General features: G+C 70.7%; 51 protein-coding genes (1 of these 51 only partly in view). 29 read left to right on the top strand and 22 right to left on the bottom strand.

The annotated features are described in order from the left end of the window. Positions 1–798: 798 nt before the first annotated feature. Positions 799–1962, bottom strand: coding sequence for an FAD-dependent monooxygenase (locus AB0B66_RS36755; protein WP_360538926.1), 1164 nt, complete (start codon positions 1960–1962; stop codon positions 799–801). Between the two features lie 61 nt (positions 1963–2023). On the opposite strand from AB0B66_RS36755, the gene AB0B66_RS36760 reads away from it, so the two are divergent. Together AB0B66_RS36760 and AB0B66_RS36765 are read left to right on the top strand one after the other, a co-directional pair. After that, positions 2024–2659 carry a TetR/AcrR family transcriptional regulator gene (locus AB0B66_RS36760; protein ID WP_360538929.1) on the top strand — a complete coding sequence of 212 codons (636 nt, stop codon included), beginning with the start codon at positions 2024–2026 and terminating at the stop codon, positions 2657–2659. Between the two features lie 119 nt (positions 2660–2778). Next, complete coding sequence (locus AB0B66_RS36765; protein WP_360538932.1) at positions 2779–3480, top strand: hypothetical protein; 702 nt, start codon at positions 2779–2781, stop codon at positions 3478–3480. A 185-nt stretch (positions 3481–3665) separates the two neighbouring features. On the opposite strand, the gene AB0B66_RS36770 is transcribed toward AB0B66_RS36765, so the two are convergent. Continuing rightward, positions 3666–4499: a toll/interleukin-1 receptor domain-containing protein gene (locus AB0B66_RS36770; RefSeq protein ID WP_360538935.1), complete on the bottom strand. Its 834-nt coding sequence runs from the start codon at positions 4497–4499 to the stop codon at positions 3666–3668. A gap of 94 nt (positions 4500–4593) precedes the next feature. Further along, the gene (locus tag AB0B66_RS36775) at positions 4594–5883 is read right to left on the bottom strand and encodes a helix-turn-helix transcriptional regulator (protein ID WP_360538938.1); all 1290 of its coding nucleotides are present in this window, start codon (positions 5881–5883) and stop codon (positions 4594–4596) included. Between the two features lie 315 nt (positions 5884–6198). Between AB0B66_RS36775 and AB0B66_RS36780 the strand changes: the two genes are divergently transcribed. The 4 genes from AB0B66_RS36780 to AB0B66_RS36795 all read left to right on the top strand — a co-directional run bounded on the left by AB0B66_RS36780 (position 6199) and on the right by AB0B66_RS36795 (position 12374). Then, positions 6199–9936: a GTPase gene (locus AB0B66_RS36780; RefSeq protein ID WP_360538941.1), complete on the top strand. Its 3738-nt coding sequence runs from the start codon at positions 6199–6201 to the stop codon at positions 9934–9936. Continuing rightward, positions 9894–11780 (top strand): GTPase, encoded by a 1887-nt coding sequence (locus AB0B66_RS36785; protein ID WP_360538944.1) that lies wholly within the window; start codon positions 9894–9896, stop codon positions 11778–11780. Before AB0B66_RS36780 ends, AB0B66_RS36785 begins: the two co-directional genes overlap by 43 nt. A 74-nt stretch (positions 11781–11854) precedes the next feature. Beyond that, the gene (locus AB0B66_RS36790) at positions 11855–12124 is read left to right on the top strand and encodes a hypothetical protein (RefSeq protein WP_360538947.1); all 270 of its coding nucleotides are present in this window, start codon (positions 11855–11857) and stop codon (positions 12122–12124) included. A gap of 10 nt (positions 12125–12134) precedes the next feature. After that, entirely contained in the window at positions 12135–12374 is a 240-nt protein-coding gene (locus tag AB0B66_RS36795; RefSeq protein ID WP_360538949.1) for a hypothetical protein, read from the top strand. A gap of 168 nt (positions 12375–12542) precedes the next feature. Here AB0B66_RS36795 and AB0B66_RS36800 read toward each other — a convergent pair whose 3' ends face one another. The 4 genes from AB0B66_RS36800 to AB0B66_RS36815 are packed head-to-tail and all read right to left on the bottom strand — an operon-like array spanning position 12543 to position 16627. Next, positions 12543–13556, bottom strand: a complete 1014-nt coding sequence (locus AB0B66_RS36800; RefSeq protein ID WP_360538952.1) for a LacI family DNA-binding transcriptional regulator — start codon at positions 13554–13556, stop codon at positions 12543–12545. Beyond that, positions 13556–14404: a carbohydrate ABC transporter permease gene (locus AB0B66_RS36805; RefSeq protein WP_360538955.1), complete on the bottom strand. Its 849-nt coding sequence runs from the start codon at positions 14402–14404 to the stop codon at positions 13556–13558. Before AB0B66_RS36805 ends, AB0B66_RS36800 begins: the two co-directional genes overlap by 1 nt. Next, positions 14401–15327 (bottom strand): sugar ABC transporter permease, encoded by a 927-nt coding sequence (locus AB0B66_RS36810; RefSeq protein ID WP_360538958.1) that lies wholly within the window; start codon positions 15325–15327, stop codon positions 14401–14403. The genes AB0B66_RS36805 and AB0B66_RS36810 overlap by 4 nt, the downstream gene beginning before the upstream one ends. A gap of 4 nt (positions 15328–15331) precedes the next feature. Then, a complete protein-coding gene (locus AB0B66_RS36815) occupies positions 15332–16627 on the bottom strand; it encodes a sugar ABC transporter substrate-binding protein (protein ID WP_360538961.1) in 1296 nt (431 codons plus the stop codon). Positions 16628–16923: 296 nt separating this feature from the next. On the opposite strand from AB0B66_RS36815, the gene AB0B66_RS36820 reads away from it, so the two are divergent. Beyond that, positions 16924–18909, top strand: coding sequence for a beta-galactosidase (locus tag AB0B66_RS36820; protein WP_360538964.1), 1986 nt, complete (start codon positions 16924–16926; stop codon positions 18907–18909). A 108-nt stretch (positions 18910–19017) separates the two neighbouring features. On the opposite strand, the gene AB0B66_RS36825 is transcribed toward AB0B66_RS36820, so the two are convergent. Next, entirely contained in the window at positions 19018–20571 is a 1554-nt protein-coding gene (locus AB0B66_RS36825) for a glycosyl hydrolase 53 family protein (protein WP_360538967.1), read from the bottom strand. Positions 20572–20708: 137 nt separating this feature from the next. Continuing rightward, positions 20709–21236 (bottom strand): GNAT family N-acetyltransferase, encoded by a 528-nt coding sequence (locus AB0B66_RS36830; protein WP_360538970.1) that lies wholly within the window; start codon positions 21234–21236, stop codon positions 20709–20711. Between the two features lie 138 nt (positions 21237–21374). On the opposite strand from AB0B66_RS36830, the gene AB0B66_RS36835 reads away from it, so the two are divergent. Both AB0B66_RS36835 and AB0B66_RS36840 read left to right on the top strand, forming a co-directional pair. After that, on the top strand, positions 21375–22262 hold the full coding sequence (locus AB0B66_RS36835) for an aminoglycoside phosphotransferase family protein (protein WP_360539107.1): 888 nt from the start codon (positions 21375–21377) through the stop codon (positions 22260–22262). Positions 22263–22358: 96 nt separating this feature from the next. Beyond that, positions 22359–23165 (top strand): GNAT family N-acetyltransferase, encoded by an 807-nt coding sequence (locus AB0B66_RS36840; RefSeq protein WP_360538973.1) that lies wholly within the window; start codon positions 22359–22361, stop codon positions 23163–23165. A gap of 203 nt (positions 23166–23368) precedes the next feature. Here the strand turns inward: AB0B66_RS36840 and AB0B66_RS36845 are convergent, their stop codons facing one another. Next, positions 23369–26110: an AAA family ATPase gene (locus AB0B66_RS36845; protein ID WP_360538976.1), complete on the bottom strand. Its 2742-nt coding sequence runs from the start codon at positions 26108–26110 to the stop codon at positions 23369–23371. Between the two features lie 390 nt (positions 26111–26500). On the opposite strand from AB0B66_RS36845, the gene AB0B66_RS36850 reads away from it, so the two are divergent. The 4 genes from AB0B66_RS36850 to AB0B66_RS36865 are packed head-to-tail and all read left to right on the top strand — an operon-like array spanning position 26501 to position 30374. After that, positions 26501–27505: an ABC transporter substrate-binding protein gene (locus AB0B66_RS36850; RefSeq protein ID WP_360538979.1), complete on the top strand. Its 1005-nt coding sequence runs from the start codon at positions 26501–26503 to the stop codon at positions 27503–27505. A 10-nt stretch (positions 27506–27515) separates the two neighbouring features. Next, positions 27516–28541 carry an iron ABC transporter permease gene (locus tag AB0B66_RS36855; protein ID WP_360538982.1) on the top strand — a complete coding sequence of 342 codons (1026 nt, stop codon included), beginning with the start codon at positions 27516–27518 and terminating at the stop codon, positions 28539–28541. Between the two features lies 1 nt (position 28542). Next, the gene (locus tag AB0B66_RS36860; protein WP_360538985.1) at positions 28543–29601 is read left to right on the top strand and encodes an iron chelate uptake ABC transporter family permease subunit; all 1059 of its coding nucleotides are present in this window, start codon (positions 28543–28545) and stop codon (positions 29599–29601) included. Then, complete coding sequence (locus AB0B66_RS36865; protein ID WP_360538988.1) at positions 29598–30374, top strand: ABC transporter ATP-binding protein; 777 nt, start codon at positions 29598–29600, stop codon at positions 30372–30374. The genes AB0B66_RS36860 and AB0B66_RS36865 overlap by 4 nt, the downstream gene beginning before the upstream one ends. Before the next feature lie 46 nt (positions 30375–30420). Here AB0B66_RS36865 and AB0B66_RS36870 read toward each other — a convergent pair whose 3' ends face one another. Then, entirely contained in the window at positions 30421–31839 is a 1419-nt protein-coding gene (locus AB0B66_RS36870) for a sigma-70 family RNA polymerase sigma factor (RefSeq protein ID WP_360538991.1), read from the bottom strand. Between the two features lie 106 nt (positions 31840–31945). Then, entirely contained in the window at positions 31946–32779 is an 834-nt protein-coding gene (locus tag AB0B66_RS36875; RefSeq protein WP_360538994.1) for a hypothetical protein, read from the bottom strand. A gap of 157 nt (positions 32780–32936) precedes the next feature. Between AB0B66_RS36875 and AB0B66_RS36880 the strand changes: the two genes are divergently transcribed. Next, entirely contained in the window at positions 32937–33614 is a 678-nt protein-coding gene (locus AB0B66_RS36880) for a DUF998 domain-containing protein (protein WP_360538996.1), read from the top strand. Between the two features lie 64 nt (positions 33615–33678). Next, entirely contained in the window at positions 33679–34164 is a 486-nt protein-coding gene (locus AB0B66_RS36885; RefSeq protein ID WP_360538999.1) for a hypothetical protein, read from the top strand. Positions 34165–34185: 21 nt separating this feature from the next. On the opposite strand, the gene AB0B66_RS36890 is transcribed toward AB0B66_RS36885, so the two are convergent. Continuing rightward, positions 34186–35409: a multidrug effflux MFS transporter gene (locus AB0B66_RS36890; protein WP_360539110.1), complete on the bottom strand. Its 1224-nt coding sequence runs from the start codon at positions 35407–35409 to the stop codon at positions 34186–34188. A 408-nt stretch (positions 35410–35817) separates the two neighbouring features. Here AB0B66_RS36890 and AB0B66_RS36895 point away from each other — a divergent pair, with 408 nt between their 5' ends. After that, positions 35818–36144, top strand: coding sequence for a hypothetical protein (locus tag AB0B66_RS36895; RefSeq protein WP_360539002.1), 327 nt, complete (start codon positions 35818–35820; stop codon positions 36142–36144). Between the two features lie 83 nt (positions 36145–36227). After that, complete coding sequence (locus tag AB0B66_RS36900) at positions 36228–36791, top strand: hypothetical protein (RefSeq protein WP_360539005.1); 564 nt, start codon at positions 36228–36230, stop codon at positions 36789–36791. Positions 36792–36864: 73 nt separating this feature from the next. On the opposite strand, the gene AB0B66_RS36905 is transcribed toward AB0B66_RS36900, so the two are convergent. The 3 genes from AB0B66_RS36905 to AB0B66_RS36915 all read right to left on the bottom strand — a co-directional run bounded on the left by AB0B66_RS36905 (position 36865) and on the right by AB0B66_RS36915 (position 39061). After that, complete coding sequence (locus AB0B66_RS36905) at positions 36865–37329, bottom strand: DUF1801 domain-containing protein (RefSeq protein ID WP_360539008.1); 465 nt, start codon at positions 37327–37329, stop codon at positions 36865–36867. Between the two features lie 327 nt (positions 37330–37656). Beyond that, complete coding sequence (locus tag AB0B66_RS36910; RefSeq protein WP_360539011.1) at positions 37657–38481, bottom strand: alpha/beta hydrolase; 825 nt, start codon at positions 38479–38481, stop codon at positions 37657–37659. A 103-nt stretch (positions 38482–38584) separates the two neighbouring features. Beyond that, positions 38585–39061 carry a MarR family winged helix-turn-helix transcriptional regulator gene (locus tag AB0B66_RS36915; RefSeq protein ID WP_360539014.1) on the bottom strand — a complete coding sequence of 159 codons (477 nt, stop codon included), beginning with the start codon at positions 39059–39061 and terminating at the stop codon, positions 38585–38587. 103 nt (positions 39062–39164) lie between these two features. Here AB0B66_RS36915 and AB0B66_RS36920 point away from each other — a divergent pair, with 103 nt between their 5' ends. Together AB0B66_RS36920 and AB0B66_RS36925 are read left to right on the top strand one after the other, a co-directional pair. Further along, positions 39165–39725 (top strand): NAD(P)H-dependent oxidoreductase, encoded by a 561-nt coding sequence (locus AB0B66_RS36920; RefSeq protein WP_360539016.1) that lies wholly within the window; start codon positions 39165–39167, stop codon positions 39723–39725. Positions 39726–39756: 31 nt separating this feature from the next. Then, positions 39757–40521 carry an SDR family NAD(P)-dependent oxidoreductase gene (locus tag AB0B66_RS36925; protein WP_360539019.1) on the top strand — a complete coding sequence of 255 codons (765 nt, stop codon included), beginning with the start codon at positions 39757–39759 and terminating at the stop codon, positions 40519–40521. Positions 40522–40589: 68 nt separating this feature from the next. On the opposite strand, the gene AB0B66_RS36930 is transcribed toward AB0B66_RS36925, so the two are convergent. Next, positions 40590–41786, bottom strand: a complete 1197-nt coding sequence (locus AB0B66_RS36930; protein ID WP_360539022.1) for an epoxide hydrolase — start codon at positions 41784–41786, stop codon at positions 40590–40592. 258 nt (positions 41787–42044) lie between these two features. On the opposite strand from AB0B66_RS36930, the gene asnB reads away from it, so the two are divergent. Further along, positions 42045–44033 carry an asparagine synthase (glutamine-hydrolyzing) gene (gene asnB / locus AB0B66_RS36935; RefSeq protein WP_360539026.1) on the top strand — a complete coding sequence of 663 codons (1989 nt, stop codon included), beginning with the start codon at positions 42045–42047 and terminating at the stop codon, positions 44031–44033. Here the strand turns inward: asnB and AB0B66_RS36940 are convergent. Then, entirely contained in the window at positions 43949–44788 is an 840-nt protein-coding gene (locus tag AB0B66_RS36940) for a substrate-binding domain-containing protein (protein WP_360539029.1), read from the bottom strand. The two genes, asnB and AB0B66_RS36940, sit on opposite strands and share 85 nt — an antisense overlap. Before the next feature lie 58 nt (positions 44789–44846). Here AB0B66_RS36940 and AB0B66_RS36945 point away from each other — a divergent pair, with 58 nt between their 5' ends. Continuing rightward, positions 44847–45383, top strand: a complete 537-nt coding sequence (locus tag AB0B66_RS36945; protein WP_360539032.1) for a hypothetical protein — start codon at positions 44847–44849, stop codon at positions 45381–45383. A gap of 171 nt (positions 45384–45554) precedes the next feature. On the opposite strand, the gene AB0B66_RS36950 is transcribed toward AB0B66_RS36945, so the two are convergent. Beyond that, the gene (locus AB0B66_RS36950; RefSeq protein WP_360539035.1) at positions 45555–46124 is read right to left on the bottom strand and encodes a DUF664 domain-containing protein; all 570 of its coding nucleotides are present in this window, start codon (positions 46122–46124) and stop codon (positions 45555–45557) included. A 45-nt stretch (positions 46125–46169) separates the two neighbouring features. Continuing rightward, positions 46170–46664, bottom strand: a complete 495-nt coding sequence (locus AB0B66_RS36955) for a MarR family transcriptional regulator (RefSeq protein WP_360539038.1) — start codon at positions 46662–46664, stop codon at positions 46170–46172. 78 nt (positions 46665–46742) lie between these two features. Here AB0B66_RS36955 and AB0B66_RS36960 point away from each other — a divergent pair, with 78 nt between their 5' ends. The 3 genes from AB0B66_RS36960 to AB0B66_RS36970 all read left to right on the top strand — a co-directional run bounded on the left by AB0B66_RS36960 (position 46743) and on the right by AB0B66_RS36970 (position 49634). Continuing rightward, the gene (locus tag AB0B66_RS36960; protein WP_360539041.1) at positions 46743–47381 is read left to right on the top strand and encodes an NAD(P)H-binding protein; all 639 of its coding nucleotides are present in this window, start codon (positions 46743–46745) and stop codon (positions 47379–47381) included. A 214-nt stretch (positions 47382–47595) separates the two neighbouring features. Beyond that, complete coding sequence (locus AB0B66_RS36965; RefSeq protein ID WP_360539113.1) at positions 47596–48828, top strand: VWA domain-containing protein; 1233 nt, start codon at positions 47596–47598, stop codon at positions 48826–48828. Continuing rightward, positions 48828–49634 carry a peptidase gene (locus tag AB0B66_RS36970; RefSeq protein ID WP_360539116.1) on the top strand — a complete coding sequence of 269 codons (807 nt, stop codon included), beginning with the start codon at positions 48828–48830 and terminating at the stop codon, positions 49632–49634. The genes AB0B66_RS36965 and AB0B66_RS36970 overlap by 1 nt, the downstream gene beginning before the upstream one ends. A gap of 63 nt (positions 49635–49697) precedes the next feature. Here AB0B66_RS36970 and AB0B66_RS36975 read toward each other — a convergent pair whose 3' ends face one another. Further along, positions 49698–51059: a tetratricopeptide repeat protein gene (locus AB0B66_RS36975; RefSeq protein WP_360539044.1), complete on the bottom strand. Its 1362-nt coding sequence runs from the start codon at positions 51057–51059 to the stop codon at positions 49698–49700. 202 nt (positions 51060–51261) lie between these two features. Here AB0B66_RS36975 and AB0B66_RS36980 point away from each other — a divergent pair, with 202 nt between their 5' ends. The 3 genes from AB0B66_RS36980 (at position 51262) to AB0B66_RS36990 (ending at position 53674) form a co-directional block, all read left to right on the top strand. Continuing rightward, the gene (locus tag AB0B66_RS36980) at positions 51262–51960 is read left to right on the top strand and encodes a hypothetical protein (RefSeq protein ID WP_360539047.1); all 699 of its coding nucleotides are present in this window, start codon (positions 51262–51264) and stop codon (positions 51958–51960) included. Between the two features lie 89 nt (positions 51961–52049). Beyond that, on the top strand, positions 52050–52403 hold the full coding sequence (locus AB0B66_RS36985; RefSeq protein ID WP_360539050.1) for a YciI family protein: 354 nt from the start codon (positions 52050–52052) through the stop codon (positions 52401–52403). A gap of 62 nt (positions 52404–52465) precedes the next feature. Further along, positions 52466–53674: an RNA polymerase sigma factor gene (locus AB0B66_RS36990; protein ID WP_360539119.1), complete on the top strand. Its 1209-nt coding sequence runs from the start codon at positions 52466–52468 to the stop codon at positions 53672–53674. 21 nt (positions 53675–53695) lie between these two features. On the opposite strand, the gene AB0B66_RS36995 is transcribed toward AB0B66_RS36990, so the two are convergent. Then, a complete protein-coding gene (locus AB0B66_RS36995) occupies positions 53696–54880 on the bottom strand; it encodes a serine hydrolase domain-containing protein (protein ID WP_360539053.1) in 1185 nt (394 codons plus the stop codon). A gap of 189 nt (positions 54881–55069) precedes the next feature. On the opposite strand from AB0B66_RS36995, the gene AB0B66_RS37000 reads away from it, so the two are divergent. Together AB0B66_RS37000 and AB0B66_RS37005 are read left to right on the top strand one after the other, a co-directional pair. Next, a complete protein-coding gene (locus tag AB0B66_RS37000) occupies positions 55070–55984 on the top strand; it encodes an ABC transporter ATP-binding protein (RefSeq protein WP_360539056.1) in 915 nt (304 codons plus the stop codon). Continuing rightward, a protein-coding gene (locus AB0B66_RS37005) for an ABC transporter permease subunit (RefSeq protein ID WP_360539059.1) crosses the window boundary here: on the top strand, positions 55981–56364 show its 5' end (the start). Its footprint extends 453 nt past the window's final position; the window shows 384 of its 837 coding nt (coding positions 1–384); its start codon is at positions 55981–55983; its stop codon lies off the right edge, out of view. Before AB0B66_RS37000 ends, AB0B66_RS37005 begins: the two co-directional genes overlap by 4 nt.

Raw genomic sequence — 56364 nt, forward strand, 5'->3', positions numbered from 1 at the left:
TATCGATGCCGCCACGCCGGGGCGCTGATCATCAACCCGAGCCGCCTCGGGCACACGCGGCCCTACCAGCGGCAACGCTTATCTTCCCGGCATTGCCGTTAAGGCTCCGGAAGTGCTGGCCGTCATTCGCGGCGCCGCCGGTGTCGGCAAGACGAACCCCGGAATCTGACACAAGTTCGTGTACGTCAACCCGCGATCGCCGCGCCACCTGACGGCAGCGGCCCGCCGGACACAGTGATCATCGTCGAGACCCAGCCAACCAGGCCAGGGCTCACGTCGTGTCCACGGGTGCAGCCGCCAGTACCCTTTCCGCACCTCCGTTCACGAATAGCGACGACCGCGCGGGCGAGACGACGACCTCACCCGACCTGTATGCGCCAAGAGAGTGGGCCAATCTCCGCGTTTAGTAACTGCTCGTGGCGCTGAGTGATCATGTGTTCGGCCGCGCTCGACGTGCAGGAGTACGCGCGGAGGCGACGATCTGGCCGATCGGGTTGGGGGCCGGGGCGCCGATGACGTAGGGCTTTGAAGCTCGTCTTCAGTACGGCTTTCGTTTGCTCGGCACGGGTACGGGCTCGGTTATGGGCCTGGAGTCAGTTTGGCTGCCTGTTCTTCAGTCGGCCTGACGTCCTCGGTCCAATTGATCGGGACCGTGAGGATGCCGACCTCGCCTTCGTAGCCCAGGTCGCCGAGGCCGTGCAGGCTGTGTGCGGCCACGGTGAGCGCGAGGCTACGCGTGCTCGTGTCCGGAGGCGTCGATCCCGGGTGGGTCCACCGCGACGCCATGAATCCCGGAGGTCACCGCGGGATCGAGGGCGCGTCCCAGTTCGCATGCCGGGCCATCGATCGCAGAGCCACCCGGGCCGGGGTCAGTCGCATGACGGTGTTGCGCAGTCCCATGGCTACGGGGTTCGCCAGCTGTTGGCCGATCCGGCCGATCTGCGCGGCGGCGCGGGCGACCCGTTGCGACCGGGGGCGGCGCTGCCGGTCGTATTCAGCCAGTGCGGCAGGGATGTCGTCATCGGGTCCGCACAGTGCGGCGACTACCACCGCGTCCTCGATGGCCTGGTTAGCCCCCTGCCCCAGGTTCGGCGTCATGGCGTGGGCGGCGTCGCCGAGCAGCGCCACGTTGCCGTGTACATAGGACGGCAGAGCAGTGGCGAGATGGCGCAGGTCGGTGCGGATCACCGTGGCCGGGTCGGTGGCATCGAGCAGGCCGGGCACGGGAGAGTGCCAGCCGCCGAACCGCGCCCGTACGGCCGCCATCTCGTCGTCGACGCGGAACCCGGCGGGGGCGTTGACCGCGGCGAACCAGTAGACCCGGCCGTCGCCGAGCGGGACGGTGCCGAACTCGGCACCGGGTCCCCAGCTGATCGCGGCCGCGCGTTCACCGGTCCAAGGTCCGGTGACGCCGAGCCATGCCGTCGAGCCGGAGTGGATCGGCCCCGGGTGGTCGGGCCACAGTTGTGCCCGTACCGCGCTGTCGATGCCGTCCGCGGCCACCACGAGCGCTGCCTGCGCGGTCACCGTCCTGCCCTCGTACTGGTAGGCGACGTGATGCCCGATGTCGGACTGTCGGCCGAGTCCCGTCACCTGCGCTCCGGTGACGATCGTCCCCGCTGGCAGCGCTGCCCGAAGGATCTCGTGCAGGGACGCCCGGTGGATGCCCACTGCGGCGGTGCCCAGCAGCCTGGTCATCGCGTCGGCGTCGATGCGCGAGATCCAGCGGCCCGACGAGGTACGCGTGCCGCCGGGCGCGTCGGCACGTCCTGCGGCCCGGACGGCGTCGCCGACCCCGAGCGCGTCGAGCCCGCGCAGGCCGTTGGCCATCAGGGTCAGGCCCGCGCCGACCTCGCCGAAGTCGGCCGCACGCTCCAGCACGGTGACCTGCCAGCCGCGTCGGTGCAGTCCGACGGCCGCGCACAGCCCGCCGATGCCCGCGCCGATGACGATCGCGTCCATGCCACTCCTCTTCTACATCTGTAGAAAGGGCATACTACAGGCGTAGAAAGCGAGGGTCCACGTGGTCACCCGGTACGCCGTCATCACCGACGCCGCCATCGCACTCGTTGCCGAGCAGGGCATGCGCGGCCTGACCCACCGGGCGGTCGACGCGCGCGCCGCACTGCCGACGGGCACGACCTCCGCGTACTACCGGACCCGCAAGGCCCTGATCGAGGCACTCGTGCAGCGGCTCGCCGACCTCGACGCGGCCGACCTCGCGGCCGGGAGCTTGCCGAGCGACGACGTACCGGCGTACGCCCCGGAACTGGGCGAGGCGGACCTGGACGGGATCGCGGCCGCGACCGGCGCGCTGCTGGACCGGTGGCTCACCGACGGGCGCAGCCGTGCCCTGGCCCGGTACGCTTGCGTGCTCGAAGCGACCCACCATCCGGAGCTGCGTGACATCCTCGGCCACGGCACCGCGTCGCGGGTGCAGGCGCGCGCGATGCTGGCCGCCGCAGGTTCCGCCGACCCGGATCGCGCGGGCGACCATTTCGTGGCCTGTGTGGACGGACTGCTGTTCGACCGCCTCGCCGGGGCCGGCGCGCTGACGGCCCCGCCGCCAGGCACCCCCGACAGCCGCGCCGACCTCACCACCGCCGTACGAGCCCTCCTCCACGCCCTCACCGCCCACCCCTCCCGCAACCAGCGCTGACGCGAGCGACGCGCAACGCACGGTTAAGAAGGTGCCCTTCCTCTACTCATACCGATAAGAAGGTGCCCTTCCTTCGTTGAGGGCGGCGGGGCGGGCGGGGGATCGGTACGATGCGCGCCGTGATCTCGATCCGGCCGCTGGACCGCATCCGTGTTCTGCTCGTGCTGACTCTGGCGGCGATGCTGGCGGTCCAGCTTCTCGCTGATGGCGTGCTCGCGGGCAGCCTGTGGGAAGGGCCGTTGCGGGCGGCCGCGCCGCTGGGCGGACTCGGCGTGCTGGTCTACATGTTCGTCCGCCGTTCCGGGAGCGCCGCGGCGTTCACCGTGACGGGGCGGGCGTTCGTCACGCCGTCGCACTTGTCGCGGCTGATGGGCTTCGGGCTGCTGCTCTTGTCGGGTCGCACCGCCTTCGGTGAGTGGGACGGTCACGGACCCGGCACCACGCTGCTGATCACGATATCCGTCGTGTGTGCCACGGCGGTCGCGGTGCTGATCTGGCGCGGCTCGCCCGCGCTGGAACTGCGTGCCGAAGGCATCAGGCTGACCGGGCCCGGTGGCGCGGACATCCCCTGGGAGTCGCTGACTCCCGGACTCCCGCGCCGTCCGAAGCCGTCGAGCTGGAGCCTCGCGCTGACCGTCGCCCGGCCCGACCTCCTGCCCGAGCGTATGCGCGGCCGAGCCTTTCTGCCGCTCGGCTGGGACACCCACCCGCATCTCGTGGTGGACGCGATCAGGTGGTACGTCGACCACCCCGAGGACCGTGCCCGCATCGGCACCCAGGCCGAACACGACCGGCTCGTATCGGCGCTCGACCGGGTGTGACGCCTTCTGTGGCCGTGACGCCGACGTGAAGAACCGCCTGCCCGCCGGTCGATCGGCGGGCAGGCGGTTCACCGGATGCGGGTCAGGCCGCGCCGAAGGTGACGGTCAGGGTGGGCTTGTCGGTGTACGCCTGGCTGTGCCCTCGGTGGCGTCGCGGATCAGCGGGCCGTGGTTGCCGTCGAGTCCTACGGTACGAGTCCGCCGAGCTGACCGGTGTACGCGAACTGTTCGAGCTGCTCCAGCATGGGGGATCGTGGGGCGTCGGTAGGACGGTGCGGCAGGCCCAGCACTATGGCCAGAGCGAGCTCCGGTTCACCACGCAGTCTGTGGTTGACGGCGCGTAGAAGCGCATCGCGGCGGGCAAGGTCGTCGGGGCTCAACCCTTTGCCGGACAACGCTCCCCGCAACGCGAGCGTTACCAGGAGTGCCTGAATTCGGGCTGTCGCCGACGTCTTCTTCACTTGAACGGGCCGTGGGAGCGCCCGAACAGCGGGCCGCCGTTCGGGCGGCTCTGGTGGCGGCGAACCGATGCCCGGTGCGGCCTGCCGTAGTTTCTGCAACATGTTCTCGATGTCGGATTCGGCTTGCTTGCGGTCCAGGCGCACCGACTGCCGGACCGACAGCGCTGAGATGTCCGGCGGCAGCTCGGCGGCTCTTGGCAAGGTGGCGCCGTCGACCAGGACAGGTATAACCGGAATGCCGGCAACCAGCGACTCGCCGACTTCGCGCCGAACCCAGTCGCCAACCTGGTCGATCTTGCGATTGCCGGTGTCGTCGGTGATGGAGAGCCACTGCCTACCGATCACCACCAGTACAGCGCACGCGGTGCGCAAGCCCGTCTGCAACTCGTGGGTGAACTCGTAGCCGGAGCGTATGGACCGACTGGACCGAAAGACGTTCTCGTCGCCATACTCCACCTTCAACACCATGTCCAAGGCGACCGCGGCCCATTCGCCGTCGCCGTTGCGGAAGCTGATGAACACCGCGTGACGGTGTGGGTTGTCCTCAGACTTCTGCACGTCCGCATCTCCTACGTACTCATGTCGCTGGTGCGAAGGCTCCCGGTGGCACCGTCGGGGACGGTTCGCGGCGGCGGTTGGGGTCAGTGCGCGGCTACGGGTAGGAGGGGCCGCTCAGGGCCTGTAGCAGTTGCGGCATGAGTTCTTGCACGCAGTTGCGATGCTGCCACCTGGCCACGGCACGGGTATAGGCGTGCAGGTCTGAGCGCACCGTCGCGGAGTCAACCCGGCGGACGTCGGGCAGCACCGAGTGCATCAAGTCACATGAGCGGGCGACGTCTACGTCGGTGTAGGCGAGGGCCCGGCGCACCTCGAAACGGGCACGAGCACGGTGCGATGTCGCGGGGATGGCGGGCACGTGACGATCGAGCAGGTCGACTGCCTGGTCAGCGTTGCCCAGGTCGTACTGGCACCAGCCGGTGACGATCGGCAGGAGGTCACCGGAGTTGCCCGGCCCGAGCCCCGAGGTGTCGGCCGCGTTATCCATATCGCTGATATCGGCTGCCCGGCCGATGGCCCGACGGTAGCCGCGAAGGTCGCCCATGGCGGCGTACGCCTGTGCCTCACGCTGCGCAGCCAGCCGCCGAATTCCCGGACTGACGGTGGGCCGCTCGGCCACGGTCGCGGCCAACCGCTGGGCGAGCTGAGCGTCGCCGCAATAGAGTGCCACCAGCGCGCGCCGCACGTAGGCATACGCGACCATGTGGGTGTCACCCGCCGCGTCGGATAGTTCGACGGCGAGTTTGGTCCACCACAGACTGGCCCGGTCGTCACCGCACTCCTGAGCGAGCCATCCGCACAGCTCGGCGGAGCGTGAGCCGAGTTTGAGCAGGCTCGCCCGGTCGGTGCGGGAGTTTCGCGCCGCGTCTCGGGCGTGCCCGACCAAGGCCACGGCGAGTGGGAACACGGCACCGGACGCAGCGCTGCGCGCCATCGCCCGGACAGCCCCGAGTATCGGCGCCAGCATGGCACCGGCAGGCTCGGCGCTGGGCGGCGATGGCCGCCAACGGAACATGCCGGGCTCATCCCGGCTGTCAAGGCGAGGTTGCCCAGGTGCTAGGAACTGGCCGCCGCCGTCGGGGTCGAAGCGGATCAGCCAGGGGCCGTCGGCGGTGTGCAGACCGGACCAGCCGTCGTCCCGGCCGGTGTCCCCGAGATCCGGCACGCTGACGAGCGATGCCAGAGCTCCGTCGCGGGCGAAGAAGCTGTCGCAACGGCGAGCGAAGTCGGCAGTGGGGGCCTTCTCTCCGCGTTCGATTTTGCTTAGGTGACTTTTGCTGTAGTTCACGCGACCGGCCAGGTCGGTTAGGGACAGTCCGGCAAGCAGCCGCAAGCGACGCAACTCGGTGCCGAACAAGCTGGCGCGCAAGGTGTCCTCCTCCAACGGCGTTTCCGGTGTCCTTGGCGAGAGGGTAGCTGAAAACCGTGGTGGGAAACGATCGGCGGCCGCCATTGTGGAGTGTGCCGGTAGCGAGGCGCAGGTGTCGAAGGGTGTTCGGACGAGTGGCGATCGATCGTTCAGCCGGTCACCGGGCACCCGGTTCGCAGTCGAGGAACGGCTGGGCCCATGTCGGTGCCTCCGCTGCACGGGTGCCGTCGGCCGCTGTTCCGGTAGCGGACTACGGCCTGTTGTCCGCTGGTGTGGTTGCACTCCGTCCAAGAATGCTGCCACACAGTGACATTTGCAGGGGGAGCGTGGATGACCACATCGCATGGTGCGTCAGAGCGACTGAGTGACAGCGGGCGCCGAGCCCACAAGGCCAGCATCGCGCAGGCCAAAGCATTGGCCAAGGAACTCACCCACCAGTCGTCTGCGTTGTATGAGACCGCGTTGCAGAAGCGGCCAGGGCGGCAGCATCCGCTGGCCGCTGCGGCGCTGAGGCGTTTTGAGGACGCCTGCCGGCGGGTGGCCGGCGAGCTCGCCGACCTCGCCGCGCAAAAGCCCGGCCAGAGCAAGTACCTGCGGCCCATGCTCTTCGGCGAGTCTGGGGTCGGAAAGAGCACCCTGCATGCGGCATTGCTGGGCGAAAGCGGGGCCGGGATCTCCCCCGACGGCAGCCTCAATTTCACCAAGGAGCCGCACGCGGTCAACTGGGCGGGCTGTCTCATCAGCGACGTGCCCGGATTCAACGGCGCGGATACCGGCGAGGTCGACCCGCAGCGACTGCACCGACTGACACTGGCCGAACTGAAGAACGCCGATCTGGTCCTGCTGTGCTTTCGTGACCGCAACCAGAAGGAGTCGGAGTTCCGCGAGATCGCCGAGGAAGTGATCAGCAAGGGAAAACCTGCGGTGGCGCTGCTCAACGTTGCGGCGAGCATGTGGCGGCGCCCATACGAGCAGTTTTGCTCCACCAACGCCGAGCGTCGGGAGCTCTCGGACGACGTACTCAAGCAGGCGCACCGCATCCGCAGCCAGCTGGCGTTCTACGGATTGCCCGATGTGCCGATCATCGCGGTGCAGGCGCAGCTGGCCGCATTCGCACGCTGCCGGCCCTACAAAGGGCAGGACCCCGTCTCCCAACACAAGATCATTACTGCGCATGGTGTCGACCGCGTGATGGAGTGGTCGAACCTGCCGGTTCTGATGGAGTTGCTGGAGGAGACGATCGGCAACCACGGTGTCGATCTGCGGCTTGGCTCCTACCGGCGGACCATCGCCGCTGAGCTGGCGGGGCACTGTGCTTCGCTCGACGGCACGGCATACGATCTGGCCGACACCGCAAACGGAGTCGCCAACGGGCTGAACCGGCGGCTGGCCGTCACCGGGACCCCCATCGCGGTGGAGCCGGACTTCAGCGGCCTGAAAGTCGGGGCCGCAGAACTCGCCGACCTCACGCAGGCCTATCAACTCACCAGGCTGGAGATCGAGCGGCTGCGGCAGCTGGGTCACCCGGTGCCTGTCGTGGCTCGCGGCACCGCGCTCACCTTCGCCGATCTGGTCATCGAGGCGGAACTGGCGCCGCTGCAGCGCCGTGCGCTCGACAATGTCGACCGGTTCGTCAACGAGACGATGACCCTGCACCGCAAACACAGCGAGGACGAGGTACGCGCGGCCGTGTTCGAGGGCGTCGACATGGATGCCGCGACACGGCGGGCATACGGCCGGTTTCTTGGTCATCTGGAGGAGCATCTCGACAGCATTACCGTGCGGCTGCCCGAGTTCGGCGCCGCAGGCCCGGTGGGTCTCGGCCCCGCCACCGGGCGCGACGGGCGCGCGCGCCGAGTGCTGGGGCGCCTCGTGCCACTGGCCGGCGGTATTGCCGCGGTCGCCTTCTGGAATCCGCTTGGCTGGGCAGCGGCGCTAATCGGCGTGGGAGCCTCACTGCTCGGCAGGGTCCTGATCTGGTGGAGCCAGCGTGCGCGTGAAGAGTCGCGCAACAAGCTGCGAACTTCGCTGCGCCAGGCTGTGACGACGTATTTCACCGACCAGCGAGCCGACATGGTCCGCCATGCCGAGCTCACCATGGCCGCCGCGCTGGCGGCAACCAGCGAGATCGTTCAAGCGGCCCGCGGCTTGCGCGAGGCGGAGCGCCGTACCCGGTGGCACGTAGCCGGCTTGCAGGAGATCATCGACGGCATCGGCACCCCGCCGTCCGGCCCGGCGATCATTGCCGAGGCTGCCCGCACGGTGCTGCAGCGACGCGCCGGCAATGACCCGGAAGCGGCCTACCAGGTATTTCTCGGTGAGAGCTGGTGTACCGACCCGTACGGGCTGCGCGGCCACGGCCAGCAGTTCGCGCCCGAAAAGGAATGTCCGATCGCGCCGGAAGACCTGGTCACCGGTCCTCGACTGCGCTGGAAGTTGCATGAGCTCGCGCAGCATCCGCAGCCCGGCTCCGGCCGTGCCTGGCTCGACGAGGCGACCAAGGCACTGCGTCACGACCGGGATGCCCGTCCACTGCTGCGGGAACTCGCACATCTCGCACGCCGGACCGACCCGGAGATCATGATCTGTGGCAACTACGACGGCGGCAAAACCACGCTGATCAAACGTCTGCTGCGCGACCGCGGACTGCCCATCCCCGCTTCGCTCATGTCGGGGGTCGGCCCCAGCACCAACCGGGCCGACGCGTATGAGTGGGAAGGCTACAGCCTGGTAGACACGCCAGGCTTCGACAGCGGCGTGCCGGAGCACACCGCAGGCGCGCTCGCAGCCGCACCCACGGCTGCGGTGGTTTGCTACCTGTTCAACCCCGACCTCGGCGGAGGCACTCGAAAAGACCTGCGTGCACTGCTCACCGGGGACACCGCGCGGGGACAGGTCGCCAAGATCGACCGGACCGTCTTTGTGATCAACCGCAGCGACCTGCATGGCGTCGATCCCCGCTCCGACCCGGGCGAATTCGCGCGCTGCTGCCGCACGAAGGAGGAGGAACTCGTCAAGGTGATCAACGAGATCGCCGGTGACCATCGCATCGACGAGCGCAGCGTCGTCAGCATCGCCACCCACGCCCGTTGGACCCGTGGTGAGCCGCGCGCCTGGGACGGCATGGCAGACTTCGCTGCAGCGCTGAAGTCGGCACGGCCGATGCTCGCAGCCCACGCGGCCGACATCTCGGTACTGCACCGCGGGGTGCTCGGCTTCGGCCAACTCGTCGAGAAGTGCGACGCCGAGATCGCCAACGCCGAAGGCGCGGCTGCCCGCCGCGCGCGTACGGTCGTCGACATTGAGAGGCTCTGCGAGTCGGCGCTCATTCTCAACGCCGCACAACGGGAGGCGCTGAGCCGACTCGTGCACCAATACCTCGAAGACAGCCTCGCCCAGATCCGCGATGCGGTCAGCGACGACGAGCGCCGTGCCCGCGTGCACACCCTCGAAAGGTTCGGCCAGGACCGGGCACTGCTGGACCAGATCGACGCATGGCGACTGGAGACCGTCCGGCGCGCCCGCGAGTGGTGTGAACGGGCGGCGCAGGACTGGTCCGGCAGGGATCCGGGCAGGACGACGCCGGCCGACGACGTTCTGGTGACGCTGCGTCACCTACGGGGAAAGAAGATCTTCAGCATCGGTGACGGCGGGGCGGTCGCCTCCGGCACGCTGCGCGGTCTCGCTGCTTTGTTCGGTGAGGCGGCCACCAAAATCGGCACCTTGGCTCGATTCGGCGGCCGAGTGGCGCCTGGCATCGCCATCGGCACCGCCGTCCTCGACATCTTCCTCGACCGGCGCGATGAACGACTGGAACAACAGCGCCATCACCAGCACATCGCTGACCTACACAGGGCCGGCGACCGGTACGCGGCCGTGGTGCTCGACAACGACCAGGTGCTCCCGGTGCTGGCAGAGGCACGCCAGCGCCTGGCACAGAACATCCAGGCCGTCCAGCGGCGGCAACAGGCCATGGCCGGCCCGATCGGCGAGCTGGCTGACCGCCGCGCGATCTACCAGCGACTGTGCGACACCGCACAGGGCACTCTCGAAAGGCGGCACCCATGACGACATGGCATGACTGGGCGGAAAAGATCGACGAGCAGATCTGGCACATCGAGGGCGAACCACACGTTCAGCAGCTTCGCGACCTGTGGCATGCCTTCAACACCGATCCCCGCACCAAGATCACAATGTGGGGTGTTTTCAACAGCGGCAAGTCCAGCCTCATCCGGCGGCTGCTGGCCGAAGACGGCACCCCCGTGCCCGAATCGGTACGCGCCGGAGCCGACCGCACCCAATACGAAACACACGTTGTGGCCTCCGGCGACGTCGACTACATCGACACCCCCGGCCTCGACAGTGGTGCCCCCGAGCACGATCGCCGCGCGGACGCCGCCGCCGCGCTGACCGACGTGCTCGTGGTGGTGACCACACCATTGCTGCGGCAAGCCGAAGTCCGCAGGATCACCAGAATGCTCACCCGATCCGGCCACCGATATCCCGACGGCAGCCTGCACATCGTCGTCAATCAGCTGGACGAGGCAGGCGTGGATCCACGCTCCGATCTAGCCGCCTACCAGGAGCTCAAGGAAACCAAACGGCAAACCGTCGTCAACGCCCTACGCGCGGCCGGCATCAGCGAAGCCTTGCCACCGGTGCACACCGTGTGCGCCGACGCGTGGCGCATCAACTCACGCCGAGCCAGCCCGGTCGCCGCCAACTACGACGCCAGCCGCAGCTTCGACTCCATCACCGAGTTCGTCGCAGCGCTGCACGCCGGCATCCACCACCGGACACCGCTGCGCCACGCCAGCGCCGTGCGGCATTGGACTCGGGCGGCCCAGGACGCGATCGACAGCGCCGAGTCCCAGCTCGCCGCTCAACGCGAACTGCTGGAGTCAGCCGACGACGCACGCCGGCGCATCGGTGTATGGCGCGAAAAGCTCACCGCGGTCGCGGCAGCCTGCGAGGCACGCCTGCGAACCATCGTGCACCGAGAACTGCGCGCGGTGATGCTCGCCGCCGAACGACCGTCATCGGACTCGGACGGCGCCCGCCTGCAGACTGCCCTCACCACATGGCACACCCAGTCCCTGCACGAACTCGCGCAGCTGGCCAGCCAGTTCGACGCCGACACCGACTTCGGCTCCGCCGGGCGCGGCTCGGTTTCGGATTCGCTCGCCGGCACACTCGACAGCGTCCGATCACTAGGCGCCGCACCGCGCGCAGACCTGAGCTCGCCGATGAGCTCACCCACGATCACACGCCTGGTCACCCTCAGCGACGCGGCCGGACCGGCACTGCGCAAATCCTTCGAGAGCAGCTTCGGCTTCACCGTCGACCGAGCGGCGTCCCTGATCGCCGGGTACGACGAGGCAGTCGGTCACATCGCGACCGACCAGCGGTCGGGTGTGTTCGCCATCCTCAACCGAGCCTCCACCTCCGGCATGCCCCAGTTCGACCGCGAGCGCCTGATGAGCATTCCTGGCACCGGTCCGCTCATGGCCTACCTGGAACGCAACCCGGAGCTGGGCGACCCCGACAATGCTGCCAAGATCGCCCGCCGACTCAAGCTGACCAACAGGGCCGCGGCCGCCGCGCCCATCGTCGTCGGCGGCATCGTCGAAGTCGCCCGGATCATGTCGGAGAACGCCCACGCACAGCGGACCGTACAGGCCAACGCCGAACGGGACCGCATGCTTGCCCAGCTCGTCGACGACGTCGTCGCGGCCGAGACCGGAGCCGCCGGCAGCACCTCGCCCTGGATCACGGCGCTCAACCAAGTCCGTGCCGCGCTCGACACGCACACCGCCTCAGACGACGACCGCAAGAAGACCGCCGCGCGGATTCAGGTGCTCCTCGCCGCGGCCGAAGCGCTGTCCCGCCTGCTGGCCCAACCGCCGCGGTAAGCGGCAAGAACGTGCGTCACGTGCCCCGACTTCGCCGAGCCGGGGCACCCCACACACGAGACGACGGTGACCATATGGCCAAGAAACTGACCTTCGAGATGCTCACCGACCAAGAGAAGATCGCCGTCGTACAGCACCTGCAGCGCCTTCGCAACCACAAGTCAATCATGTTCGAAGACCGGGTGTCGTCCGTCCGCGGCCCGTTCGGAAAACTTTTCTACCTGCTATTCGCCGAGGTGGCAGTGCCCGGCGAACGCCGAGAACTCGCCGAATATCGCGAGCTCATGGACGGCCTGAAGGCCAAGTACGAATGTGCCGAATTCGACTTCTCGTCATTTCCGTGAGGCGGCTATCATGAGCGAACTATGCCCCAACTGCAAAGAACCCACCCTCGACCTCTTCGACAAGTCGGTGACCCTCAAGACGTTCAAATGCTCGCGCACAGAATGTGGCCACGTCATCCAATTCCTGAAGGGCACCGGCGGCTGGGAGCTGGTGGCAGCAGGCCTCGGTTCGGCGGGTGCACTCGCCGCGATCCTCGAATTCTTCGACGTGCCTGACATCGACCACCTCCTCCAAGCCTTGGACCTGTGAGCCGACCACGGGACGGGTGGCCGGCAGGCCGCGACTTGAGGCCCGGCGATGGGTCATCGCAAACCGGAACCGGCATCGCTGTGACGGCGGCCCGCACACCGCCTTTAACGGAGATAGGACGCGGCAGACGCTCTTGCGGAGCTCGGCCGCCTCGAAGAGCGGTGGACCTCAAGCAGATTCGCGGGGGATGAGTTCGGTGGGCAGGATGAGGGAGTCGACCTGGTCGGCGCCGTCGATCAGTTCCAGCAGGAGGCGGACGGTCTCCGTGGCGACCTGTTCCAGCGGCTGGCGGACCGTGGTCAGCTTCGGGTGGGTGGAGCCGGCGATGGCGGAGTCGTCGAAGCCGCCGACGGCGACGTCCTCGGGGACGCGGCGGCCGCGTTCGCGCAGGACGGCCAGGGCCCCGGCGGCCATCAGGTCGGAGCCGACGAAGACGGCGTCGAGGTCCGGCACCCGGTCGAGCAGTTCGCGCATGGCGGCCTCGCCGCTGTGGCGCGAGTAGTCGCCGTGCGCGATCAGCTTCTTGACCGCCTTGCGCCCGAGCACGTCGCAGAAGCCTTCGAGCCGGTTGAGCCCGCCGGGGGTGTCCAGCGGCCCAGTGATCGTGGCGATCTTCTTACGCCCCTGGTCGACGAGGTACTGCGCCATCTGGCGGGCACCCTCGCGGTCGTCGGCGGCGGCGTACGGGATCACGCCCTCGCGGCCGAGGACCGCGCCGCAGGCCACGGCCGGGATGGACAGGCCTTCGAGTTCGCCGAGCAGCGGGTCGCCGGAGTGCGCCGACAGCAGCAGCACCCCGTCGGCGTGGCCGCCGCGCAGGTAGCGCACGACGCGCTCGCGGTCGCCGTCGTCCCCGGCGACCATCATCACCAGGGCCACGTCGCGCTGGGCCAGCCGCCGGGTCGCCACCCGCAGCAGGACGCTGAAGTTCGGGTCCTCGAACAGCTTCTCCTGCGGCTCGCTCAGCACCATGACCACGGTGCCGGTGCGCTGGGTGACCAGGCTGCGCGCGGCGCGGTTGACGACGTACCCGGTCTCGGCGACGGCGCGGCGGACGGCGGCGAGCGCGGCGGTGCTCACGTACGGGTCGCCGTTGAGGGCACGGGACACCGTGCCCCGGGAGACTCCCGAGGCACGGGCCACGTCGTGGATCGTGGGACGCCGCTTGTTGGTCACAGGCATCAGGATTTCACAGACCCGCCGGACAGGTCCGTTCGCCAGTACCTCTGCATGGTCAGGAACAGCGCGATCAGGGGGATGATCGACAGCAGGGCGCCGGTGATGACGAGGTTGTACAGGGCGGGCTGGTTGGCCCCGGTGGCCAGCAGCGTGTACAGGCCGACGGTGAGCGGGAAGCGCTCGTCGTCGGCGAGCATGATGAACGGCAGCAGGAAGTTGTTCCAGATCGCCACGAACTGGAACAGGAAGATCGTCACCATGCCGGGCAGCATCAGCGGCACCGCCACCACCCGCAGCAGCCGGTGCTCGCCCGCTCCGTCGATGCGCCCGGCTTCCAGCAGCGCGTCCGGAATCGCCGCGGCGGCGTAGATGCGGGCCAGGTAGATGCTGTACGGGTGCAGGATGCTGGGCAGCAGCACCGCCCAGTACGTGTTGGCGAGCCCGGCCTTGGCCAGCAGCAGGTACTGCGGCACGGCGAGCACCACGGCAGGGACCAGGATGCCGCCGATCAGCACCGTGAAGATCGCGTCACGACCGAAGAACCGGAACTTCGCCAGGGCGTAGCCGGCCAGCACCGACACGGCCGTGGACAGCAGCGCACCGACGCCGGCGTACAGCGCGGTGTTGGCCATCCACTGCCAGAAGATCCCGTCCCGGTACGCCGACAGGTCGGCGATGTTGTCGAACAGGCCGGTGCCCGGGGCGAACGCGTTGGTGGTGAACAGCTCCCCGCGCGTCTTGGTCGACGCGGCGAGCACCCAGCACACCGGCAGCAGGCAGTACAGCGCCCCGAGCAGCAGCACCGCGGTCGGCGCGAGCCCGAGCGGTCGGCGTACCCCTTTGGTGGTCATCGTTCCTCCCCGAAGGCCTGGCGGCGGACCAGGCGCATGAACAGCAGTGACGGCACCACGGAGATCGCGGCGATGACCAGCGAGGTGGCGGCGGCGCTGTAGAGGTCGCCGGTGACGAACGCGTCGCGGTACACCTTCATCAGCGGGCTCCAGGTGGAGCTGACCGCGTTGGAGATGGGCCGCAGCGTCATCGGCTCGGTGAACACCTGGATCGTCGCGATGATGGAGAACACCGTGGTCAGCACCAGCGCGGGGGCCAGGATCGGCACCTTGACCCGCAGCGCGATGGCCAGCTCGCCCGCGCCGTCGATGCGGGCGGCCTCGTAGTAGTCGCGGGGGATGGCCCGCAACTGGGTGTACAGGACCAGCATGTTGAAGCCGGTGCCGCCCCAGATCGCCACGTTGACCATGGAGAACATGACCGTGCTCGGGCTGAGCAGGTCCACGCCCTCGATCCCGAGCGCTCGCAGCGTGGCGTGGATCGGGCTCAGGCTCGGCAGGTAGAGAAAGCCCCAGAGCAGGGTGGCCACCACGCCCGGCACCGCGTACGGCAGGAAGATCGCGATGCGGGAGAAGCGGGCCAGCCGCACCCGTGCCGAGTCCAGCAGCAGCGCGAACAGCAGGGCCAGCCCGAGCATCAGGACCAGGACCAGGGTGGCGTATCCGAGCACGCGCAGCCAGCCCGCCCAGAACTCCCCGTCGGCCACGGCCGTGCGGTAGTTGTCGAGGCCGACGAAGATCTCGGTGCGCGACTTGCGGCCCAGGCCCAGCCCGGAGAACTTGACCTGGCGCAGGCTCAGGTAGGCGGTGTACCCGATCGGCGCGGCGATGAACAGGGTGAACAGCACCACCGCGGGGAGCAGGTAGAGGTAGGGGGTGGCGCCCGCGCGATGTGCGCGGGCGCCCCGGTGTGCCTTGGTCATTCGCTCAGCTCGCCAGCGTGAAGCCGGACTTCTTCATGTCGGCGACGGTCGCGTCGTGCATCGCGCCCAGCGCGTCCGTGAAGGAGGACTTGTTCTGCAGCGCCTTGTCGAAGGCGTCCTTGTACGCGCTGTACGCCACGTTCACGTTGGGGCCGAAGGTGAAGCCCCGCGCGGTGCCGGCGATGGCGGTCGCCTGCTGCCAGAAGTCGGCCTGGTTGGCGAAGTACTCCGGCGCGGTGGTCATCAGGGACTGGCCGCTCTTGGCCGCCGGGTAGATGGCGGCCTCCTTGATGAGCAGGTCGAGGGCCTTGGCGTCGGTGTTCAGCCAGGACGCGAACTGCGTGGCGGCCTTCTTGTGCTTGCTGCCTTCGGCGATCGCGATCGACGAGCCGCCCCAGAAGCCGGAGTAGTTCTCCCCGGCGCTCCACTGCGGCAGCGGTGCGATGGCCCACTTGCCCTTGCCGTCGGGGGCGTTGCTGGTCAGCACACCGGGTGCCCAGACCGCGGACGCCCAGCTCAGGATCTTGCCGCCGTTGAGCGCCGCGTTCCACTCCGGCGTCCACGGGGCCTGCGTGTCGACGACGCCGTCGGAGGCCAGGCCGCCCCAGAAGTCGGCGACCTTCTTCGTCGCGTCGTCGTTGATGCCGACCTTCCAGGCCTCGCCGGTGATGGACCACCATTTGCCGCCGGCCTGCTGGGCGAGCCCGGCGAACCAGCCCGGGTCCTTGCTGGAGAAGCCGCCCAGGTAGACCGTCTTGTCCTTGGCGTGCACGGTGCGGGCCGCGGCCGCGTACTCGTCCCAGGTCTTCGGGACCGCGATGCCGTACTTGGTGAACAGGTCGGTGCGGTAGTAGAGCATCATCGGGCCGCTGTCCTGCGGCAGGCCGTAGACGCCGTCGGTGCCCAGGGTCACCAGGTTCCAGATGCCGTCGGAGAACTGGCCGCGCACGGCCTCGACCTCGCCCTTGATGTCGGCGACGGCCTCGGCGGCCACGAACGACGGCAGCATCTGGTACTCGGCCTGCACCAGGTCGGGTGCGGTGCCGGCCTTGGCCGCGGTCAGGAACTTCGCCGCCGCCTCGTCGCCGCCCGCCTGCTTGCTGACGGTGACCTTGATGTCGGGGTGCGCCGCGTTCCACACCGCCGCGATCTTGTCCATGTTGGGGGCCCAGGTCCAGAACGTCAGCTCGACCGGGCCGGTCTCCTGCGGGGTCTCCTCCTGCCCGCCGCTCGAACAGCCCGCTGCCAGGGCGCCGACCAGCACTGCGGACATCACCAACCTGAGCCGCTTCGTACGCATAGGTCCTCCGTCAAAGGCGAATTCTCTGTGAACGTTCACAGTGCGGCACAGTCTGCGCGCCACGTATCCGGCCCGTCAAGACCCCGTGTCCGAGGCGTTACACGCTCGGCCCCACCCCCTCCTGTCGCAACTCTTAAAGACTTGGCCCGTCAGAGATCCGCCTTTGCCGCAAGTCTTTAAGAGTTGCGGCGGGGGAGGGGCGACGGGCGGGCGATGATCGCCCGGGTCTTTGCGTGGGGCGGGGGGTCCGTTACTGTGCACGTTCACAGACGTGCCGTGGTTGTCAGGGGGAAGTGGTGTCCGAGAGCGAACATGTGGTGCCGCGGTTGCGCGGGCTGGCCTTCGGTGGCGACTACAACCCGGAGCAGTGGCCCCGCGAGGTGCAGGAAGCCGACGTCGCGCTGATGCGGCAGGCCGGGGTCAACCTGGTCAGCCTCGGCATCTTCGCGTGGGCGCTGCTGGAACCGGAACAGGGCCGCTACGACTTCGGCTGGCTCGACGAGATCATCGACCGGCTGCACGCGGGCGGGGTCAGCGTCGACCTCGCCACGCCCAGCGCCGCCCCGCCCGCCTGGTTCGCCCGCAGGTACCCGCACACGCTGCCGGTCAACCGCGACGGCGTGCGTTTCGGCTTCGGCAGCCGCGAGACCGCCTGCCCCAGCTCGCCCGAGTACCGGCACGCCACCGTGGAACTGGCCCACCGGCTCGCCGAGCACTACCGCGACCACCCGGGCGTGGTCATGTGGCACGTGCACAACGAGTACGGCGCGCCGCTCGGCGAGTGCTACTGCGAGACCAGCGTCCAGGCGTTCCGGGACTGGCTGCGCGAGACCTATCACGACCTCGACGCGCTCAACGCCGCCTGGGGCACCGCGTTCTGGAGCCAGCGCTACGGCGACTGGGACGAGATCGACGCCCCGCGCGCCAACCACACCGTGGTCAACCCGGCGCAGCGGCTCGACTTCGCCCGGTTCAGCTCCGCCGAGAACCTGGCCTGCTTCACCGCGCAGCGCGACGTGATCCGCGCGGCCACCCCGGACCTGCCGGTCACCACCAACTTCATGGTCACCAACTGCAAGTCGATGGACCTGTGGCGCTGGGCGCCGGAGGTCGATGTCGTCTCCAACGACCACTACCTCAACGCCGAGCAGCCCGACAACCACATCGACCTGGCCATGGCCGCCGACCTGAGCCGCTCGCTGGGCGGCGGCCGGCCGTGGCTGCTGATGGAGCACTCGACCGGCGCGGTCAGCTGGCAGCCCCGCAACATCGCCAAACGGCCGGGGGAGATGCGCCGCAACAGCCTCGCCCACGTGGCGCGGGGATCGGACTCGGTGCTGTTCTTCCAGTGGCGGGCCTCGCGGGCCGGGGCGGAGAAGTTCCACTCGGCGATGCTGCCGCACGCCGGCACCGACTCGGACCTGTGGCGCGAGGTGGTCGCGCTGGGCGGTGAGGTGGCCGGCCTTTCGGAGGTACGCGGTGCGCGGGTGGCCGCCGAGGTCGCCGTGGTCTGGGACTGGGAGTCCTGGTGGGCCCTCGATCTGGAGTGGCGGCCGAGCGTGGACCTGCGCTTCCGGGAGCGGGTCGAGGCGTACTACGCGGCGCTGTGGCGCGAGCACGCGACCGTCGACTTCGTGCATCCGGCGGCGGACCTGTCGGCGTACAAACTGATCGTCGCCCCCAGTGCCTATCTGCTCGGGGAGGCCGCGGCGAAGAACCTGCGGTGCTTCGTGGAGTCGGGCGGGCACCTGCTGGTGTCGTACTTCTCCGGGATCGTCGACGAGCACGACACGGTGCACCCGGGGGCGTACCCGGGAGTGCTGCGCGACGTGCTGGGACTGTCCGTCGAGGAGTTCCACCCGCTGCGCGAGCACCAGACGGTCGCGCTGTCCGACGGGGGCACGGCCCGGGTCTGGTCGGAGCGGGTCCGCCCGGCCGGGGCGGTGACCGTCACCGAGTTCGCCACCGGCCCTGACGCCGGGCATCCCGCGGTCACCCGGCACCAACTGGGACGCGGCACCGCCTGGTACGTCGCGACCAGCGTGGACGGGCTGCGGCCGCTGCTGTCGCAGGCCCTGGACGCGGCCGGGGTGTCGCGCCCGCGCGGGCTGCCCGACACGGTCGAGGCGGTGCGCCGGGGCGGGTTCCTGTTCCTGCTCAACCATGGCGACGAGCCGGTCACCGTGCCGGACGTGCCGGGAGTAGACGTGCTCGACGGCACGGTCTTCGCGGCAGAGGCCGTCGTCCCCGCAGGAGGCGTGCGGGTGATCGCCCCGAAGTGAGGGCGGGATGTGGCCGATGTGTCTGTGAGCGTTCACATGTTCGCAACAGTCGCGTCGGCTGTCAACGGCGGCGTCGCCGGGTGTGTGCCCACCCGGCGGCGTCGCTTTCTACATCGAGCCGTACACCGACATCGCGGTCAGCGCCCGGGAGCTGTAGTCGAACAGGGCCTGGTTCTCCCAGCCGTTGCCCGACGACGGGTTCGTCGGGTCCCAGCCGGCGCCGGCCTGCGCGGTCCACGCCGGCTCCCAGTAGAAGACGCCCATACCCCGGCCGTTGGGCACGTTCTTGACGATGTTGACCACGGCCTGGAACGCGTCGCGCTGCCCGGTCGCGGAAGCCGGGTAGCCGCAGGTGTTCGCCAGTGACGAAGTGAAGATGTTGGACTCGCCGTCATCCTGTGCGGTGGTGAACCCGTACGCCGTCTCAGCGACGATCACCGGCTTGCCGTACCGGGACGCCATGTCGTTGAGGTTGTTCTGCAGGCCCGACATCGGCCCGTGCCAGTAGCAGTAGTACGACGCCCCGATCACGTCGAACGGCACCCCGTACGCCACGGCCTGGTCGAACCACCAGCGGAACGTGGCGTTGTCGCCGCCCTCGGCCAGGTGCAGCATCACCAGCGTCGAGGAGTTGACCGCCTTGACCGCGTTGACGCCCGACTTGAGCAGCTGCGACAGGTTGCCCCAGTTGGACGTGCTGCCGGTGGGCAGCAGCATGCCCGGGTTGATCTCGTTGCCGACCTGCACCATGTCCGCCGTGGTGCCCTGCGCCTTGAGCGCGTTGAGCACGTCGTAGGTGTGGTTGTAGACCGCGGTGTTCAGCTGCGACAGCGAGTAGCCCGACCACGCGGCCGGGGGCACCTGCTTGCCCGGGTCGGCCCAGGAGTCGGAGTAGTGGAAGTCGACCAGCAGCTTCAGGCCCTGCGCCTTGATCCGCTGCGCCATGGTCAGCACCCGGGCCTTGTTGTTGTACCCGTCGGCCGGGTTCACCCAGACCTTGAGCCGGGCGTAGTTCATGCCCGCGTTCTTCAGGATCGCGATCGCGTCGCCCTGCGTGCCGGAGCTGGTGTAATACAGCGCGCCGAAGTCCTCGTTCTTCTTCAGCGACGACAGATCGCCGCCCTTGACCTGCAGCGACGTGCCCGCACCGTTCTTGGTGAAGGTCACGTCGTCCACGTTGATCCACTGATTGGCGGCGGCGTTCGAGTACACGCTCAGCGTGCACGACGTCGAGCTGACGTTCGCCGTCACCGACACCTGCACCCAGGTGCTGCTACTGGTCGGGATGCCGGCCTGCGCCTGCGCGCCGCCGCAGTTCTTCATCGCCAGGTACGCCGCCGACTGCCCGCCGCCCGAGCGCACCCACGCGCTCAGCGTGTACGAGCCGGTGGTCAGGCCGGTCAGCGTCTGATACGTCTCGACGGTGTACGCCGACGCGGACCAGTGCGTGCCGCGGTAGCCGCCGCTGCGCCCACCGGCCTCGCTCTTCGACGCGGCGACCGTGCCCGACTCCGACCAGCCGGTAGGGGTCTGGCTCGCCCCGTTGGACTCGAACCCGGGGTTGGTGACCGTCGAGGCCGCCGCGGCGGGTGACGCGGGCGCGGCCAGCGCCGTCACCGCGGCGAGGGCCGCCGCGGTGAGCAGTGCCTTTGCTCTGTGCATGATTCCTCCTGATGTGTGAGTCGCTCACAGACACATCGGGAGCGTCCACAGCGGAACCGGGCGGCCGACTGTGAACGTTCACAGAAAACATCGACGAAGGTGTGTTGTCAAGAGCCGGCACCGCCACCTGCGGCGGATCAGCGGGCGGCGTGCTGCTCCCGCGTGATGGCGAAGAACGCCGTCGGCTCGTCGTCCTCGACAACCCGGCCCGGCTGCTCGACCATGCCCAGCTTGCCGGCGACTTTGATCGAGGCGTGGTTGCCGGGGTCGATCGTCGCGGCGATCTCGTCCAGCGACGAGATCGCGAATACGTGGTCGAGCATCGCCCGGCCCGCCTCGGTGGCGTAACCGCAGCCCCAGAAACGCTGATGGAAGACGTAGATCAGCTCGTCGAAGTCGTTGCCCGGGGCCCGGACCACGCCGCAGTAGCCGACGAAGTCGCCCGACGCGCGCTCGAACACCGCAGACGTGCCGTACCCGCGGTCGGCGTACTTGCCCTGGCAGACCTCGATCCAGTAGGCGACGCCCGCCCGGTCGAGCGTGTCGCCGTCGCCGACGTACCGCATCACCGCCGGGTCGGCGCAGAGCGCGGCGAAGTCGTCGAGATCGTCGGGCGTGAAGTGGCGCACTCGCAGGCGCTCGGTGCTGAACATGTCCTCGGTCACGGACGCGACCCTACGGCGACCGCCTCGAACCGGCGATCGGTTTGCGGCTCACCGGCTGGGCCAGGGTCGCCGCGTGCCCCGGGCTGCGCGAATGCGGTTGCCGCACGTCGCCGGTTCGGGAATGCTGCCCCGGTGCAGATGCATCCTGACCAGCTCACCGTGACACCCGACGCGGTCCGCGCCCTGATCGCCGACCAGTTCCCCCAGTGGCAGCACCTCCCGGTCACCGAGCTGCGTTCGCAGGGCACGGTCAACGCGATCTTCCGGATCGGCGACGGCCTCACCGCCCGTTTGCGCTTGCAGCCGCTTGACCTCCCGGAGGCTCGCCGCAGGCTGGAGGTCGAGGCCGAGGCGGGTCGCATGCTGGCGTCCCGGACAGGGTTCCCGACCCCGGAGCCGGTCGCGTTCGGCGAGCCCGGACCGGGATACCCGCTGCCGTGGGCGGTGCAGACCTGGGTGCCCGGAGTCATCGCCACCGAGGACGACCCCGGCGAGTCGGCGGCGTTCGCGCGCGACCTCGTCCGGTTCATCACCGAGGTGCGCGCCATCGGCACCGGCGGCCGCCGGTTCGCGGGCGGCGGTCGCGGCGGTGACCTTCGCGGCCACGAGGACTGGGTGCAGACCTGCCTGGACCGCAGCGAGCAGCTGTTCGACGTGCCGCGACTGCGGCGGATCTGGGCACGGCTGCGCGACCTGCCGCGCGAGGCCCCGGATGTGCTGAACCACGGCGACCTCATCCCCGGCAACGTGCTCGTCTGCGATGGTCGCCTGGCCGGGGTGCTCGACGTCGGCGGACTCGGCCCGGCCGATCCCGCGCTCGACCTGGTGAGCGCGTGGCACCTGCTCGAGGCCGGACCGCGCGAGGTGCTGCGGGCCGGACTCGGCTGCGACGACCTGACCTGGGAACGCGGCAAGGCCTGGGCCTTCGAGCAGGCACTCGGCGCGGCCTGGTACTACGTCGACACCAACCCGGCGATGAGCCTGATGGGCCGGCGTACCCTGGCCCGCATCCTGGCCACGGAGTGACGGCGGAAACACGGGTGCGCCCCACCGTCATGACAGGCAGCATGGTGCCCGCCACGGCGGATCGTCACCGTGGCTACCGACGGACGGAGCGGCGAGATGAACCCCGAGCAGGCACCGGTCAGTGAACAGGACCGGCGCGACACGGTACGGATGATCGACTTCCAGCGCGCGTCGCAGCGTCGGCAGGCCGAGCGGGTTGTCGACACCCCGTTCGGCTTCGGCGTGTTCAACAACCGCTACCGGCACTCCTACGACCACAACAAGTTCGTGGTCACCGGCGGCGACGTGCCGGCCGTGCTGGAAACGGCGGAGCGGCTGCTCGCCGAAGAAGGCCTCGCCCACCGCTACATCGTCGTGCACGACGAGCAGCTCGGCGAGGCGCTCGCCCCGGCCCTGACCGAGTCAGGCCACGTGCACGAGCGCAACGTGCTGATGCGCCACGACGGCCGGACCCCCGAGCCCCGCGCGACCGTCGCGGTGGACGAGATCGCGCTGGACGAGCTGCGCGCACCCGACCGCGAGTCCTGGCTGGCCGAGCTTCCGCAGGCCAGCGCCGAGGCCATCGATCACCTGGTCGACCGCCGGGTGACCCGGCTGCAGGCCGCGCCGCGGGTGGCCTTCCTCGGCGTACGCGGGGGCGGGAAGGTCGTCGCGCGCGCCGACCTGTACATCGACGCGGGTGCGGGCGTCGCCCAGATCGAGGACGTGCACACCCAGCCCGCTCACCGCAGTCGTGGCCTGGCCGGGGCGGTGCTCGCCACCGGTTTGGAGCGTGCCCGGCAGGCCGGATGCGACCTGGTGTTCCTGGAGGCGAGCGCCGACGACTGGCCGAGGCACTTCTACGCCAAGATCGGCTACCGCGAGCTGGCGGTGACCCACCTGTTCTGCCGCGTGCCCAGCTGACCCACCCGTGCCACCCGACCACCGGCGCACGCGCGCCGCGCCGCATCGCACCGCATCGCGCCGGGTCCAAGATCGTTCGACTTGCCCGGCACTCGTGCGTATCTTGAGCGCGCATTTGCCCACCTGCCTGGCAAGTCGGCCGATCTTGAGCGCGGCGCGGCGCGGCGCGCGTGCGCCGGCGGGCGCGGCGAGCGGGGGTGGGGTCAGCGGGTGAGGGCGGTGGTGACCTCGGTGCGGGAGGTGACGCCGAGTTTGCGCAGGATGCTGGAGACGTGCACGGCCGCGGTCTTCGGGGAGATGTAGAGCCTGCGGGCCAGCTCGGCGTTGGTGAGGCCGTCGGCGACCAGCAGGGCCACCTCGCGTTCGCGGGTGGTCAGCGCGGCCACGCCGGTGACGGTCTGGCGGCCGTCGGCGGGGGCCAGGCCGAGCTGGGCGCGCAGCTGGCCGAGCTGCTCCACCCGCCAGCCGGTCCAGCGGCGCAGCAGCTCGCCGGCGCGTTCGACGCAGCCGGCCGCTTCGGCGTCGCGGCCGAGCGCGAGCAGGCAGCGGGCCGCGCCCAGGTGGGCGGTGCCGCGTACGGCCAGGGCCAGCAGCGGTGACTCGGCGACGGAGCGGTAGCCGTCCAGGGCCGCCGAGTCCTGCCCGCACACCTCGGCGAGCTGCGCCTCGACCAGCGCCCGCCAGTGGTCCCAGACCTGCCCGTCGAGCAGCTCGTCGGCGAGCTGGCGCAGGCGGGGCAGCGGCAGCCCGGCGTGCAGGGCCGCCGACAGCAGGTCGTGGGCCTGTTCGCCGCTGCGCCACGCCTGCCGGCGCAGGTCGTCGAGGACCCGGTCGAGCAGCGCGTCGGCGGCGTCGAGGTCGCCGCGGCGGCAGGCCAGGTGGAACCCGAGGCTGTCGAGCACCATCGGGTCGACCTTCTCGATGACGGACAGGTCGCTGATCAGGCGCTGAACCCGGTCGAGGTTGCCCGATTCCAGGCACAGCCCGGCGAGGAACACGGCGTGGAAGTCGGCGCGGCGGCCCGAGTGCAGATAGCCGCGGTCGCGGGAGCGACCCTCGTCGAGCGCGCCGATCGCGGCCTGCAGGTCGCCTTCGCGCATGGCGAGGCGGGCCAGGCCCTGGAAGTACGCGGCGACGGCGAGCGACTCGAAACCGGCGCGCTCGGCGTCGCCGCGCATCCGTTCCAGCAGTTCGGCCTGCTGGGTCAGCGAGGACGTCTGCGGCATGTTGACCAGCCGGTTCAGTGCCCGCGCCGCGAGCACCCACTCGCCGAGCTTCTCGGCCTCGTCGACGAGCCCGGACAGGATGGTCCGGCCCTCCTCGGACCGATTCGGGTCTCCAGTGAGCACAGTGCCCTTCTCGACCAGCGCGGCCAGCCGGATCTGCGGCAGGTCGAACTCGTCGGCCAGCGCCAGGGCCCGGTCCGCGAAGTCGAGGGCCGCGTCGTCGTGGTCGCGCAGCATCGCCGACTGCGCCACCGCGGTCATCGCGCGGGCCTTGTCCGCGCCGGGCGGCAGCTGGGCGATGAGCCGTTCGATGTCGGCGGTGACCCGCTCCATCCACGGCTCGTCGTCGGCCTCCCAGGCGAGCCGGATGAGCAGGTAGAGCGCGTCCGCGCGGTCGGTGGGGCCGGTGGACAGGTCGCGCCAGCGCTGGGCGTATCCGGCGGCGTCGTCGAGCAGTCCGGCCAGCCACGCCGCGCGGGCCGCGGCCGACAGCAGCGTAAGGTCCTCGGGGTCCTCGGCCATGCCCATCTCGGCCAGCTGCAGCGCCTGGTACGCCGACCCGATGGCCAGGTACAGCACCGCGCCGCGGCGGGCGGCGGACACCATGTCGGCGTACCGGCCGGCGGCCTGGGCGTGGTGGGCGACGAGCGCCGGGTCGGCGTCGCCCCCGTCGAGCAGCGCTTCCAGGGCGCTCTCGTGCAGGCGGCGGCGCTGGCGGCCGAGCATCTGCCCGGTGATCGCCTCACGCACCAGCGCGTGCCGGAAACTGAACTCGTCCTCGCCGGCCTCGACCAGCACCCCGCGCACGACCAGGTCGCGCAGGATGCCGATCAGCTCGTCCTCACCGGCCCCGGTGACGGTGGCGAGCAGGTCGAACGGGGCCCGCCGGCCGAGCACCGCGGCGGCCTCGACCACGCGCTGGGCGTCGGCGTCGAGGCTGGCCACCTGGCGGCGCAGCACCTCGGCGAGGCTCCACGGCAGCGGCTGCTCGACCAGGGAGTCCAGGTCTTCGGGCCGGCAGGAGCCGAGCAGTTCCTCCAGGAAGAACGGGTTGCCGCCGGTGCGGTGGTAGAGCGCGGCGGCAGTGCGGTACGACACCGGGCGGCCGGTGACCGTGGCCAGCAGCGCGGCGGTCTCGGCTTCGGTCAGCCGCTCCAGGCGCAGGTGCGCCACGGCGTGGCGGCGCTCCATCCGCTCCAGCAGCGAGGCGAGCGGGTGCCTGCTGCTGACCTCGTCCGGCCGGTACGTGCCGATGAGCAGGCGCGGGCCGTCGGTGTCGGCCAGGCGCTCGAACAGCGCGGCGCTCTCGGAGTCGGCCCAGTGCAGATCCTCGAACACGATCACCGAGGGGTCGTCGCCGACCAGGTCGGCGACCAGTGACAGGCCGCTGTGCAGCCGCTCGACGGGGCTGCGGCGCGGGTCGGTCAGCGCGGCCAGCCGCTCGGCGTCGACCTGCGCGCCGTCGGCGCCGTCGATCGCGTCGAGCAGCAGCTCGTAGGGGCGGGCCAGGGAGTCGGGTTCGGCCTGGCCGACCAGCACCACGGCCTGCTCGGGAAGGGTCGGCAGCAGTTCGCGGACCAGCCGCGTCTTGCCGATGCCGGGCTCGCCGCCGACGAAGACGACGGCCGGACGGCGTGCCGCCACCAGTTGCGTCAACTGCCGCAGCTCGCGGTCACGCCCGACCATCGTCGAGCTCACCCCACCTCGCTGACTTCCCACGGCCGACACCTTACCGGCGTGGCCGGACACGCCCGGGGCCCTTTTCGGGGGTCCTGGCCTGTGTGCTCGCTCTCAAACGCCGCGGTTGCGGCCTGCCGCCGAATCGCGGCCCGTCCCCCTGCTCGGGCTGCGGGGGAGGAGGACGTCCACGAGTCTGGTGCGATGCCGCACGGCGGTCGTGGTGGGACAAATCCATTCGGGAGCATGGATACCGGCACGTGGTGTGCCCGTTGTCGGTAGCGAATTCCGGTGTCGTTATCGGACGGCGTCACCCAGGGTGACCGGATGGTGGGTGACCTGAGTCACCAAAACCCTTCCCTGTCGAGGTTGGCACGGTTAGCCTTACCTAACTTTAGGTTGCCCTTCCTTAAGCGAGAACGGACTTCCCCCATGCGCATCTGGCGCCCGATCGTTGCCGCCGCGGCGCTGAGCCTGACGCTCGCCGCCTGCGCCTCGACCGATACCCCCGCGACGACGCCGACGTCGGCCGGCCCGTGGCAGTTCACCAACGGCAACGGCGAACTGGTCAAGGCCGACAAGACGCCGAGCCGGATCATCGCGCACGCCGGTGAGGCCGCCGCGCTGATGTCCTTCGGCATCAAGCCGGTCGGCATCTACGCCGACGAGTCGGTCAAGACCGACCCGAACCTCAAGGGCCTCGACCTCACCGGTATCGAGATCCTCGGCGAGGAGTGGGGCAAGATCGACGTCGAGAAGGCCGCCGCGCTGCGCCCCGACCTGATCGTCGCCGACTGGTGGCCCGCCGAGAAGGCCCACAGCGGCCTCGAGGAGGGCGTCGACGAGAAGAGCAAGAAGCTCAAGGAGCTGGCCCCGATCGTCGGCGTCGCGCAGGGCAAGTCGATCGCCGACCTCGCCGAGGGCTACGAGGACCTCGCGCAGAGCCTCGGCGCCAAGGTGGACGCCCCGGAGATCGCCGCCGCCAAGAAGAAGTACGAGGACGCCGTCACCGCGTTCAAGGCGGCCGTCGCGGCCAAGCCCAACCTCACCGCGCTGGCGATGTCCCCGGCCGACGACAAGGTCTACGTCGCCAACCCCGAGTACGCGCCGGAGCTGCTGGACTTCCAGAAGTGGGGCCTGAAGGTCGTCAACCCCGACAAGCCCGACCCCGGCTTCCCGTACTGGGAGAACCTGAGCTGGGAGAACGCCGACAAGTACCAGCCCGACCTGATCCTGTGGGACGGCCGCTCCTACACCGACACCGCCAACGCCGAGTGGGGCAAGAAGCAGCCGACCTGGTTCGCCATCAAGGCCGCCAAGGCGAACGCGGTCGTCTCCTGGCCCGCGTACTGGCTGCACACCTTCGGCCACTTCGCCACCGAGCTGGACAAGCTCACCACGGCGATCAAGGCCGCCGACGAGAACATCGGCAGCTGACCCTCCGCACATGAGCACCTCGACAGTACGTGCTCGGCGAGCCCTGGCCCTCGGGCCCGGGCTCGCCCTGCTCGGCGTGATCCTCGCCCTGGTCGCCTTCCTCAGCATCACCCTCGGCTCCCGCGACATCGGCCTGACCGACGTGCTGCGCGCGCTGGCCGGGCTCGACGGCAGCTCCATCGAGCACACCGTCACCGTCGAGATGCGGGTGCCGCGCACGCTGCTCGGCGTCGGAGTCGGCGCGGCCCTCGGCGTCGCCGGGACGGTCCTGCAGGGCGTCACCCGCAATCCGCTGGCCGACACCGGCATCATGGGCGTCAACTCCGGCGCCGCCGCGTTCGTCGTGCTGGCGATCACCGTGCTCGGCGTACGCGGCGTGAACCTCTACATCTGGTTCGCGTTCGCCGGGGCGATCCTGGCGGTCCTGCTGGTCTACGCCATCGCGTCGCTCGGTCGGGAGGGCGCGACCCCGGTCAAGCTCGCCCTGGCCGGAGCCGCCGTCACCGCGGGCATGGGCTCGCTCACCACGGGCATCGTCATGACCAATGTGGACGCCCTCAACGAGCTGCGGTTCTGGCAGGTCGGCTCGCTCGCCGGCCGATACGCCCCGATCCTGTCCGGGGTCGCCCCGTTCCTGGTCGTCGGGCTGATCGCATCGCTGGCCTGCGGCAGGGCGCTCAACGGCCTCGCCCTCGGCGAGGACACCGCCCGCGGCCTCGGCCAGCGCGTCGGGCTCACCCGCGCCGCCGCGTTCGCCGTCGTCGCCGTGCTCGCCGGAGCCGCGACCGCCGCCTGCGGCCCCATCGTGTTCGTCGGGCTGATCGTGCCGCACCTGGCCCGGTTCATCTGCGGCCCCGACTACCGCTGGATCCTGCCGTACTCGATGCTGCTCGCCCCGATCGTGCTGCTGCTCGCCGACGTCGTCGGCCGGGTCGTCGCCGCGCCCGGGGAGCTGCAGGTCGGCGTCGTGCTAGGGGTCCTGGGCGCGCCGGTGTTCGTCGGCATCGTCCGCTACGGCAGGTTGTCGGAGGCCTGAGATGACAGCAACCGCCACCCGGACCAGCGCCGCCACCGCGGCCGCCCTGCGGGCCACCCGCCGCCACCGGGCCGTCCGCGCGTTCGCCGCGACCACCGGCCTCACCGCCGCCGTGGCCGCCCTGTTCGTGCTCACCATGATGGTCGGCAGCTTCCGCCTCACCGCCGGTGAGGTCGTCACGTCGGTGCTGCACCTGGCCGACGTGCCCAGCGTCGACTTCGTGGTACGCGGCCTGCGCCTGCCGACCGCCCTGTCGGCGCTGACCGTCGGCCTCGCCCTCGGCGCGTCCGGCACCGTGTTCCAGCAGCTGCTGCGCAACCCGCTCGCCTCGCCCGACTTCGTCGGCATCACCTCCGGGGCGAGCCTGGCCGCGGTCAGCGGCATCGTCCTGTTCCAGGTCGGCGGGCTCGCCGTCTGCCTGCTGGCGCTCGGCGGCGCGGTCACCGCGGCCCTGGTCATGTACCTGCTCGCCTGGCGCGACGGGGTCAGCGGCTACCGGTTCATCCTCATCGGCATCGGCGTCGCCGTGTTCTTCGAGGGCCTCACCGGCTACATGCTGATCAAGGCGGAGCTGTTCGAGGCCCGCCAGGCCATGCACTGGCTGACCGGCTCGGTCGGCCAGGCCGGCGACGACGAGCTGAAACTGCTCGGCGGCGCGCTGGTCGTGCTGCTGCCCCTGGCCGTGGTCCTGTCGCGCAAGCTGCGTGTGCTCGAACTCGGCGACGAAACCGCCCGCGCGCTGGGCTCCCGCGTCGAGCTGACCCGGGCCGCGCTGCTGGCCACCGCGGTGCTGCTCGTCGCGCTCGCCGTCGCCGTGGCCGGCCCGATCGTGTTCGTCGCCCTGGTCGCCGGGCCGATCGCCAACCGGCTGCTCGGCCCCGCCACCGGCGGCATCGTCGCGGCCGCGCTCGTCGGCGCGGTGCTGCTGCTGTCCGCCGACCTCGTCGCCGTGCACCTGCTGCCCACCGCGCTGCCGACCGGGGTGGTCACCGGCGCGGTCGGCGCACCGTACCTGCTGTGGCTGCTGGCCACGACCAACCGGAAGGGAGCAGGCGGATGAGCCGACTGCGCGCCGAAGGCCTCACCCTCGGCTACGACGCCGAGCCGATCGTCCGCGACCTCGACGTCACCGTCCTCGACGGCAAGGTGACCGCGATCGTCGGCGCGAACGCCTGCGGCAAGTCCACGCTGCTGCGCGGCCTGGCCCGGCTGCTGCGCCCCCGCTCGGGCAACGTCCTGCTCGACGGCAAGGCCATGGCCGGCCTCAGCACCCTCGACGTCGCCAAGGTGCTCGGGCTGCTGCCGCAGTCCCCGGTCGCCCCGGACGGCATCACCGTCGCCGACCTGGTCGGCCGGGGCCGGTACCCGCACCAGGGCTGGTTCCGCACCTGGACCGACCGCGACCACGACGCCGTCGCCCGCGCGCTCGACGCGACCGACACCGCCGACCTGGTCAACCGGCCGCTGCGGGCGCTGTCCGGCGGGCAGCGGCAGCGGGTGTGGATCGCGATGGCCCTGGCCCAGGACACCGACCTGCTGTTGCTCGACGAGCCGACCACCTACCTGGACATCAACCACCAGGTGGAGTTGCTGCGGCTGCTGCGCACCCTGAACGCGCGGGCCGGCAAAACGATCGTCGCCGTGCTGCACGACATCAACCTCGCCAGCCGGTACTGCGACCACATCATCGCGATGGCCGGCGGCGCCATCGTCGCCGAAGGCACCCCGGCCGAGGTCATCACCGCCGAGCTGATCCAGAAGGTCTTCGGCCTGGCCTGCGTGATCGTCGCCGACCCGGTGGCGGGCACACCGATCATCGTCCCGGCGGACTAGGGCGGCCGCGTCCTGCCACCCGGCTGGGTGGTCAAGACGCGGTCCGTCAGCCGCAGTCCTTGGTCAGCACCCGGTCCGGAGTGCGCAGGGTGCGGCCGTCGGTGGTGGACAGCTCGACCGACCAGGTGAACGGGCCGGTCGACGCGGCCGTCACCGCGAAGTACGCGCTCAGCCGGTCCGCGGACACCGTCATCGCCTGCCGCCGCGTGAAGCCGCGCAGCTCGCGGTGCAGCGTCGCACCGGACAGCGGGCTGTCGGTGTAGACGCGATACACCGCGTGCAGGCCACCGGAGGCGGTGCAGGTCACCTCGGTGACGGCGGTCCGGGCGAATGGCGGCCGCGGCGACGGGCTGCGCGGTGGCGCGCTGCGCCGCGGTGACGGCCGGGCGGTGCGGGAAGGCGGCGCGGCAGTCGGCGACCCGGACCCGGCAGCTGGCGACCCTGGCCCGCCCGTCGGGTCCACTGCCGACGGCGCGGCCAGGCCCGGCTCGCCAGGTTCCCATGCCAGCGGCTCCGGGCTGGTGGTGACCTGCGCGACCGGCAGCCCGGCCGCGCCTATCCCGGCCGCGCCGCCGCATGTCGCCAGCAGCAGCACCGCGGCGACGGCCAGGGCAGGACGGCCTCGGAGCAGCGCGCGGGGACGCGGTTCGGGGAACCCGGTCTCGCGGTTCCAGCGCGGTTCGCCACCTGCCTGGCGTGGTTCCATGGTGTGCTGGGCGGTCGAGGGCCGGGCCCGGTCGGGTGCGGCGGGGAAGGCCAGAGCCGCGAAGACGGTCAGCAGCGTACGCGGGTCCATCTGCCGTCCCCGGACGGCGGCGCACAGGGCGCACTGCTCGATGTGCCGGTGCAGCCGCTTGCGCAGCAGCGGGGTCAGCGTGCCGTCCCAGCCGCCGAGCAGCTCGGCGAGGTCCTGGCAGGCCGACGGCGTACGCGCGACCAGCAGCGCGCCGAGGGCGTCGGCCAGCCCCGCGCGCGCCCGCGACAGCCGCGCGTTGGCGTGCTTGACCGACACGCCCAGCGCGGCCGCGATCTCGGCGCTGGACAAGCTGTGCCGGATCGCCAGCTCGATGACCTCCCGGTCGGCGGCCGACAGCCCGCCCCCGGCCGCCCGGACGAGTCGCCCGACGTAGTCGGTGTGCACCCGGGCGGCCGGGTCGGCGAACCCGGCGCTGAGGTGGTCGAACGTGTCGACCGGCGCGACCCGGGCCCGGTGGCGCACCTGGCGCAGCGCGACGTTGCGGGTGATGGCGTACAGCCACGGCCGCAGCGCCGCCGGGTCGCGCAGGCCGGAGGCGTTGCGGCCGGCGAGCAGGAACGCGTCGTGCACCGCGTCGGCGGCGGCGTCGGGATCGCCGACGATGGTGGCTGCGTAGGCGACCAGGCGGTCGGCGTAGCGCCGGTAGGCCGCGTCCAGCGCCGCCGGGTCGCCGTCGGCCAGCGCGACGGCGAGGGTCGAATCATCCACATCAACCACCGTAGATAGATGTTCGGGGATCGGGCAGGTCGGCGGCGGGTTGCCGACAGCCGCCGGTGACGGCGGGCCGCCCGCGCGGCCCGCCGTCACCGCCGGATCAGGACGCGCAGATCGCGTACACCCGCGTCGACCAGTTACCGGCGTACCCGTCGGCGTCCTCCATCGCGACGGCCACGGTCTGGTCCAGCGCCCCGGACGGGTAGAGCCCGCCATACAGCGCCTGGCCCGCAGGGGTGCTCATGGTCGCGCCGAGCCCGTGCGTGAACTTGCCCACCGGGCAGCTCGCCCCGACGACGTCGTCGGTCGAGTCGGGCCCGACGAGTGCCGACACCAGCTGCAGGCCGGGCAGCGGGTTGGCGCACACCCCGTAGCTGTACAGGCTCCAGTTCCCGGCGAAACCGCCCTGGGCCTCGTACGCGGTGGAGGTGGTGGAGGCCAGGCCGGCTGCCGGGATCGAGCTGTTGATGATCACTCGGCCGCCGCCGTTGAGCACCCGGGCGCCGGTGCTGAGCAGCTGCTTGCCCGCCGGACAGGTCGCGGTGGCGGACTTGCTCGCCGACGAGTCCGACAGCGTCAGGTAGCTGACGTACTCCAGCCCGGCCGGGGCCGTGCCGCAGATCGCGTACGCGTGCACCTGCCAGGCCGACCCGTACGCGCCGATCTCGGCGGCCGAGGCGGTGAAGTCGTCGGAGCTGCCCAGCGCCTGCAGCCGGGTGAAGCTCACCTGCCGGTTGCCGCCGGAGATGAACCCGCCGCCGCCCAGCACCCGGGTGCCGGTGGGGCAACTGGCCAGCGCCGACTTCTCCGCCGTCGAGTCGACCGCGGAGACCGCCGACACCAGCGACATGTTCGGCACGGCCGAGGCCGGAGCCGCGACCAGGACCGCGGCGGCGCTGACCGCGAGCGCCGCCAGGGCGATCCGGAGTTTCATGGTGTTCCCCTTCCGAAAGGTGGGTCTGTCGGGAGTAGGAGCACCGGGCGGCGGCAGGGACAACACTTTCCGCGCCACTGTTTTCGCGGCCGGGGTGACGTGCCGCACGATCGATCGCGGCCGGGTTTCCGGCGGACCGGCGCGGGTAGGGTGGATCATGCCTTCGGACAGGTCACGATGGGCGGCCGGGCTCGCCGTCGCCGCCGCGGTCGCCGGCACCGCCGCCGTGATGTACGCGCTCGGCGTGCTGCCCGAGCCGTGGACCCGCGGGTACATCAGCGAAGGCGGCGTCGCCTCCAGCCCCCGGGACGGGGTCTACCGGGCCGGCATCCTGGCCCTGGCCGCTTCGCTGGCCCTACTGGGGCTGGCGGTGCGGCGGCTGGTGCCGTTCGTGTACGCGATGCTGGTCACCGCGAGCGTGTTCGGCGCGGGTTCGGCGGCCGTGTCGTGCACGCCGGGCTGCCCGCTGCCGCCTTACGAGCCGTCGACGCCCGCGGACCTGGTGCACGCCGGGGCGAGCGTGGTCGCCGTCGGGCTGGCGGTGCTGGCGATGGCCGTCGTGGCGCTGATCTCGCTGCAGCCGGTGCTGCGCGCCGTCGCGCGGGCGTTCGCCGCGGTGACGCTGCCCCTGGCGCTGCTGCTGGTGGTCGGCCTGCTGGCGATCGGCCGGGGCCTGTTCACCAGCGTGCTGGAGCGGGTCGCGCTGGTGCCGCTGGTGGTCTGGGTCGTCGTCACCGGGGTGCTGCTGTGCCGGCCGGTGCCGCGGCAGGTCACGGCAGGTGCGGAGTCTGCCGCCCGGGTCGTCGGCGCTCGGAGCCGGTCCGCGGCCGGATAACCGACAGAATCGGGCTCGGCTCCCCACTCGCGGTAGATCGCCGGTCTGCTGCACTATGTCGATCGTGGACATTCTTGGACCCGTGCTCGGATTCCTTGGCGGCGCGCTGGCCGTCGGGCTCGGCTTCCTGCAGTGGCGGCGCACCGAGCGCAACCGGCGCACCCGGGAGCTGAGCCAGCGCAGCGCGGGCGCCATCGAGGAACTGCAGACCCGGCTGCGCCAGCTGCAGATCCTGTCCCGGGGCGGGGCCATCTCCGCCGAGGCGCTGGCCGAGCAGGCCCGGCACCTCAACATCTTCCTGATCGAGAAGCGCAGCGTGCTGGACGCCGAGATCGAGACGGCCGCCCGCGACTACCTCGCGGCGCTGAGCGACATCCACCGCGAGATCTCCGACGCGGGCACCGCCGCCGAGGAGGACTGGGCGAACACGATGGCCCGCCCGCGCAGCGAGAGCGAGGCGCTGCGCAACGCGGTCGAGCGTATGGAGGCGGCCGAGACCGCCCTGACCGGCCGCCTGCACCGGGCCTGGGAGAACATGCCCGCCACCTGACCGGGAACCCGGTCGGACGCGTCAGCCCAGGTGAACGGCCGCCGGTTCGGCGAGCGAGCCCTCGAACCGGGCCGCGCGCACCACCGGGACGGCGATCGCCGCCGCTGCCGCCATCCCGGCGAGGATCACGACGGCCATCGCCGGCGCGTCCGCACCCAGCACGCCGACCATCGGCGCGGCCACCGCCCCGACGCCGAACTGCACCGCGCCCAGCAGCGCCGCCGCGGTCCCGGCCGCTTCGCCGTGGCGCGACATGGCCAACGCGGGCGCGTTGGGCAGCGCCAGGCCGCAGGCGGCCAGGACCGTCCACAGGGCGCAGAGCAGCGCGGGCAGGCCGCCGAAGCCGGTCACGGCCAGCACGAGCAGCACCGCCGCCGCGACCGCGCCGCCCGCCAGCGCACCGACCAGGATGCCCTGCGGGGTGTACCGGCGCAGCAGGCGCACGTTGAGCTGGGTCGCGCCGATCAGCCCCGCCGCCCCGGAGCCGAAGACGATCGCGAACTGCTGCTCGTCCAGGCCGTACTGCTGCTGGAACACGAACGACGAACCCGCGACGTACGCGAACAGCCCGGCCATCGCCAGGCCCGCCACCAGCACCAGCCCGACGAACGTCCGATCCCGCAGCAGCGTGCCGTACATCCGCAGGGTGCCCGCCGCGCCGCCGGTGCGCCGCCGCTCGACGGGCAGGGTCTCGCGCAGGCCGAACATCGCCACCAGGGTCAGCGCGACCCCGAACCCGGCCAGCGCCACGAACACGCCCCGCCACTGCGTCCAGCGCAGCACCGCCCCGCCCAGCGTCGGCGCGAGCACCGGGGCCGCGCCCATGACGAGCATCAGGCGGGAGAACAGCCGGGCGAACGCCGCCCCGCTGAACAGGTCCCGGACGACGGCCATGGCGACGACCGAGGACGCCGCGACGCCGAGGCCCTGCAGGACGCGCAGCGCGCCCAGCGTCACGACGTCGGGCGCGGCGACGCACAGGGCGGAGGCGAGCACGTGCAGCAGCAGCCCGAGGATCAGCGGCCGGCGGCGGCCGTAGGCGTCGGACAGCGGACCGATGACCAGCTGGCCCAGGCCGAGTCCGGCCAGGGTGCCGGTGAGGGTGAGCTGCACCGCGGTGGACGTCGTGCCGAAGTCGTCGGTGATCACGGGCAGGGCCGGCAGGTACATGTCGATGGTCAGCGGGCCGATCGCGATCAGCGAGCCGAGGACGAGCACCAGCCGCAGCCGCTGCCCGCCGCTCATCAGTTCACCGGGCGGAGCAGAAGCTGCGGCGGGAGTCGAGGTCACGCTGACATCAACTGGATACCGGCGGGTAGATTCCCCGCTCCCGAGGTGTCGCAGGTCACCGCTCGGAAGGTCACATGGGCGGTGGCGGCACCGGGGGGATGGGCGACGGGGCCGGTGGGGGCGGGGCCGGCGGGGGAGCCGGTGTGGGCGGCGGCGGCATAGGTACGGGCGGCTGCACAGGATCGCGTGGGTCGGTCATCTTCTGCCTCCTGCTGTCGATGGTTCAGCCGTACCCCGGAGGTGGCCGCCGCCAAACCGCGCGGGCGGGCCGCCTGGCGGAGGTTCGGTCGCTCGCGGGCGGTATGGGAAGTCCTCGCACTGGGTAGGAGGTCGGCACAGGAGACAGGAAGAGGGGTGGGGGCGATGTCGCTGCGTCCCGAGGAGCAGGCATGTCTCGACGGGCTGGCCGAGCGGACCCGGGCCGGCGACCCGGTGTTCGTGCTGGGCCTGAGCACGGGTGTGGTGTGCCCGCCGGTGGAGTACCGCAGGCGCAGCGCGGCGCGCCTAGGGTTCGCGCTGGCCGCCGCCGCCGTGCTGTTGGCGATCTTCCTACTGCTGGTGGGCTGGATCGGTGGCGGCTTGATCGCCCTGTTCGCCGCCGCGGGAGCGGGCACCGCCGCCCGACGATGCGCGCTGCAGCCGGGCGTTCCCCGCGCCGGCCAGCCGGGAGTCCGTGACATCCCGGCGTGAACATCGGCAGGACCGCATGTCGTCACGATCCACCGGACCATGATCACGTTCGACGTCCGGGGGCGGTCGATAGCATCTGCCGCATGACCCTCACGCTCGATCACCTTGCCGGGTATGTGGATCGGGACCTCGACGCCGATCTCGCGCGCTGGTTTCCGGACGCGCCGACAGTGCGCATCCCCGCCGAGGTCCGCGCCGTCGAGCCGTTCCTTGCCAAGCTCCCACCCTCGGCCGCGGCCGCGCTGTCCGCATTCGACCGGCGGGTCCGTTCGGGGGCCATGCCGCAGTTCCTCGACATCTACGACTGGTCGTACGGCTTCGACTTCGCCGCCAACGAGTGCGAGATCCTGGACTCCGACTACACCACCGTGCTGTCCGGCGACGACGTGTGGTCGATCGGCGCCGACGGCGGCGGCAACTACTACGTCGTGCTGACCAGCGGCAAGGTCGCCGTGTGGTTCCACGAGGAGCAGGTGATCGAGGCGGACACCCAGTTCGACAACCTCGACGTGTTCCTGTGGTCGGTGGTGCGGCACGGTGCCGTCCGTGCGGGCGTTCTGAACCGGTCCGATGTGGAGGGCGACTTCCGGTCGCTGAACCAGCCCGGCGCGCTCGAACCCGAGGTCGGCCTGCTCGCCGGCCTCTGACAGCCGCGCACGCGGATTCGGAGCGCGGCGGGCCGGGGCGCGGCACACGTCCCGGCCCGACGGGCCTCGGCGGTCAGCTCACGGCCTTGCGCAGCAGCGCGCCGATGCGCGCCTCGTCGGCGGCGGTCAGCTCCGTCAGGGCGTACGCGGTCGGCCACATCGTGCCGTCGTCGAGGTTCGCGACGTCGTTGAAGCCGAGCGTGGCGTACCGCGATTTGAACTTCGCCGCGTTCTGGAAGAAGCAGAGCACCTTGCCGTCTAGGGTGTAGGCGGGCATGCCGTACCAGAGCCGCGGGGCCAGCTCCGGCGCGTTGGCCTTGACCAGGGCGTGGATGCGCTCGGCCAGGACACGGTCGGCTTCGGGCATTTCGGCGATCTTCGCGAGGACACCTGGCTCCTCGTCGGCCTTGGCGCCGCGGCGCGTGGCGGACTTCAGCTCCGCGGCGCGGTCCTTCATCGCGCCGCGCTCCTCGTCGGTGAAGCCGTCGTACTTCTCGGCCGTCTTCGTGCTTTTGGCGGAGGTCTTGGTGGTCTTCATGTCGATTCTCCTTCAATCCAGGGGGAGGCGCTGTCTGTGCCGGGACCTTCCGGGCGGTGTTCCCGGGCGGGTCGTTCGTGCTTCAGCATCGCCCGTGGGCTGCCCCGTGGGCATCCGTGGCGACCACGGAACGCGGCACGGAACGCGGGTCCGGGCACCCGCATGGAGGTGGAGGATTCGCCGGTCCGCTGGTATTCACGGCCTGGGCAGCTCGTGCGGACGCACGGCGACGGCTGGAGGTGGGTATGGGTGCGAGCGCAGACCCCGGCCGACCTGGAGCAGATCCACGCGGCGTTGCCCACCACCTGCTGGAGCCGGTGACCGGCGCTACGCGATCGGCGCACCCGCCAGGAACCGGGAGACCGGACGGACGAGCTCGTCCTGGGCGGTGACGGCGGCGTCGTGGGCTGCTCCCGCGACGATGAGCGCCTGGCCGTGGGGGATCGCCTCGGCGAGCGTCCGGCAGTTTTCGGCGAAGTGCTCCGGGCTGCGGGCACCGGCGGTGAGCAGGACCTCGGCGGTGATTCCGGCGTAGTCGCCGGGCGGCCCGTCGTGTTCGCGGATGCGGCGGATCTCGGGGAGCACGGCGGGCAGCAGGTCGGCCGCGGCCCGCCTGCTCGGCGTGCGCAGGAGCAGCCGGTTGACCCGCAGCGCGAAACCGAACGGCAGCCTGGCGGCGAGCCCGTCGGGGTGGGTCCCCTGTGCCAGCACGGTCAGCGCTCGGGCCTGGTCACCGGAGCGCACGGCTTGTTCCAGCGGCCCGAGGAAGTCCCACTCCGGGTGGCCGGACACCGACAGGCTCGGGTCGTAGACCGCGATGCGGTACAGCGGCAGGACCAGCCCTGCTCGCAGGGCGAGGAAGCCGCCGCTGCCGTGGCCGAGGACGCTGCGGGCACCGGTGTGCCGGAGCACCGCTGAAAGGTCGGCGAGATCGGTTCCGAGGGTCTCGGAGCCGTCCAGCGAGGCCGCGCCGGGCAGGCCGCGCCGGTCGTAGAGGTGCACGGTGAACCGGTGTTCCAGCGCCTCCGCCAGCCCGTGGTAATGCTGCTGCGGTACGCCGCCGGCGTGCAGGATCACCACGTCCGGCCCGGTGCCCGTCGTGTGCACCGTGATCGGCGCGCCGTCCGCGGACGTGATCCCGTCGACCCGCATCGAGCCCTCCTTCAGCGGTGGACGCCTTGAAGCCGTGCTCTCCACCGGTCGACATTAGATCACCAGGGTCCGTTCGCGTGGGCTGAGCACCTGGGCCGCACGCTCAGGTGGCGACGTCCTGCAGCGCCGCGGCGAGTGCCTTGAGGTCGAGCCCGGTCAGGTGGTCGAGGAAATGCCGGCGTACCGAGGCCAGGTTGGTGGGCCAGGCTTCGGTCAGGCGGGCGTGACCGGCGTCGGTGAGCACGGCGTTCCAGCCACGGGCGTCCTCTTCGCTCCTGACCCGCTGGACGAAGCCCTCGCCTTCCAGCCGGCCCACGATACGGCTCATGCCGCTGAGGGACATCTCGCTGGTGGCCGCGAGTTCGGTCATCCGCAGTCGACGGTCGGGTGCTTCGGACAGGTTCTTCAGGACGAGGAACTCGGTGAAGGGGAGCCGCTGCTCGCGGACCATGTCGGCGTCGATGGCGCGGGGCAGCGCGTACATGAGGCGGCTGAGGGACCGGACGAGGGCGTCCTCGGCCGGGCTGAGCGGCTGCGGCTCGTCGGTGGCCGGCGACGGGCGTGCTGTGACGGCAGACATATCCCCAGCTTACTTGCTTGACGAAGGAAATAGTGGCGCTATGTTTGCTTGACGAAGCAAGGACATCGCTCGGATGTTCTGACAAGTACGAAGGAACGGACAGATGGCCAGAATCGGGATCATCATCGGCAGCACCCGGCCGGGACGCAACGGGGCGGCCGTGGGGCAGTGGGTGTACGACGTCGCCCGGCAGCGCGTCGACGCCGAGTTCGAACTCGTCGACCTGGTCGACTACAAGCTGCCGCACCTGGACGAGGCGTACCCGCCCTCGATGGGGCAGTACACCCAGCCGCACACCCAGGCGTGGGCGAGCAGGATCGCGTCGTTCGACGGGTTCGTCATGGTGACGCCGGAGTACAACCACTCGACGTCGGGCGCGCTGAAGAACGCGATCGACTTCCTGTACGGCGAGTGGAACAACAAGGCCGTCGGCTTCGTCAGCTACGGCTCGGTGGGCGGCACCCGGGCCGTGGAGCACCTGCGCCTGATCGCCGGTGAGCTGCAGTTGGCCGACGTGCGTTCGCAGGTGGCGCTGTCGCTGTTCACCGACTTCGAGAACTTCAGCGTGTTCAGGCCCGGCCCGCACCAGCGGGACACGCTCAACACGACCCTCGACCAGGTGGTGGCGTGGAGCAGGGCCCTCGCGCCGCTGCGCGCCAAGTGACCTCGCACCGCTGACAGGCAGGAGGAGTCTCATGGGAACGCTCGACGGCAAGGTCGTACTGGTCACCGGCAGCGGCCGGGGTCTGGGGCGCGCCTCGGCGCTGGTCTTCGCGCGGGAAGGCGCGAGCCTCGTCGGCCTGGACATCATGACCGACGCCAACGACGAGACGGTAGACCTCGTCCGTCGTGGCGGCGGGGAGATGACCGGCATCGCACCGGTCGATCTCACCGATCCGGAACAGGTACGGCGAGCCGTCGACGACGCCGCGGCCGCGTACGGCGGGCTCGACGTGGTCTACAACAACGCCGCCGTGGTCCGCTTCGGCCCGATGCCGGAGTTCACGGTCGAGGACTGGCGTGCGACCATCACCGGCGAACTCGACATCCCCTTCTTCGTGTCGAAGCACGCGTGGCCGCATCTGGTCCGCCGCGGTGGTGGCGTCATCCTCAACGTCGCGTCCATGGCCGGCATGGTCGCCGGCGCGGTCCCGCCGATGGTCGCGCACAGTGCTGCCAACGCGGGCGTCATCGCCATGACGCGGCAGCTCGCGCTGGAGGGCGCGCGCCACGGCATCCGTGCCGTGGCGATCAGTCCGGGGCCGACCCTGACCCCGCTCAGCGACCGCGATCTCGGCGACGATCAGGCCGCCCGGGACGCGATAACCAGCAAGACTCTGCTCAAGCGATTCGCGCGGCCGGAGGAGGTCGTGGAACTGGCGGCGTTCCTCGCCTCCGATCGGGCGTCCTACATCACCGGCGCCAACTATCCGGTCGACGGAGGCTCGACCGCCTGGTGACACGCAGGGCTGCCGCCCCTCGACAGCCTGTTTCGAGGGGCGGCAGCCCTGGCAGGATCGTGGCTTGGTCAGCGGCGCAGCGGGCGAAGGCCGACGTGCAGCTCTTCGGTGAACGACTGCGGCTGTTCCCAGGCGGCGAAGTGCCCGCCCTTGTCGAGCTTGTTGTAGTGCAGGAGCTTCGGATAGGCCCGTTCGACCCAGCTGCGCGGCGCCGAGTAGATCTCATCCGGGTAGGCGCTCACGGCCACGGGCACGCCGACGCCCTTCGGGGCGAAGAACGCCAGCTTGTTCTCCCAGTACAGGCGCGACGCGGAGATCGCGGTGTTGGTCAGCCAGTAGAGCGTGATGTTGTCCAGCACGTCGTCGCGGGTCAGGCCCTCCTTCTTGCCCTGGAAGACGCGTGCGATCAGTTCGGTGCTGCGGGCGTCGTGGTCGAGGATCCAGGCGGCCAGCCCGACCGGCGAGTCCGCGATGCCGTACAGCGTCTGCGGGCGGTTGCCCATCTCCTGCGCGTAGGCCAGGCCTTTGGCGTAGAAGAAGGTGAGCTGGTCGAAGGCGTGCCGCTCCTCCTCGGACAGGCCGGAGGGCGGTTCGGCCCCGGCCAGGGCCGCCTTGTCGATCTCGGGCGGCACCGCGCCGGCCATGTTGGTGTGGATGCCGAGCAGCTCAGGGGCTGCCTGCACGCCCATCATGTCGACGATGAGCGCGCCCCAGTCTCCGCCCTGCGCGACGAACTCGTCGTATCCGAGCCGCTTCATCAGCTCGACCCAGGCCCGTCCGATGTGGTCGGGGCCCCAGCCGGTGGTCTTCGGCGTGCCCGAGAACCCGTAGCCGGGCATCGACGGAATCACCAGGTGGAAGGCGTCCTCCGCCTTGCCCCCGTGTGCGGTGGGGTTGGTCAGCGGCTCGATGATCTTCAACTGCTCGACGATCGATCCCGGCCACCCGTGCGTGATGATCAGCGGCAGGGCGTTCTCGTGCTGGGAGCGGACGTGGATGAAGTGGATGTCCAGCCCGTCGATCTCGGTGATGAAGTTCGGGTAGGAGTTCAGGCGCGCCTCGCACTTGCGCCAGTCGTACTTCGTCGCCCAGTGCTTCGCGAGCGCCTGCATCGTCGCGAGCTGCACGCCCTGCGTCAGGTCGTCGACGGTCTCCTTTTCGGGCCAGCGCATGGCCTCGATGCGGGATCGCAGGTCGTCGAGCTGCGACTGCGGCACCTCGACGGTGAACGGGCGGATCGCTGTCTTCTTGCTCTTGGCAGGCACGCGTGCCCCCTTTGCCGTGGCGGACTCTGTACGCGAATGAAATCAGCTGGTCGAGTTCATCCGATTTAGGAGCTTTTTCACTTAGCTGCCTTATGGTATTACGGTTCGCCACGCCGTGACGGCACTACGGCACGTCCAGCCGAATTCGAGGCGGCTTGCAACCTTCGCTCAGCAAACCTCCGTTACAAGGCATGTCACGCCAAGCGCTGATCGAGGAGCGGCTGCCAGCAGGGCCGCGGATGGACGGGGGCGGCACGAATGTGCGGAATCTTGGCTTATTTCAGCTCGGACGGGAGCGCCGGCGCGCGGGTCGATCTGATCGCGGAATCGCTGCAGCGGCTGCACCACCGCGGCCCGGACGACACCGGGGTGGTGCTGATCGACGACGATGCGGTGTTCGGCCACAAACGACTGGCCGTCATCGACCTGACCGGGTCGCACGAACCGCTGTACTACCGCGACGACCGCTATGTGCTCACGTTCAACGGCGAGATCTACAACTACCTGGAGCTGCGCGAGGAACTGCGGCGCGACTGCGGGGCCGAGTTCAGCACCGACGGCGACGCCGAGGTCATCCTGGCCGGATACCACTACTGGGGCGAGACGGTACTGGACCGCCTGCGCGGCATGTTCGCCTTCGTGATCTGGGACCGGCATGCCAGGCAGGCGTTCGGCGCACGAGACCAGTTCGGCATCAAACCGATGTACGTGCTGGAGGACCGCGACGGGCTCCACCTGGCCAGCGAGAAGAAGGCGCTGCTGCCGTTCCTGGCGGGCGGGCTCGCCGGACCGCAGGGCATCGACCCGGCCAGTCTCAAGTACTTCATGACGTACCAGTACGTGCCGGAGCCCCGCACGCTCGACGTCGGCGTCGAGCGGCTATCCGCCGCGGAGTGCTTCACCTGGACCCCGGCCCAGGGGATGCGGCGGCGCCGGTACCTGCGAACGCGGTTCGCCCCGGCGGCCGAACCCGCTCCGCAGCGGCTCTACGAGCGGATCGCCGAAGCGCTGCGCGACAGTGTCCGGATGCACCTGCGCTCGGACGTCCCGGTCGGCGCGTTCCTGTCCAGTGGCATCGACTCCACCGCGATCGTGGCGCTGGCCCGCGAGGTCCACCCGGACCTGAGCACCTTCACCGTCGGCTTCGACACCGCCGGGTTTTCCGAGACCGAGGTCGCCCGCGAGTCCGCCGAGATCCTCGGGGTGCGGAGCACGCCGACCATCGTCACCGCCGAGGAGGTGATGGCGGCGTTGCCGCGGATAGTCTGGCACCTCGACGATCCCGTCGCCGATCCGTCCCTGGTCCCGCTCTACTTCCTCGCCCGTACGGCGGCCCGGCACGTCACCGTGGTGCTGTCGGGGGAGGGCGCGGACGAACTGTTCGGCGGCTACGCCATCTACCGCGAACCCCTGTCGCTGCGACCGCTGACCAGCCTGCCCGATCCGGTGCGGCGCGGACTGCGGGCGGTGTCCCGGGCCGTTCCCGAAGGGGTCAAGGGGCGCGGTTTCCTGGAGCGGGGCACGAAACCGCTGCGCGAGCGCTTCAACGGAAACGCCCGCATCTTCACCGACGCCGGAGAACTCGCCCGACTGCTGCCCGGTGACGACGGCGCGGCCAGGTTCACCGACATCACCGCGCCACTGTACGAGCAGGCGGCCGCGGCCGGACTGGACGACTCGACGGCGATGCAGTTCATCGACCTGCACACCTGGCTGCCGGGCGACATCCTGACCAAGGCCGACCGCATGTCCATGGCCCACTCGCTGGAGCTGCGGGTGCCGTTCCTGGACCGTGAGGTGTTCGAGGTGGCCCGCCGGATCCCGCTGGAACTCAAACTGCCCCGGCACAGCCCGGCCGTCACCAAACACGCGCTGCGGCAGGCGCTGCGCCGGATCGTGCCGCCGGCCATCGTCGGCCGGCCGAAGATGGGCTTCCCCACGCCGACCCGCGTCTGGCTGGCCGGCCCGATGCACGACTGGGCCCGCCACGTCCTGCACACCTCCGGCGCCGGAGGCCTGATCAACCTGTCCTACGTGGACAAGCTGTTGAAGGCGCACCGGGCCGGCGAGGCCGACCACTCGCGCAAGATCTGGACCGTGCTGACGTTCTGCCTGTGGCATGCCGTGTTCGTCACGGGCACCCTGGATCCGCGCGTCGGAGATCAGCCGGCGCCCGGCGGCACGGGCCCGGTGGAGTCGCGGATGACGAGTTCCGGGGTCAGCTCGACGTGGAGCGCTTCGAGCTGATGGCGTTCCAGCAGGCGGGCCAGCAGGCTGACCGCCATCCGCCCCATCTCCTCCAGCGGCTGGCGGACCGTCGTCAGCCGCGGCGTCGTCGCCTGGGCGAGGTCGATGTCGTCGAAACCGGTGACCGACAGGTCCGCGGGCACCCGTAGGCCGCGCTCGGCGGCCGCGGCGAGCGCGCCGACGGCCGCCTTGTCGTTGAACCCGACCAGTGCCGTGGGCCGCCGCGGCAGGTCGAGCAGCTCGCCCGCGGCACGGTAGCCGAACTCGGTGGTCGGTTCTGCCGAGCGCACCAGGGCCGGGTCGGCCAGCGCCGAGGCGTGCCCGGGCAGGCGGGCGCTGCCGGCGACCCAGTTGTGCGGGCCGGCCGGCACGCCGATGTGGCGGTGGCCGAGCCGGGCGAGGTGTGCGGTCAGCGCGCGGGCACCGGCGAAGTGCGCCGCGGACACAGCGGGGATGTCGCGCGGGGTGGGGGTGCGCGGATCGGCGACCACGAACGGGAAGCCGCGGTCGCGCAGGGCTTCGAGCTGCGCGCTGGGCTCGGGCGGCAGGATGAGGATGGCTCCGCCGATGCCGGGCTGGTCGGGCAGCGTGGGCAGGACGTCTTCGTCCTGGGCGAGCTGCCCGGCGTCGAGGATGAGGTGCCGTCCGTGCACGAGCAGCGTCTCGGCGATCGAGGAGACGATCAGGGGGTCGGGCGCGGTCGCGGAGCACGCCTCCACGGCCGCGCCCGAGCCAGGTCTCCGGGGCGGCGGCACCTTGTCGCGGATCGTATGCTCTCCTTGAGCGTTCGCTCAAAACGGGAGGCGGGACGTCATGATCACTATCAAAGGTGCTGGTAGAGGTTCGGTCCGGCTCGTCGTCACCACTGGTGTCATGCTCGACGCGGCGCCGAATGAGGTGTGGCCGCTGCTGACCGACTCACGGATGGATCGCGCACCGCGTTGCCCGGTGTTCGTCGTCGGCACGCCCCGCCCCGTCGCCTGTACGCTGCCCGGCGGTGTCGGTGGTGTCGGTGCCCAGCGCGAGTGCCAGGCGGAGCAGGGAGTGGTCCGCCAGCGCATCACGCGCTGGGAGTCGGCCGAGACCTTGGAGTTCCGCATGGAGGAGACCGATCTGGCGTTCGCCAGGTGGGTGACCGGAATCGAGGAGCGGTTTCAGCTGGTGTGCCCGGCCGGCAACCGCACCCGGCTGACCAGGACCACTACCGTCGCCGTGCGCGGCGCGTTCCCGATCCTCACCGCCCTGGCGATGTCCGTCGGGCTGAAGGCGGTACACCGGTACGTCTTCACGTCATGGCGACGGCAGTGTCGGAGCGCAACGCACGGCCCACGGCGCATCCAGGCCGCCTGACCACGCCCCGCTCAACCGGCACCAAGATCAGTGTTCCGTCGGCGATCGCCGCCTCCTGCTTCGCCGTCTCGCGCCGCCACCGATGGGTCAGCCGTTCGATCATGCCGCCAGCGTAGGCGGCGCGGTCTGGCAACGGTGTCCCGCGGCGTGCTGGGCAGGCCTGGACGTGCCCTACGCGAACTGGAACGGGTACGCGGGCCCCGGCGGGTCTTCGCCCACCAGGCCGTCGACGGCCTCCCGGATGAGGTCGGCGTGGCCGGTGTGCCGGGCGTACTCCTCGATCATGTCGACGAGCAGCCGGCGCAGCGTGAGCACGCTTCCGTCCGGCGCCGTGTACACGGTATCCACGCCGGTCGTCAGCAGCACCTCGGTCACCGCCCGCCGAGACCGCGCGACAGCCTGCTCCCACAGTTCGTGCAGGTGCGCGCCGTCGTCGTCGGCGGCCGACCACCACTCCCAGCCGGGCTCGGCGTCGCGTTCCAGGTCGGGCCATGGCGCGGGCAGCTCGGCGCCGGTCAGGTCGCCGGTGAAGTTGACGTCCTCCAGGTAGGCGAGGTGCTTGAGCAGCCCGCCCAGCGTCATCGCCGATACGCCGGCGCGCATGCGCAGGCCCGCGTCGTCCAGACCGGAGCACTTCCAGGCGAACGTGGCGCGCTGCCGTTCCAGGGAACCGAGCAGCGTCTCCGCCTCGCCGCCGATGGCCGGTGGTTCCGGGTAGCCGGGCGCGTCGACATACGTCATGGCCGACCCTTACCCACCGGGGCGGCCGCCAATCACGCACCTTGCTCATGCCATGCCGGGCAGCCCAGGGTTGCGGCGCAGTCCGGGGTGGACGCCACGCGGATTGCCGGAGTGTTCGGCCAGGCGCTGCAGCAACGTGAGCAGTTGCCGCCGTTCGTCGCCGTCGAGGCCGGTCAGCAGGTCCTCCTCCTCGGCGTCGGCGATGGCTCGGGCCTGCGGTAGCAGGGTGCGGGCAGCGTCGGTCAGGTAGATCGCGTGCGCCCGCCGGTCTGCCGGATGCGGCCTGCGCTCGGCGAGCCCGCGCTGCTCCAGGTCGTCGAGCAGCCCGACCATGACCTTGCGGTGGATGCCGAGCGCCTCGGCGAGCTGCTGCTGGGACCGGCCCTCACCCTGGGCCAGGTGCATGAGCAGGCCGAAGTGGCTGGGCTGGATGTCCAGCGCGGCCAGGCGTTCGGTGAACCGCATCGCGGTGTGGAAGCCCAGCTGCGACAGCAGGAAGTTGGTGCGCTCGTTGAGCGGTCGGTTCGAAGATGCGGGCACGAAAATATTGTACGGCTGGGATATTGTCCACTAGGGTAACAATTACTGAGACTCCCTATTCCAGGAAGGGGCAATCCGATGAAAATGACGGTCTTCGGAGCCACGGGCGGCATCGGCGGACACATCGTGCGCCAGGCACTGGACGCCGGACACGCGGTGACCGCCGTGGTCCGCGATGCGGCGCGCTTCGAGCTGCGGCACCCGGCCCTGGAGGTGGCGGCCGTACGCGGTCTGACCGACCCGGACCTGCTGCTGCCCGCGGTGAAGGGCAGCGACGCGGTCCTCTCGGGCGTCGGTTCCCGCGGCCGCAAAGCCGGCACCATAGCCTCCGACGCCACACGGGGGATCCTCGGTGCGATGGCGACGGCCGGGGTGCGCCGCTTCGTGGCGGTCAGCGCCGCCCCGGTCGGTCCGCCCGCCGAAGGGGAGGGCTTCTTCGGCCGACGGATTCTGCTGCCGGTCGTCAGCGCGGCCTTCAAGGAGGTGTACCGAGACCTGGCGGTGATGGAGGAACTGATCCGGCGCAGCGGCACCGAGTGGACGGTGTTCTGGCCGCCCAAGCTGGTCGACAAGCCGGTGACCGGCCACCACCGCACGGTCGTCGGCGGCAACGTCGCCCGGGGCCACGCGATCTCCCGCGCCGACGTGGCACACGCCATGCTGGCCGCGCTCGGCGACCCGGCGACGATCGGCCGCGCCGTGGGGGTCGCGTACTGACCAGATCGCGCTGTGCCGCTTAGGCCGTGTGGAGGATCTCGGCAGGCCTGTGGCAACCCTGCGTTAACGAGCGCTTGGTGGAACCACGACAGTCGTATATGGATGATCGTCGTACTGTCGATCCGCTGCCAGCGGGCCTGCCGCGGTAAGTAAGATCACCGCGGTGATCAACAGCAGATGGTTACGTGCCATCCTCATAGGACCGTCGGTCGCGCTGTCGGCCGTCTTCCCGACGGCGGCCTACGCCGACGACAACGAACCCGTCGAGACCGCCCCGCCGCCGCGGGTGGAGCTGGTCCTCGACGTCAGTGGATCGATGCGCGCCGCCGACATCGACGGCCGCACCCGGATCTCCGTCGCCCAGCAGGCGTTCAACGAGGTCGTCGACGCGCTTCCGGACGGCACCGAACTCGGCATCCGCGTGCTCGGCGCGACCTACAAGGGCAAGGACAAGGCCGAGGGCTGCAAGGACACCCAGCAGATCGTGCCGGTGGCTCCGGTGGACCGGGCCGCCGCGAAGAACGCCATCGCCAAGCTGCGGCCCACCGGGTTCACCCCGGTCGGCCTGGCGCTGCGCGGCGCGGCCGAGGACCTGGGCACCGGCGAGACCGCCCGCCGGATCATCCTGATCACCGACGGCGAGGACACCTGCGCCCCGCCGGACCCCTGCGACGTCGCCCGCGAGCTGGCCGCCAAGGGCACCCACCTGGTGGTGGACACCCTCGGCCTGGCACCGGACGACAAGGTGCGCCGTCAGCTGGTCTGCATCGCCGCGGCCACCGGCGGGACGTACGCCTCCGCGGAGACGCCGGCACAGCTGACCGACCGGATCAAGCAGCTCGTCGACCGGGCCAAGGACACCACCGTCGTGAAGCCTCCCGCGGTCGTGGCGGGCGGCAAGGAATGCGCCGGAGCGCCACTGCTGTCACCCGGCGTCTACACCGACCGGGAGAAGATCTCCGAGCACCGCTGGTACCGGGTGCCGGTCCGCGTGGACCAGGAACTGCGCGCCTCGGTGAGCATCGCCCTGGACCGCCCGGTCAACCGGGACTACGGCGTACTGCTGCGGGCCACCGCGGCCGACGGCCGGGAGCTCGTGCGCGGCACCGACGCGGGCAGTGGACGCACCGACGTGCTGTCGACCGGCCTGCGCTGGTCGGCCCTGGAACCTGACGTCGAGTCGGACCAGCCGGCGGACGGTCCGACCACCCCGACCGAAGTCTGCCTGGTGATCAGCAATTCGTTCGCCAGCTCGACGGCGAACGACGCGCCGGGCATGCCCTTCGAGCTGACCATCGACGTGGTCGCCACCTCGCCCGCGCCGGACGCGCCGGGGCTGGGCAGCGGATGGCTCCTGCTGCTGGTGCTGACCGTCGCCGGCCTGATCACCGGCGTGCTCGCCGGTTGGGGGACCCGCTGGTGGATCGCGACCTGGAGGACGAACTGATGCTCACCCGTGTGCGTACGCACCACCGCCTCGCGGCCGCCGTGTTCGCCGCGGCCTGCGTCGCCCTGATGCCGGCCGCCGCCATTGCCGCGCCGACCCCCTCACCGGGATCGGCCACCGTCAACCGGGCCGGAACGTCGTTCCTCACCGCGACCGCGGTCGACGTCGGCCAGCCGATTCAGGTGGCAGCCACCACCGGCGACTACCTCTACTGGTCGTTCAGCGCCACGGCCGGGCAGACCACCGAGATCGCGCTGACCGTCGCACTCCCGCCCGCCGCGAAGCGGACCGGCGCGTCCACCTGGACGGTGGACGTCTTCGACGGGCTGCGCCGCCGCCAGGCATGCACGGCTGGCGTGCAGACGCCGATCGCCGCCGCGACCGCCACCGAGGTCAGCCTCGGCTGCACCCTGCGCAGGGTGCGCTCCTGGGCCGAGCCGTGGTCCGGCGATCCGCTGCCCGGCACGTACTACGTCCGGCTGTCGGTCACCGATCTGCCCGAGCCGGACCTCGGCCTGCCGATCCAGGTCGACATGCTGCTCGGCGCCCACGGCGACGCCGTCGCCGACGACGGCGAGCTCAAGGCGCCGCTCGTTCCGCAGGTCAAACCCGGCCAGGTGATCACCGCAGCCGGATCGGCCGATCCTTCGGCCAGCCCGAGCCCGGACCCCGACGACGCGACCGGGGCGCTGGACTGGCTGCCGGACCTGTCGGCCCGCTGGATCTGGACCACGGTCGGCGGTGTCCTGGCCGCCGTCGCCGGTGTCTTCGGGTTCTCGCTGACCTGGCGTCGCCGCCGCACGTGAAGCGAAGCGCCCCTCCCCCTCCCGCGGGAAGGGGGAGGGGCGCTGCGTCGGATCGATCGCCGATCAGAATGGAGGCAGGTCGGTAGGAGCGTCGGTCCAGAGCTGCTCGGCCGGTGCCGGTTCGTGCCGCTGTATGACCGCTATGGCGTCCTTGACTCGGCCGAGTTCGATGAGGTGCGCAGCCAGTACGCCGCGGAGACGAGCGTTGTTCTGGTGCTGCTCGAGGAGCGCGACGGCCTCCTCGACGCGTCCGGCGTCGGCCATCAGATTGGCGATGCTCCAAGCGGCGTACCAGCTTCCACCCTCGGGGTGCGCTCGCGCCTGCTCCATCGCCTCTTCGCGCAGCCCGCAGGCGAAGAGGAGCGTCAGTCGAATCCTGAAGAATTCCCAATCCTCACGGTTTCGGCGCGCTTTGAGGGTGTCGAGGTAGGCCAGGCCTTCCTCGGCGCGGCCTTGTTCGGTGTAGTGGGTGCACAGCATGTTGACGATGCAGTCGTCCGCGCGGCCAGGAGAGTCCGCGAGCGATCGCAGTACCTCGGTGGCCTCCTCGACCCGGCCATGCCTGACCAAGAGTGGCGCGAGCTGCGCTGCTCTGTTGACCTCACACATCGGCGAATCTCCGGGCTGACCGTATGCGGCAATCGCGCTCTCCGCGTCGCCGCGCTCTTCAAGTAGTTCCGCGAGGCGCCGCGCGGCGTGCCCGTGGGGCTCGGTTGCCGCGTAGGACCGCAGCTCCTCGATCCGGTCGTGCCTGGCCAGCAGGTCGGCGAGCTGGTCGCGGTTGTTGACCGATGTGATGTACCGCGTGTGCAGCAGGTCGATCGCCTCGTCGACGCGGCCCTGGCGTTCCCGGATCGTGGCGAGCAGGCCGACGGCATGCGGCGGTTCGACATGGCGGCGGCATGGCGGGCTGTCGTGGCAAGTGTCCACCCAGGTTCGGGCGGCCAGCAGCGTGGCGGCGTCCTCGTCCCGGCCCGCGATCCAGGAGACGTCAACCAGCGCTTCGGCGAGAACCCAGTCCTCGACATGATGGCTGAGCAGGGAGAACGCCTCATCCCCGCGACCCTGGCGAGCAAGCAGCCGTGCGAAGTACCCCAGCGCCAGTCGGTCTCCGGCCTCTGCATAGGGGCGGGCCAGCTCGATCGCCTCGTCGACCCTTCCGCACTCCTCCAAGAGCCCGGCCCTGGTTTTGGCCGCCTCCCACCAGCCCGTGGCGACGTACGGGGCAAGCACCTCAAGCGCCTCCGCTTGCCGGTCCTGTCCGGCGAGTAGCCGTGCCTGTTCTCGCGCGCAGAACCACTCCCCGCGACCGGCCTGAAGCTCCACCTCCTTGCCATGGCCGAGCTCGATGAGCCGAGAGACCAGGTGCGGGGGGATGAGATCGGTGTGTGTCCGGGCTCGGTAGTCAAGATCAGCAGCGTCCACGGAGGTAAACCCTAGCTCTGCTGAAGGATTCCTTGGGGGACTTGGCCTCAGCTTCCGACGCCCTGATCTCCTGCGGTGCATGCGCGACAATCGGCAGAGCGGGCTGTGCTGCCGATGCTGATCCGCACGTGCCGGCCTTCCGGGTTGGCCGACGGTCGCGGAGCGGGGCATCGGGGCGTGGGATGACGTGGCACCATGCGGCATGGCCGATGTCAGTCCCAGAAAGATCGCGGAGCTCGTTCTCGCGCCTGTGCTGTGTACGGCGCTGCTGCTGCTCGGGGTGATCACACTCATTCTCGGGTGGGGCCTGACCAGCGACAGGACCATGGACCACGCGGACGTGGACTACGTCTACCTGCTGGGCACCATGATCCTGTCCGGGCTGGCGGCCGCGGCGGCATACCGGATCGCGGGCCTGCTGCGCGCCTGCGGCTGGTGGCCGGTCCTCGCGGTGCTGGTCCCAGCCGTGGTGTTCACGGTCCTGCAGTTCGACAAGGCGTTCGGCAAGCGGGACTCCGCCCTGGTATGGCTGGCGGGCCTGCTGGTCGTGCTCGTGATCGCCGCGGTGCTCGCGCAGCGCGGTCTGCTCCGGCAGGCCTGGATCGTCGGAGTGCTCGGCGTGATCGTCGTGGCCGACGTCGCGGTGCTGGCGCAGCTGCTGCATTCGAGCTCGGTCGACGGCGATCAGGTTCAACGACTCGACCGGGCGTACGCGCCGCTGTGGTTCGTGTTCGCGCTCATCGACTACGACTTCGGCCTCGACCCGCTCTCGTGGCACATCGGCGACTCGCTCGACATGCGCGAAGTGGGTTACCCGATGTACTCGATGATCGCGCTCGGCTACGTCGTGCGCTCGATGCGGCGCGACCCCGCAGCGGCGGACGCGGCAGAAGATCTTTGAAGTTTCTGCCGTACAGTCTGTCGACTCCGCGCGGGGCCGTTCGACGTACCGGCGTACCGACCCCGAACACCGCAGGAAGGCAGCCCGTCATGGCCCAGTACGCAGTTCTCATCTACGCGGGCGACTCCGCCCACAGCGCGCACGCGACCAGCGAGGACACCGCCCCGCACGACCGGCACGCCGAGGAGCTGGAGCGCTCCGGGGCGCTCGTGGCCGCCTACGCCCTGACGACCAGGGACCTGGCGACCTCCGTGCGCGGCGACGTCGTCACCGACGGCCCGTTCGTCGACGCCAAGGAGATCGTGGCCGGTTTCTACATCCTCGAAGCGCCCGACCTCGACGCGGCGCTCGCGATCGCGAGGCTCAACCCGGCCTGCCACGCCGGCGGCGGGGTCGAGGTCCGGCCGATCGCCGGCGGCGGCTTCGTGGAGCACCCGGCCTGATGAGCGAGTCGGCGGCCGTCGCGGCGGCCATCGCCGAAGCGCACCGTCGCGAGTGGGCCCTGGTGCTCGCCGCGACGGTGCGCGTGGCCGGGGACCTGGACCTGGCCGAGGAGTGCGTCCAGGAGGCGTACGCCGCGGCCATGCGGGGCTGGCCCCGCGACGGCGTCCCGGGCAACCCTGCGGCGTGGCTGACCACGGCGGCCAAGCGGCGCGCGGTGGACGCGATCCGGCGCGAGCAGACGTTCCGGTCGAAACTCCCGCTGCTGCTGGAGCCCGAGGAGATCGCCGTGGACCGGCTGCTCGACGACGAGGACCCCGACGGCGGTGTGCCCGACGACCGGCTGCGGCTGATCTTCACCTGCTGCCATCCGGCGTTGTCGCAGGAGGCGCAGCTGGCGCTGACCCTGCGCCTGGTGTGCGGCGTGCCGACCCCGGACGTGGCCAGGGCGTTCCTGGTATCCGAGCCGACCATGGCGGCCCGCATCACCCGGGCGAAGAAGAAGATCTCGGGCGCCCGCATCCCCTACCGGGTGCCGCGGGCGGCCGAGCTGCCCGACCGCTTGCGGCCGGTCCTCGGCGTGATCCATCTGCTGTTCACGACGGGACACACCGCGCCGTCGGGCGCGGACCTGGTGAACGCCGACCTCGTGGACCGCGCCCTGCACCTGGCCCGGATGCTGCACGAGCTGATGCCCGACGAGCCCGAGGTCCGCGGCCTGCTCGCCCTGCTGCTGGTCACCGACGCGCGCCGGGCCACCCGGGTGGACGCCGCTGGACGGCTGCTGCGCCTGCAGGAACAGGACCGCACCCGCTGGGATCGGTCGGCCATGGCGGAGGCACGCGACCTCATCGTCGCCGGACTGCGCCGCGGCCGGCCCGGACGGTATTTACTGCAGGCGGCCATCGCCTCCCTGTACGCCGAGGCGCCCTCGTTCGAGCAGACCGACTGGCCGCAGATCGTCGAGCTGTACGACAGGCTGTTGGAGGTGTGGCCCTCGCCCGTGGTGGCGTTGAACCGGACGGTGCCGCTGGCGATGGCCGCCGGGCCGCAGGTAGCGCTCGCCGAGGTCGAACGGCTGGAACGGGACGGCGGCCTCACGGGCTACCAGTACCTGCCCGCGGTCAAGGCCGACCTGCTCCTACGGTCCGGGCGCAAGGTGGAGGCCCGCGAGGCGTACGGCCGGGCGCTGGCTGTCACGGCGAACGAAGCCGAGCGGGCGTTCCTGTCCGAGCGCCTGGCCGACCTGGACACCGCTTCCGGGCGGTCCTGAGACCGCCCGGAAGCCGCGGACTCAGCGGCGGAAGGACTGCTCGGCCAGGTGCGGGCGGGCGGTGGTGGTGCGGGCCGTGGCCGGCTGCTCGCCGCACAGCTGCGTGACCAGCATGGTGATGGTCGCGTCCGAGATCGGGTCAGGCTGACCCGGTGCGACGTAGTGGGTCATGTTCTGTGCCACGGTGACCTGGCGGCGGCCGTCGGCGCTGTGCCAGGAGATGGTGGAGTGGCCCAGCACGAGGCCGTCATGGCCCCAGGCCAGCCCGCACGGCAGCAGGTTCGAGTAGAGGCCGAGGCCGTAGCCGCCGTACTCCGGCGCGCCGGGCACCCACGGCACGGTGGTCTGCATCTCGGCGAGCTGCGCGGGCTTCAGCAACTTGCCGGTCAGCAGCGCCCGGTAGAACCGGTTGAGGTCGTCGGTGGTGGAGACCAGGTCACCGGCCGCCCAGCCCCAGGACATGTTGTAGTCGGCGAAGTCGACGAGCACCCCCTCGTACCAGGGGATGTAGGCGGCGGCGTGCGGGCCGTGGATGCGGGTGCCGGTGCCGGGCAGGTAGGTGTGGCGCAGGCCGAGCGGCCGGATGATCCGCTTGGTGATCTCGTACGCCGGCGACCGGCCCGTGATCTTCTCCAGGATCATCCCGGCGAGCACGTAGTTGGTGTTGGAGTAGGACCAGGCCGCGCCGGGCGGGTTCGTGGGGGGCTGGTTCAGCCCGAACGCGGCCAGCTCGGCGGGGGTGAAGGTGCGGTGGCGGTTCTCCTCCAGCGAGGTGTCGGTGGCGAAGATGATGTGGTCGTAGTCGGCGATGCCGCTGGTGTGGTTGAGCAGCATCCGGACGGTGACCCCGTCGACGGCGTACGCCGGCAGGTAGTGGCCGAGCGGCGCGTCGAGCCGCAGCCGGCCCTCCCCGGCCAGCTGGAGCAGGACGGTCGCGGTGAAGGTCTTGGTGATGCTGCCGACGCGGTGACGCATGCCGGGCCGGGTGGGCGCGCCGGTGGTGACGTCGGCGACCCCGGCGGCCGCGGACTGCCGGTGGCGGCCGTCGACGGCTTGGGCGAACACGCCGGGCATGCCGGCGGCGGTGATCGCCTCCAGCTGCGGGCGCAGCGTTCCCCCGGTCGCGGCGGCGGCGGGCGCGGCACCGGCCAACAGGATGAATACGACGGCGGCCCCGACAGCGGCACGGATGGGTGTTCTGGACATGATCCCTCCCCTTTGGACAAATCCCATGCTGCCCGATCGGCGCACCGGTGCCGTCAATCCGGCGAAGGACGCCGTCGTCGGCCGCGCGGAGGATGCCGCGGTCGTCCTGGCGGCGGATATCCATGTCATGGAGGTAATCGGAGCCCGCTCGCACTGGCCGGGCTTGCCACGACCGAGCACACTGTCCGGATGGGCAATGTGATCACCGATGGTGAGATCGTCGTGTCCGGCCTGGCCAAGCATTACAAGCAGGTCAAGGCCGTGGACGGGCTGTCGTTCACCATCAAGCCGGGACGTGTGACCGGCTTCCTCGGGCCGAACGGCGCAGGCAAGACCACTACGTTACGAATGATCCTGAATCTGGTGTCGCCGACGGCGGGCACGGCGACCATCGGCGGCGTGCGTTACGCCGACCTCGCCGAGCCATTGCAGGCGGTCGGCGCGGTGCTGGAGGCGTCGAGCGCGCACAAGGGCCGCACCGGCCGCAACCACCTGCGGGTCATCGCCGCCGCCGCCGGCCTGCCGGCCTCCCGCGCCGACGAGGCGCTGGAGCTGGTCGGGCTGACCCCGGCGGCCAAGCGCAAGTTCAAGGGCTATTCGCTGGGTATGCGGCAGCGGCTGGGCATCGCCGCGGCCATGCTCGGCGACCCGCGCGTGCTGATCCTCGACGAACCCGCCAACGGCCTCGACCCCGAGGGCATCCGCTGGATGCGCGACCTGCTGCAGAAGCTCGCCGGGGAAGGCCGCACCATCCTGGTCTCCAGCCACCTGCTCTCGGAGATGGAGCTGCTCGCCGACGACGTCGTCATCATCGCCGCGGGCCGGCTGGTGGCGCAGGGCCCGGTCGCCGACGTGATCGGCAGGGCGGGCAACGCGGGCTCGGTACGCGTCCGCACCCCGCACCCCGAAAAGCTGCTCGCCGCGCTTCCCGGCGTCGGCAGCAACAGCGAGGACGGGGCGCTGGTGCTGACCGGTGTCACCGCCGAGCAGGTCGGCGACGCCGCGCTGAGCGCCGGGGTGGCCGTCCACGAACTGGTCACCGAGCGCCCCGACCTGGAGCGCGTCTTCCTCGACCTGACCGCGGGCAAGGAGGCGATCCGGTGAGGCTCATCCGCAGCGAGTTCCTGAAGATCCGTACGACCAACGTGTGGTGGCTGTTCGCGCTCGGCGCGTTCGGCCTGCTCTTGCTGGCGTTCGCGATCAACGCGCTGAACATGCACTTCGTGCTGGACCAGCCGGCGGAGATGGCCGAGGGCATGGACCCCGAGGGTGCGGCGGCGATGTCGGCGCTGGCCGAACCCGTTGCGCTGACCTCGTACATGGTCACCTCGGGGCAGTACTTCGGCCTGATGTTCGTGATGCTGCTGGGCATCATCACGGTCACCAACGAGTACCACCACCAGACCGCGACCACGACGTTCCTGGCCACCCCGCACCGCACCTCGGTGATCCTGGCCAAGGCGGCGGCCGGCGGCGTGTTCGGC

Origin of the sequence: Catellatospora sp. NPDC049111, from assembly GCF_040648615.1 — a bacterium.
Lineage (GTDB): Bacteria > Actinomycetota > Actinomycetes > Mycobacteriales > Micromonosporaceae > Catellatospora > Catellatospora aurea.

Bases quoted from the DNA above. Each gene is read 5' to 3' on its own strand.
- AB0B66_RS36755 (WP_360538926.1), bottom strand. From the start codon at position 1,962: ATGGACGCGATCGTCATCGGCGCGGGCATCGGCGGGCTGTGCGCGGCC.
- AB0B66_RS36780 (WP_360538941.1), top strand. From the start codon at position 6,199: ATGACCACATCGCATGGTGCGTCAGAGCGACTGAGTGACAGCGGGCGC.
- AB0B66_RS36790 (WP_360538947.1), top strand. From the start codon at position 11,855: ATGGCCAAGAAACTGACCTTCGAGATGCTCACCGACCAAGAGAAGATC.
- AB0B66_RS36795 (WP_360538949.1), top strand. From the start codon at position 12,135: ATGAGCGAACTATGCCCCAACTGCAAAGAACCCACCCTCGACCTCTTC.
- AB0B66_RS36800 (WP_360538952.1), bottom strand. From the start codon at position 13,556: ATGCCTGTGACCAACAAGCGGCGTCCCACGATCCACGACGTGGCCCGT.
- AB0B66_RS36805 (WP_360538955.1), bottom strand. From the start codon at position 14,404: ATGACCACCAAAGGGGTACGCCGACCGCTCGGGCTCGCGCCGACCGCG.
- AB0B66_RS36810 (WP_360538958.1), bottom strand. From the start codon at position 15,327: ATGACCAAGGCACACCGGGGCGCCCGCGCACATCGCGCGGGCGCCACC.
- AB0B66_RS36815 (WP_360538961.1), bottom strand. From the start codon at position 16,627: ATGCGTACGAAGCGGCTCAGGTTGGTGATGTCCGCAGTGCTGGTCGGC.
- AB0B66_RS36825 (WP_360538967.1), bottom strand. From the start codon at position 20,571: ATGCACAGAGCAAAGGCACTGCTCACCGCGGCGGCCCTCGCCGCGGTG.
- AB0B66_RS36835 (WP_360539107.1), top strand. From the start codon at position 21,375: ATGCATCCTGACCAGCTCACCGTGACACCCGACGCGGTCCGCGCCCTG.
- AB0B66_RS36840 (WP_360538973.1), top strand. From the start codon at position 22,359: ATGAACCCCGAGCAGGCACCGGTCAGTGAACAGGACCGGCGCGACACG.
- AB0B66_RS36850 (WP_360538979.1), top strand. From the start codon at position 26,501: ATGCGCATCTGGCGCCCGATCGTTGCCGCCGCGGCGCTGAGCCTGACG.
- AB0B66_RS36855 (WP_360538982.1), top strand. From the start codon at position 27,516: ATGAGCACCTCGACAGTACGTGCTCGGCGAGCCCTGGCCCTCGGGCCC.
- AB0B66_RS36860 (WP_360538985.1), top strand. From the start codon at position 28,543: ATGACAGCAACCGCCACCCGGACCAGCGCCGCCACCGCGGCCGCCCTG.
- AB0B66_RS36865 (WP_360538988.1), top strand. From the start codon at position 29,598: ATGAGCCGACTGCGCGCCGAAGGCCTCACCCTCGGCTACGACGCCGAG.
- AB0B66_RS36875 (WP_360538994.1), bottom strand. From the start codon at position 32,779: ATGAAACTCCGGATCGCCCTGGCGGCGCTCGCGGTCAGCGCCGCCGCG.
- AB0B66_RS36880 (WP_360538996.1), top strand. From the start codon at position 32,937: ATGCCTTCGGACAGGTCACGATGGGCGGCCGGGCTCGCCGTCGCCGCC.
- AB0B66_RS36890 (WP_360539110.1), bottom strand. From the start codon at position 35,409: ATGAGCGGCGGGCAGCGGCTGCGGCTGGTGCTCGTCCTCGGCTCGCTG.
- AB0B66_RS36895 (WP_360539002.1), top strand. From the start codon at position 35,818: ATGTCGCTGCGTCCCGAGGAGCAGGCATGTCTCGACGGGCTGGCCGAG.
- AB0B66_RS36900 (WP_360539005.1), top strand. From the start codon at position 36,228: ATGACCCTCACGCTCGATCACCTTGCCGGGTATGTGGATCGGGACCTC.
- AB0B66_RS36905 (WP_360539008.1), bottom strand. From the start codon at position 37,329: ATGAAGACCACCAAGACCTCCGCCAAAAGCACGAAGACGGCCGAGAAG.
- AB0B66_RS36910 (WP_360539011.1), bottom strand. From the start codon at position 38,481: ATGCGGGTCGACGGGATCACGTCCGCGGACGGCGCGCCGATCACGGTG.
- AB0B66_RS36915 (WP_360539014.1), bottom strand. From the start codon at position 39,061: ATGTCTGCCGTCACAGCACGCCCGTCGCCGGCCACCGACGAGCCGCAG.
- AB0B66_RS36920 (WP_360539016.1), top strand. From the start codon at position 39,165: ATGGCCAGAATCGGGATCATCATCGGCAGCACCCGGCCGGGACGCAAC.
- AB0B66_RS36925 (WP_360539019.1), top strand. From the start codon at position 39,757: ATGGGAACGCTCGACGGCAAGGTCGTACTGGTCACCGGCAGCGGCCGG.
- asnB (WP_360539026.1), top strand. From the start codon at position 42,045: ATGTGCGGAATCTTGGCTTATTTCAGCTCGGACGGGAGCGCCGGCGCG.
- AB0B66_RS36945 (WP_360539032.1), top strand. From the start codon at position 44,847: ATGATCACTATCAAAGGTGCTGGTAGAGGTTCGGTCCGGCTCGTCGTC.
- AB0B66_RS36950 (WP_360539035.1), bottom strand. From the start codon at position 46,124: ATGACGTATGTCGACGCGCCCGGCTACCCGGAACCACCGGCCATCGGC.
- AB0B66_RS36960 (WP_360539041.1), top strand. From the start codon at position 46,743: ATGAAAATGACGGTCTTCGGAGCCACGGGCGGCATCGGCGGACACATC.
- AB0B66_RS36970 (WP_360539116.1), top strand. From the start codon at position 48,828: ATGCTCACCCGTGTGCGTACGCACCACCGCCTCGCGGCCGCCGTGTTC.
- AB0B66_RS36980 (WP_360539047.1), top strand. From the start codon at position 51,262: ATGGCCGATGTCAGTCCCAGAAAGATCGCGGAGCTCGTTCTCGCGCCT.
- AB0B66_RS36985 (WP_360539050.1), top strand. From the start codon at position 52,050: ATGGCCCAGTACGCAGTTCTCATCTACGCGGGCGACTCCGCCCACAGC.
- AB0B66_RS36995 (WP_360539053.1), bottom strand. From the start codon at position 54,880: ATGTCCAGAACACCCATCCGTGCCGCTGTCGGGGCCGCCGTCGTATTC.
- AB0B66_RS37000 (WP_360539056.1), top strand. From the start codon at position 55,070: ATGGGCAATGTGATCACCGATGGTGAGATCGTCGTGTCCGGCCTGGCC.